At 62.5% G+C, this 57,671-nt stretch carries 49 protein-coding genes and 1 other RNA gene (1 of these 50 running past the window's edge); 13 read left to right on the top strand and 37 right to left on the bottom strand.

Annotated elements, in window-relative coordinates; all coding sequences use genetic code 11:
- From NUW13_10155 to NUW13_10110, 10 genes are all read left to right on the top strand, one after another.
- On the top strand, positions 1–94 hold the end of the coding sequence (locus tag NUW13_10155) for a flippase-like domain-containing protein (GenBank protein MCR4439386.1). 857 nt of this gene lie to the left of the window's left edge; only the last 94 of its 951 coding nucleotides appear in the window; its start codon lies off the left edge, out of view; it ends in the stop codon at positions 92–94.
- Between the two features lie 179 nt (positions 95–273).
- Positions 274–792, top strand: a complete 519-nt coding sequence (locus NUW13_10150; GenBank protein MCR4439385.1) for a transposase — start codon at positions 274–276, stop codon at positions 790–792.
- Positions 793–1,200: 408 nt separating this feature from the next.
- Positions 1,201–1,857, top strand: coding sequence for a polysaccharide deacetylase family protein (locus tag NUW13_10145; GenBank protein ID MCR4439384.1), 657 nt, complete (start codon positions 1,201–1,203; stop codon positions 1,855–1,857).
- A gap of 370 nt (positions 1,858–2,227) precedes the next feature.
- The gene (locus NUW13_10140; GenBank protein ID MCR4439383.1) at positions 2,228–3,805 is read left to right on the top strand and encodes a capsule assembly Wzi family protein; all 1,578 of its coding nucleotides are present in this window, start codon (positions 2,228–2,230) and stop codon (positions 3,803–3,805) included.
- Positions 3,806–3,817: 12 nt separating this feature from the next.
- Entirely contained in the window at positions 3,818–4,975 is a 1,158-nt protein-coding gene (locus NUW13_10135; GenBank protein ID MCR4439382.1) for a glycosyltransferase, read from the top strand.
- Positions 4,972–6,213, top strand: a complete 1,242-nt coding sequence (locus NUW13_10130) for a glycosyltransferase (protein ID MCR4439381.1) — start codon at positions 4,972–4,974, stop codon at positions 6,211–6,213. Before NUW13_10135 ends, NUW13_10130 begins: the two co-directional genes overlap by 4 nt.
- A 4-nt stretch (positions 6,214–6,217) precedes the next feature.
- Positions 6,218–6,994, top strand: a complete 777-nt coding sequence (locus NUW13_10125) for a DUF3108 domain-containing protein (protein ID MCR4439380.1) — start codon at positions 6,218–6,220, stop codon at positions 6,992–6,994.
- Positions 6,994–8,202: a glycosyltransferase gene (locus NUW13_10120; protein ID MCR4439379.1), complete on the top strand. Its 1,209-nt coding sequence runs from the start codon at positions 6,994–6,996 to the stop codon at positions 8,200–8,202. Before NUW13_10125 ends, NUW13_10120 begins: the two co-directional genes overlap by 1 nt.
- A gap of 3 nt (positions 8,203–8,205) precedes the next feature.
- Entirely contained in the window at positions 8,206–9,216 is a 1,011-nt protein-coding gene (locus NUW13_10115) for a radical SAM protein (protein MCR4439378.1), read from the top strand.
- A gap of 4 nt (positions 9,217–9,220) precedes the next feature.
- Positions 9,221–10,822: a CehA/McbA family metallohydrolase gene (locus NUW13_10110; GenBank protein MCR4439377.1), complete on the top strand. Its 1,602-nt coding sequence runs from the start codon at positions 9,221–9,223 to the stop codon at positions 10,820–10,822.
- Between the two features lie 20 nt (positions 10,823–10,842).
- Here the strand turns inward: NUW13_10110 and NUW13_10105 are convergent, their stop codons facing one another.
- The 13 genes from NUW13_10105 to NUW13_10045 form a co-directional block, all read right to left on the bottom strand.
- Positions 10,843–11,319 carry a hypothetical protein gene (locus tag NUW13_10105; GenBank protein MCR4439376.1) on the bottom strand — a complete coding sequence of 159 codons (477 nt, stop codon included), beginning with the start codon at positions 11,317–11,319 and terminating at the stop codon, positions 10,843–10,845.
- The gene (gene mpl / locus NUW13_10100) at positions 11,300–12,739 is read right to left on the bottom strand and encodes a UDP-N-acetylmuramate:L-alanyl-gamma-D-glutamyl-meso-diaminopimelate ligase (GenBank protein MCR4439375.1); all 1,440 of its coding nucleotides are present in this window, start codon (positions 12,737–12,739) and stop codon (positions 11,300–11,302) included. The genes NUW13_10105 and mpl overlap by 20 nt, the downstream gene beginning before the upstream one ends.
- Entirely contained in the window at positions 12,736–13,236 is a 501-nt protein-coding gene (locus NUW13_10095) for a thioredoxin family protein (GenBank protein ID MCR4439374.1), read from the bottom strand. The genes mpl and NUW13_10095 overlap by 4 nt, the downstream gene beginning before the upstream one ends.
- Positions 13,233–14,096, bottom strand: a complete 864-nt coding sequence (locus NUW13_10090; GenBank protein MCR4439373.1) for a DUF4115 domain-containing protein — start codon at positions 14,094–14,096, stop codon at positions 13,233–13,235. The genes NUW13_10095 and NUW13_10090 overlap by 4 nt, the downstream gene beginning before the upstream one ends.
- A 3-nt stretch (positions 14,097–14,099) precedes the next feature.
- Positions 14,100–14,702, bottom strand: coding sequence for a Maf family protein (locus tag NUW13_10085; GenBank protein MCR4439372.1), 603 nt, complete (start codon positions 14,700–14,702; stop codon positions 14,100–14,102).
- Positions 14,703–14,719: 17 nt separating this feature from the next.
- Positions 14,720–15,172, bottom strand: coding sequence for a D-aminoacyl-tRNA deacylase (gene dtd, locus NUW13_10080; GenBank protein MCR4439371.1), 453 nt, complete (start codon positions 15,170–15,172; stop codon positions 14,720–14,722).
- Positions 15,173–15,263: 91 nt separating this feature from the next.
- Complete coding sequence (locus NUW13_10075; GenBank protein ID MCR4439370.1) at positions 15,264–16,142, bottom strand: Mrr restriction system protein; 879 nt, start codon at positions 16,140–16,142, stop codon at positions 15,264–15,266.
- A gap of 34 nt (positions 16,143–16,176) precedes the next feature.
- Positions 16,177–17,097: a geranylgeranylglycerol-phosphate geranylgeranyltransferase gene (locus NUW13_10070; GenBank protein MCR4439369.1), complete on the bottom strand. Its 921-nt coding sequence runs from the start codon at positions 17,095–17,097 to the stop codon at positions 16,177–16,179.
- A 194-nt stretch (positions 17,098–17,291) separates the two neighbouring features.
- Positions 17,292–18,293, bottom strand: coding sequence for a beta-galactosidase (locus tag NUW13_10065; protein MCR4439368.1), 1,002 nt, complete (start codon positions 18,291–18,293; stop codon positions 17,292–17,294).
- Between the two features lie 362 nt (positions 18,294–18,655).
- Complete coding sequence (locus tag NUW13_10060; protein ID MCR4439367.1) at positions 18,656–19,000, bottom strand: hypothetical protein; 345 nt, start codon at positions 18,998–19,000, stop codon at positions 18,656–18,658.
- Between the two features lie 220 nt (positions 19,001–19,220).
- Positions 19,221–20,954, bottom strand: a complete 1,734-nt coding sequence (locus NUW13_10055; GenBank protein MCR4439366.1) for a BamA/TamA family outer membrane protein — start codon at positions 20,952–20,954, stop codon at positions 19,221–19,223.
- Positions 20,955–21,111: 157 nt separating this feature from the next.
- The gene (locus NUW13_10050) at positions 21,112–24,540 is read right to left on the bottom strand and encodes a hypothetical protein (protein MCR4439365.1); all 3,429 of its coding nucleotides are present in this window, start codon (positions 24,538–24,540) and stop codon (positions 21,112–21,114) included.
- Positions 24,541–24,565: 25 nt separating this feature from the next.
- Complete coding sequence (locus NUW13_10045) at positions 24,566–25,495, bottom strand: NHL repeat-containing protein (GenBank protein MCR4439364.1); 930 nt, start codon at positions 25,493–25,495, stop codon at positions 24,566–24,568.
- A 214-nt stretch (positions 25,496–25,709) separates the two neighbouring features.
- On the opposite strand from NUW13_10045, the gene NUW13_10040 reads away from it, so the two are divergent.
- Together NUW13_10040 and polX are read left to right on the top strand one after the other, a co-directional pair.
- Positions 25,710–26,723 carry an exo-alpha-sialidase gene (locus NUW13_10040; protein MCR4439363.1) on the top strand — a complete coding sequence of 338 codons (1,014 nt, stop codon included), beginning with the start codon at positions 25,710–25,712 and terminating at the stop codon, positions 26,721–26,723.
- Between the two features lie 99 nt (positions 26,724–26,822).
- The gene (polX, locus tag NUW13_10035) at positions 26,823–28,544 is read left to right on the top strand and encodes a DNA polymerase/3'-5' exonuclease PolX (GenBank protein MCR4439362.1); all 1,722 of its coding nucleotides are present in this window, start codon (positions 26,823–26,825) and stop codon (positions 28,542–28,544) included.
- A gap of 293 nt (positions 28,545–28,837) precedes the next feature.
- On the opposite strand, the gene NUW13_10030 is transcribed toward polX, so the two are convergent.
- The 10 genes from NUW13_10030 to NUW13_09985 all read right to left on the bottom strand — a co-directional run bounded on the left by NUW13_10030 (position 28,838) and on the right by NUW13_09985 (position 40,216).
- A complete protein-coding gene (locus NUW13_10030) occupies positions 28,838–31,354 on the bottom strand; it encodes a TonB-dependent receptor (protein ID MCR4439361.1) in 2,517 nt (838 codons plus the stop codon).
- Between the two features lies 1 nt (position 31,355).
- Positions 31,356–32,123, bottom strand: a complete 768-nt coding sequence (locus NUW13_10025) for a hypothetical protein (GenBank protein ID MCR4439360.1) — start codon at positions 32,121–32,123, stop codon at positions 31,356–31,358.
- On the bottom strand, positions 32,120–33,133 hold the full coding sequence (locus NUW13_10020; GenBank protein ID MCR4439359.1) for a PorV/PorQ family protein: 1,014 nt from the start codon (positions 33,131–33,133) through the stop codon (positions 32,120–32,122). Before NUW13_10020 ends, NUW13_10025 begins: the two co-directional genes overlap by 4 nt.
- 90 nt (positions 33,134–33,223) lie before the next feature.
- A complete protein-coding gene (locus NUW13_10015) occupies positions 33,224–33,442 on the bottom strand; it encodes a hypothetical protein (protein MCR4439358.1) in 219 nt (72 codons plus the stop codon).
- Complete coding sequence (locus NUW13_10010; GenBank protein ID MCR4439357.1) at positions 33,439–36,210, bottom strand: hypothetical protein; 2,772 nt, start codon at positions 36,208–36,210, stop codon at positions 33,439–33,441. Before NUW13_10010 ends, NUW13_10015 begins: the two co-directional genes overlap by 4 nt.
- Before the next feature lie 68 nt (positions 36,211–36,278).
- A complete protein-coding gene (locus NUW13_10005; protein ID MCR4439356.1) occupies positions 36,279–36,488 on the bottom strand; it encodes a hypothetical protein in 210 nt (69 codons plus the stop codon).
- A 298-nt stretch (positions 36,489–36,786) separates the two neighbouring features.
- Positions 36,787–37,875 (bottom strand): AIR synthase family protein, encoded by a 1,089-nt coding sequence (locus NUW13_10000; protein ID MCR4439355.1) that lies wholly within the window; start codon positions 37,873–37,875, stop codon positions 36,787–36,789.
- Positions 37,872–38,168 carry a TIGR04076 family protein gene (locus tag NUW13_09995; protein ID MCR4439354.1) on the bottom strand — a complete coding sequence of 99 codons (297 nt, stop codon included), beginning with the start codon at positions 38,166–38,168 and terminating at the stop codon, positions 37,872–37,874. The genes NUW13_10000 and NUW13_09995 overlap by 4 nt, the downstream gene beginning before the upstream one ends.
- Before the next feature lie 24 nt (positions 38,169–38,192).
- On the bottom strand, positions 38,193–38,957 hold the full coding sequence (locus NUW13_09990) for an SDR family oxidoreductase (GenBank protein MCR4439353.1): 765 nt from the start codon (positions 38,955–38,957) through the stop codon (positions 38,193–38,195).
- A gap of 113 nt (positions 38,958–39,070) precedes the next feature.
- Positions 39,071–40,216 carry an AgmX/PglI C-terminal domain-containing protein gene (locus NUW13_09985; protein MCR4439352.1) on the bottom strand — a complete coding sequence of 382 codons (1,146 nt, stop codon included), beginning with the start codon at positions 40,214–40,216 and terminating at the stop codon, positions 39,071–39,073.
- Between the two features lie 208 nt (positions 40,217–40,424).
- Here NUW13_09985 and rfaE2 point away from each other — a divergent pair, with 208 nt between their 5' ends.
- Entirely contained in the window at positions 40,425–40,937 is a 513-nt protein-coding gene (gene rfaE2 / locus NUW13_09980; GenBank protein MCR4439351.1) for a D-glycero-beta-D-manno-heptose 1-phosphate adenylyltransferase, read from the top strand.
- On the opposite strand, the gene NUW13_09975 is transcribed toward rfaE2, so the two are convergent.
- The 14 genes from NUW13_09975 to NUW13_09910 all read right to left on the bottom strand — a co-directional run bounded on the left by NUW13_09975 (position 40,929) and on the right by NUW13_09910 (position 56,443).
- On the bottom strand, positions 40,929–42,173 hold the full coding sequence (locus tag NUW13_09975; protein ID MCR4439350.1) for an ArgE/DapE family deacylase: 1,245 nt from the start codon (positions 42,171–42,173) through the stop codon (positions 40,929–40,931). The genes rfaE2 and NUW13_09975 overlap by 9 nt on opposite strands.
- A gap of 256 nt (positions 42,174–42,429) precedes the next feature.
- Positions 42,430–42,912, bottom strand: a complete 483-nt coding sequence (locus tag NUW13_09970; protein MCR4439349.1) for a PTS sugar transporter subunit IIB — start codon at positions 42,910–42,912, stop codon at positions 42,430–42,432.
- An 18-nt stretch (positions 42,913–42,930) separates the two neighbouring features.
- Positions 42,931–43,326 (bottom strand): hypothetical protein, encoded by a 396-nt coding sequence (locus NUW13_09965; protein ID MCR4439348.1) that lies wholly within the window; start codon positions 43,324–43,326, stop codon positions 42,931–42,933.
- 9 nt (positions 43,327–43,335) lie between these two features.
- Entirely contained in the window at positions 43,336–44,304 is a 969-nt protein-coding gene (gene hprK, locus NUW13_09960) for an HPr(Ser) kinase/phosphatase (protein MCR4439347.1), read from the bottom strand.
- A gap of 84 nt (positions 44,305–44,388) precedes the next feature.
- A complete protein-coding gene (gene raiA / locus NUW13_09955) occupies positions 44,389–44,709 on the bottom strand; it encodes a ribosome-associated translation inhibitor RaiA (protein ID MCR4439346.1) in 321 nt (106 codons plus the stop codon).
- Between the two features lie 288 nt (positions 44,710–44,997).
- Complete coding sequence (locus NUW13_09950; GenBank protein ID MCR4439345.1) at positions 44,998–45,900, bottom strand: tyrosine-type recombinase/integrase; 903 nt, start codon at positions 45,898–45,900, stop codon at positions 44,998–45,000.
- Positions 45,901–45,919: 19 nt separating this feature from the next.
- The gene (topA, locus tag NUW13_09945; GenBank protein MCR4439344.1) at positions 45,920–48,196 is read right to left on the bottom strand and encodes a type I DNA topoisomerase; all 2,277 of its coding nucleotides are present in this window, start codon (positions 48,194–48,196) and stop codon (positions 45,920–45,922) included.
- Between the two features lie 21 nt (positions 48,197–48,217).
- A complete protein-coding gene (locus NUW13_09940) occupies positions 48,218–48,685 on the bottom strand; it encodes a DUF494 domain-containing protein (GenBank protein MCR4439343.1) in 468 nt (155 codons plus the stop codon).
- A gap of 119 nt (positions 48,686–48,804) precedes the next feature.
- Positions 48,805–51,960: a preprotein translocase subunit SecA gene (secA, locus tag NUW13_09935; protein ID MCR4439342.1), complete on the bottom strand. Its 3,156-nt coding sequence runs from the start codon at positions 51,958–51,960 to the stop codon at positions 48,805–48,807.
- A 73-nt stretch (positions 51,961–52,033) separates the two neighbouring features.
- A complete protein-coding gene (gene nusB / locus NUW13_09930; protein ID MCR4439341.1) occupies positions 52,034–52,501 on the bottom strand; it encodes a transcription antitermination factor NusB in 468 nt (155 codons plus the stop codon).
- Between the two features lie 36 nt (positions 52,502–52,537).
- Positions 52,538–53,464 carry a branched-chain amino acid transaminase gene (locus NUW13_09925; protein ID MCR4439340.1) on the bottom strand — a complete coding sequence of 309 codons (927 nt, stop codon included), beginning with the start codon at positions 53,462–53,464 and terminating at the stop codon, positions 52,538–52,540.
- A gap of 84 nt (positions 53,465–53,548) precedes the next feature.
- Entirely contained in the window at positions 53,549–55,249 is a 1,701-nt protein-coding gene (gene recJ, locus NUW13_09920) for a single-stranded-DNA-specific exonuclease RecJ (protein ID MCR4439339.1), read from the bottom strand.
- A 43-nt stretch (positions 55,250–55,292) separates the two neighbouring features.
- Positions 55,293–55,678: RNase P RNA component class A (gene rnpB / locus NUW13_09915), an RNA gene on the bottom strand.
- A 51-nt stretch (positions 55,679–55,729) separates the two neighbouring features.
- Entirely contained in the window at positions 55,730–56,443 is a 714-nt protein-coding gene (locus NUW13_09910) for a C4-type zinc ribbon domain-containing protein (GenBank protein ID MCR4439338.1), read from the bottom strand.
- Positions 56,444–57,671 lie beyond the last annotated feature (1,228 nt).

Here is a 57,671-nt window from a genome sequence, read left to right as displayed (position 1 = left end):
GCTCTTTGTTATCAACGTGCTGCTTCCCAGTCTTTTCGGGTTAGGATTCATCCTGCGCGAGAAGCTATCCAACGGCGGTCTTGGCAGTTCGTGAGGAGCGCCGCGGGCCCGAACCTCCGGGAGGTTCTTGCGGGCCCGCCAGCAGACATTGGGCCACGTTGGCGTAGTCGGCCAACCTCCCGGAGGTGTGGGCGGCGGGGGCGGACCTCTCGCAGTTCTTGGGGCGGTGGTGTACCCCACGAGGGGCGTTGAGACAATACGGAGGTTTTCCACATGCCTGTCCGCCACGGAGTCTTTGCACCAGGGAACTATTACCATCTCTACAACCGCGGCGTCAGCCGCCAGAACATCTTCTTTTCCGACGAAAACTTCCTGTTCTGTACCAGGCTCATAGAAAAGTACGCCCGCGCCCATCTCATCGCCGTCATCGCCTACTGCCTCATGCCGAACCACTACCACCTCCTCGTGCGTCAGGACGGGCAAGCAGCCGTCTCGCGTTTCATCAGCGTGGTCTTCAACACCTACGTCCAGGCTGTTAATCGACAACTCGGGCGTTCCGGAACGCTCTTTCAGGGGAGATTCCTCCACGTGCAAGTCGAAAGGGAGGAATACCTCGTCCATCTCTGTCGCTACATCCACCTGAACCCGGTGGTTGCCGGCCTCGTCAGGAACCCCGAGGACTGGGCCTTTTCCAACTACCTGGAGTGCGTAGGTAACGGGAGGGCACCTTGCAGGACCGGGCCTTTATCGCTTACTACTTCCCGCGTCCGGAGGACTATGAGCGGTTTGTGAAGGAGTACCCAGTTGACAAAGCGGCTCGCGACGGAGTCCGGCGGTATTTCATCGACTGAACTCTTCTTGGAGGTTCTGGGGGCGCGTGGGAAGCTCCGGGAGGCTCTCGCAGGCTCGCCAGGAGACACTGCGCGAAGTTGACGTGGTGGAGCAACCTCCACGAGGTTTTCGGTGACGCAAGGGAGAAACCTCCGGGAGGTTCTTGTGGGCTCGCCAGCAGGGATTGGGCCACGTTGGCGTGGTCGGCCAACCTCCCGGAGGTGTAAGCTGCAGGGACTTTGGGGGGAGGCCCGACCTCCGGGAGGTTCTTGCGAGCCCGGTAGGGGACATCAGGCCAAGCTGGCGTGGTGGGCCAACCTCCCGGAGGTTTTGGAGAGAGGCCGGAGACGTTAGAGGGATCGCTCGAACATGTACCGCATACCCTGGATACTCAACAAGGTCATCCCGTGGGTCACGTGGCGCGGACCGCATCGCGAGGAAGTCTACCTCACCTTCGACGACGGCCCTGACCCAGAAGGCACCCCGCTGGTTCTCGAGCTTCTGGCCGCCCATGGCTGTCAGGCGACCTTCTTCGTCACCGGCCAGAGGGCGGCTGCCTATCCGGATCTGGTGCGGCGCGTAGTCCGCGCCGGCCATGGCCTGGGCACCCACTCCTTCGACCACGCCCGGCTGTCGCGGCTCAGCTTTGGCGCCATCCGCCGGGACCTGTCGCGCACCGACGAGGCGGTGGCGTTGGCCGCGGGCTGGGCGCCCCGCTGCCTTCGCCCGCCGTACGGCTCCCTCAGTCTGACTCTGGTCAAAGCAGCCTCGGCTGCCGACAAGCGCATCGTCCTCTGGACCATAAGCGCCGGCGACTACCGCCCCGACGCTGATCCGGAGCGCATGGCCCGCTGGCTCCTCCGCCACATGCGCGGCGGCGACATCGTGCTTCTGCATGACGGCCTCCCCCATGCCGCACGCACGGCACATGTGTTGGCACTCTTGCTCCCCCAACTGCCAGCCCTTGGCCTGCGGGCCAGGGCGCTGCCCATGGCTCTTCCCCCGGCTCCAGCTCCGGCTGCGTAAACGACCGGCCACGGTTTGTGAAAGGCGGCTGCCGCCGCATGGCGTCGCGCCGATGGGCCCCTTTGGGTTGCGGCACAGGGAAGTCTCCTCTCCTCGGGGCGAGGAGGAAACCTGCCCTGGAGCGACTGGCAAGAGTCCGGGGCGATCCCACGGCAGCCGCAGGCCCTGTCTTCAGTCCGGCCGGTTTGTGCCGGCGCTGCCGCCCCATCGCTCTCCTCTCCGCGACGCTCCTCGCCATTTCTCCGCCTGTTCCAGCACCTTGGCAAAAAAGGCCTTGAATTTTGCCTGCGATTTGCTAAATTGTTGCACAGCCCTGCACTCCACAAAGGACCAAGGGCACTGCCGGACCAGAACTGTGCGAGGGAGTCGCGTGTCCAAAGCCACATGTCTGCTCGTGACCGGAACGATCCTACTGTGCGGTGTCCTCCCCGTCGCCGGCCAGTCGGTCAACCTGCCGTTGGACCATTGGGCCTATCGCCTTCTCGAACGTTTGGAGACCAAAGGCCTGGTCAGGGAAGTTGGCCTGCGGGCGCTGCCCCTGTCCCGCCAGCAGGTGGCAGAGCTCATCGCCGCTGCCGATCGAGCGCTCCGGGACCATCCTTCCGCCTTCAGTCGTAGCGAACGCGCGCTCCTGGAGCAGCTGAAGGGCGAGTTTTGCGATGACCCGCCGGTCGCCGGGCTCGAGGTGCAGCCGCGCTATCGCGAGCGGCATCTTTTGCGCTGGCAAGAAGGGGAAAGCTACGCCTTTGTCGACGCGCTCTTCGCCCAGGCAGTGGATGCCCATGCTGCGGACACCATGGCCACAGGGGAGCGGCAATGGCGCACCATGGCCGGCACGATCGTGCGCGGCGCCATCGAGGGCAAGCTCGGCTTTTACTTAGACGCGCGCAACACCATGCGCCGCGGGGGCAAGGTGCCCGAGGAGAGCTTTGACCCACGGCACGGCCTGCCAGTGGTTACCTCCGGGAGGAATGTCTATTCCGACCAGGCGGAGGCCTATGCGGCGGTGCAGTTCTGGCGAGTCCATCTCCAGGCAGGGCGCATGCAGGCGCACTGGGGTCCTGGGTGGCGGGGTGGACTCCTCCTTTCGCGCAACGCCCCTCTGTTCGACGCCTTTCGCCTGACCGTGCCGTTCAAGCGCTTTTCCTTTTCGGCATTGCACGCGTTTCTCACCGGACTGGGCAGGCCACGCTACCTGGCAGGGCATCGCCTGGAGGTGCGCCTGGCCGATTGGCTGATGTTGGCCGGCACCGAGAGCGTGCTCTACGGCCGCAGGGACGTCGAGTTCAGCTACCTCAACCCGCTCATGCCTTACCACGTGGCTGAACATCACCTCGGAGATCGGGACAACAACATGATGAGCTTCGACGTGGTGGCATTTCCCCTGCGCAACGTGAAGGCCTATGCCGAACTCCTGTTGGACGACATGACCCTGACCAAGAACCCGCTGCGCTACTACGGCGACAAGTTCGGCTTCACTCTCGGCGGCCATTGGGTGGCGCCTATTGGCCTGCAGGAGGCCGCCCTGCGCGCGGAGTACACGCGCATCGAGCCGTTTGTGTACACGCACTATGACTCGCTCAACGTCTACCTGCACTACGACCGCATCATCGGCCATTGGTTAGGCCCGGACGCCGACTGTTTAACCTTAGCAGCGGAGTACCAGTGGAGCCGGGATATTTTCACGCAACTCTGGGCGCAATGGCGGCGCCACGGCAAGGGGGATGTGTGGACTCCGTATCCGGAAGACGGCTCGGAGCGAAAGAGCTTTCTGGCCGGCACCGTGGAGTCGGCCACCACCTGGGGCGCGCAGGTCAGCGACCAGGTGCGCAAGGACATCTTTGTGAGCTTCGCTTACGTGCACACGGCGCTGCGCAACCGGGCTCATGTGGCTGGAGCGCGCGGTTTCGAGCGGCAGGCGAGCATCCAGGTGGCGGTCAACTATTAGGAGGCCCGCTGCGTGGCAGGAACGGTCTTCTCCATCGCCCTGATTGCCCTGGGAGGGGTGTTTGCCCTTTTCCTGCTGGGGCTGCTTGTCGGGCTGTTGCGGAAGGAGGGAGCGCGCTGCCAGGATCGGCCGACGGTGTCGGTGGTAGTGGCCGCGCGGAACGAGGAGCGGCAGATCGGCCGCTGCGCGGCAGCCTTGTTGGCGCAGGACTATCCCCGCCATAGGCTGCAGATCGTCATCGTGGACGACCGCTCGGATGACGCAACGGCCGCCATAGTGGAGAGGATGGCGGCGGGCCAGGAGCATCTCGAGCTGGTGCGCCTCAGCTCGTGCCCGAGCAACTGGTCGCCGAAGAAACACGCCATTGCGGCGGGTGTCGCACGTTGTCGGGGGGAGGTCATTCTCTGCACCGATGCCGACTGCGTGCCGCCTCCAGGTTGGGTATCAGGGATGGTGTCCTACTTCACGCCGGGTGTCGGCCTGGTGGCAGGGTTTTCGCCGGGCAGCTGGGGGCCGCGCTCGCGGCTTCTCCTGCGCCTCATGGAGATGGACGATTTGGCCTTAGCCTGCGTGGCCGCCGGAAGCATCGGCATCGGCGTGCCGCTCACCTGTAGCGGGGCCAATCTGGCCTACCGCAAGGAGGTCTACGAGGAGGTGGGCGGGTTCTCAGGTGTGGAGCACCTGCTCTCCGGCGACGACGATCTGTTCCTGCACAAGGTGCGGGCGACCTCTTGGCGTTGTCGCTATGCGCGCGATGCGGCGACCATCGTGCCCTCCGGCGGTCCGGAGAGCTTCCGGCAGTTCCGCCACCAGCGCACCAGGCACGCCTCCAAAGGCTTCTTCTATCCCGCCTGGCTAACCACGCTCCTCATCCTCATCTACTTGTTCCATTGCGGCCTGATGGCGGCGGTGCCCATGGCCCTGTTGGGCGTAATTGCCCCGCGCGTGGTGGCGCTCGCTTTTGCTACGGCCTTTGTGCCGGAATTCCTTTTGGTGGGCTACGGGGCCGCCCTTTTCCGGCGAAAGCGCCTGTGTCCCTACGTGCCATTGGCTGCGCTGCTCTACATTCCGTACGTCGTGGTCTTTGCCGTATGGGGCACCTTCGGCAAGTTTGCCTGGAAAGGAGCCGTGGCACATCGCGGCTACCGGGTCAACGAGGTCGAGGCATGACCGTCTGGTTCCCCCCTGTTCTCTGCGCGTTGACTGCCATCTATGTGGGCGTGGTGCTGTTCTTTCTGCTGGGCCTGTTCTTTCCCAGGCAAGGACTGAATAAGCGCCAGTATCGCGTGTCGGTGGTGATCGCTGCGCGCAACGAAGAGGGCACCATTGAGCCACTGCTGCAAGACTTGGTGCACCAGACTTACCCAAGGGATAAGTACGAGGTGATCGTGGTGGACGACGGCTCGGTGGACCGCACGGCAGAGATCGTGCAGCGCTACGTGCGAGCGTATCCCAACTTCCACTACTTGCGGCCGGAGGCTGGCGACGGCACGTTGAGCCCCAAGAAGCAGGCCTTGGCCACCGGCATTGCCCACAGTAGCGGCGAACTCATTTTGACCACCGATGCCGACTGCCGCGTGCGCTCTACCTGGATCGAAACGATGGTGTCCTACTTTTTGCCGCGCGTCGGCATGGTGCTGGGCTTTTCGCAGTTGGGCCGACCAGGCGAGCAGCGCAGTCTGTTTGAGCAGCTGCAGGCGGTGGACTTTCTGGCGCTCATGTCTGCGGCGGCAGGTTCGTGCAATCTGGGCTTTCCCCTGGCGGCCTCCGGGCAGAACTTGGCGTACCGTCGGTGCGTGTACGAGGAGGTTGGCGGCTTTCGGCACATTGGCCATCGCGTCTCCGGGGACGATGTGCTTCTGGTGCAGCTCGTGCGCGGTCGCACCCGCTGGCGGCTGCGTTTTGCGGCAACGCCCCGCGCCTACAATTCCAGCCTGCCCGAGCCCAACCTGCGGCGCTTTTTCCATCAGCGGGTAAGATGGGCTTCCAACGGCGCCTTCCAGACGAAACAGAACCTCATCTTCTTCGGCTCTCTGCTGAGCGTCTACCTGTTCAACCTCGCCCTGCTCGCCGGTGTGGCGCTCGTGCCGCTCCTGCCGGGGTTGGGAATGGCGGTAGCGGCCTCGTTTGCGGCCAAGGCGGTGGCTGAGCTCTCGCTCTTGGTGCGCGGTGCGCTCTTCTTTCACCGCCGCGACCTGCTGGTCTATTTTCCGCTTTGGACACTGTTGGAGGTCCCCTACGTGGTGGTCGTTGGGTTGGTGGGCACCTTTGGCAACTTCAGTTGGAAGGGACGAAAGATGAACAGTGCGCTCACCAGCCAGCAAGCCGACGAGCGGCCGGAACATGTGGAGGGTGGCTCCGTAACGGAAGAACCGGAGGGAGGGCCAGCCGTTGTCGATCAGGGGTAAAACCATGACGCTTTCGCTCACTTTGCTCTCCGTGCTCTGCTGCTGTTGGTCTGCGGGCGCGGGGGATGCGCAACCGGCCGACACCGAGCATGAAAGGCTCACCTACGAGATGCAGTATGGGGGCTTCCAGGTCGGGAGCTTTCGCACGGAAGTCTTGCCCGGGGAAAACGGCGCTCTTACGTTGCAAGCGACCATGCAGACCTCGCCCCTCTACCACAGGTTCTTCTGGGTGGACAATGTGTACCTGGCCCACTTAGACGCCGAGCTGCTGCTGCGCCGGCTCGTCAAGGAGATCCGTCAGAAGAATCTCTCCCACACCATGGACATCACCTTTGACCAAGAGGCAGGGGTGGCGCGCACCACGGACGGGCGCACCTGGGAGGCCCCGGCGGGGACGTACGACATCCTTTCCCTCGTCTACCACCTTCGCGCCTTCCCTCTGGCGCCAAAGGAAAAGCGCACTGACAGGCTCGACGGCGAGGGTCTGACCTGGGAAGTGATCGCCGAGAACATTGGCCAAGAGGAGGTGGAGACCCCAGCCGGCATGTGCCGTGCAGATAAGGTGCTGCTGCGCACCAAGAGCGCTTCTTCCCGGTGGCGGGCGTGGAAAACCGACATTCTCACTAACCGCCTTTCGGCAATGGGCTCCGGAGTGCTCATCTGGTTCAGCGCGGGAGGCACAAGAGTGCCCGTGCAGATGGTCTTTCGTGCCTCCCCCTTTGATCTGCGCATGAACCTTAAGAAGTGCGAAGGGGCATCACTCACCGGTGGGGAGCGCTGATGGTGGCTTTGGTAAGCCTACTGCTGCTAGTCGCCTCTGCCTATGTGGGCGCCGGGACAGTGCTGGCGCTGGCCGGCAGGCGCAGATATGAACGCTGCAGCAGGGAACTGCCGCGCGTCAGTATCGTGGTCGCCGCGCGCGACGAGGAGGCCAACCTGCCTCAGTGCTTGGCTTCCTTGGCAAGCTTAGACTATCCGCAGGAGAGAATGGAGATCATCCTGGTGGACCACGCCAGTCGCGACCGCAGCGGGGAGCTTCTTGCTGACTTCTGCGCGCGGCACCGCCACGCCCATCTGGTGCGGGTTCGGGACGGAACCACTGCCCTGTGCGGCAAGGCTGCGGCCGTGGCCGCCGGCATCGAGCGCAGCAGCGGGGCAATCGTGCTCATGACCGACGCCGACTGCCTGGTACCGCCCACGTGGGTACGAGCTATGGTCAGTCACTTCGACCGGGACACAGGGATGGTCTGCAGCTTCACTACCGTGACAGCCCGCGCCAGAGGTGCACGCGGGCTTTTCGTGCGCGCGCAGGCTTTGGACTGGTTGTTCCTCCTTGCCGCCGCCTCGGGAGCAGGGCTCGTGGGCATGCCGTTGACCTGGGTGGGCAACAATTTGGCCTTTCGGCGTCAGGCCTATGACGAAGTGGGAGGCTATCGTGGAGTGGGCTTCAGTCTGACTGAGGATTTCGCCCTCTTCAAGGCGATTTGCGGCTCCACGGCCTGGAAAGTACGCTTCGTACGCGATCGCCGTGCGTTGGTGCTCACCCAGCCGGCCAGGAGCTGGCGCGAACTGTTGCACCAGCGCCTGCGCTGGGCAGTGGGCGGCAGGTCGGTAGCACCGCCAGGTAAGGTGTTGCTGGCACTTGGCGGTGGCGCGCGTCTCTTGCTGCCCTTAGCGATGATTCTTGCGGTGCATCATCCAGCGGCGGCGGCCCTGCCGCTTGCCGTCATTTGCACCGACCTTGTTCTTCTCGGCAGCACCTGCGCAGCCTTGGGCCAAAGGAGAATCCTTGGGGCCATCATTGCCTTTGAGGCTCTGTTTGCCAGCTACGTGGGCGCAGGCGCGGCCCTGCTCCCGTTTCTGCGCGTGCTCACCTGGAAAGGCATTTCCTACCCGTTGCGCGCCCCAAGCTCACCACATAGGGTTGCGCCGCAAGGGGCCCTTGCCGACGGCTCTCTCGCCGCGGTCGAGCAAGAATCCTGGAGCTGAACCATGCTCTCCTGGCGCAGTGCCCCCTTGCTGTGTCTCTACTACGTCACCTACCGCTGCAACGCCGGCTGCCGGTACTGCGACATCTGGCAACGGGAGGATTTGCGCGGCGTGCGCGATGCCAAGCCGCGTGACGTGGTCAGCAACCTGCGCCAGCTGAGGGCGGCAGGCGTACGCTTTGTGGACTTTACCGGAGGCGAGCCGCTGCTTTACGAGCCGCTGCCAGAGGTGCTGCGCGAGGCGAAAGCCGTAGGCCTCTACACCACCGTGACCACCAACACGCGGCTCTACCCCCGCCGCGCCCGTGAGCTGCGCGGGGTAGTGGATTTCCTGCATTTTTCTTTGGACACGCTGGATCGCGCCAAGCAGCGCACCTGGCGCAAGGGACCCGATCCGGAGCACGTCCTCGACTCGGTGCGCATGGCCAAGGCCTTGGGCGAAGCCCCTGACCTCCTCTTCACCGCTACCAAGGAGTCGTATCGGGAGCTCCCCTCTTTGGCCCGGCTCGCCGCTGAGCTGCGCTGCGAGCTCATCGTCAATCAAGTCTTCTGTGCCTCGCCCGAGCATGCGTTGGACGAGCCGGCGCTGGCTGCGCTCGAGCGCTTTCGCGCTGCGCCCTTCGTCTACCTGAATAGGGCCTTCCAGCGCCTGCGCCGGGAGGGAGGCAATTCGACGCGGGCGTCCCGTTGCCGTGCGGTGAGTGCCACCGTGGTCATTTCCCCGGACAACAACCTTCTCCTGCCCTGCTTTCATCACGCGCGTGCGCGGCTGCCCATTGCCGGCGATGTGCGCGCGGCCCTTTCCTCGCCCTTGCATCAGCGGTTCGCTCGCCTGCAGGGACGGCTCGACTTTTGCCAGGGCTGCACTATCAACTGCTACTTTGACCCGTCGTTCCTCTGGCGCATCGACGCCTTTTTCGTGGAGAGCCAGTTCAGTAAGTTGCGCTACGGGCTGGACAAATACCTCCGGGCACGCGCGCCCTTCCCAAGACGAACCCGACGGCCAGGAGTGTGAGCAGATGCGTCTTTTCCCTTTCCTCCCCTCCCTTTCGTATGCCGAAACGCACTATTCTTTTCGCTTCTTCCCCTCCCGGCTGCGCAAGTGCGAGCCGGAGGTGGTGGCGGACGTGCCACATCGCCTGGAGCCTGGGCAGAGGCTCCCCGTGCTCCTCTTGGTGAAAGACGCCCACCTGTTTCCCATCGAGCTATGTGACGTCGGGGTGGAGCTGATCACGCCCCGCAAAGAGACGCTGAGGCTACCCGTCACCTTTCCGCGGCAGGAACTCAGAGCACCATGGTGGCACACGGTCCTCTACCTGCCACCTCCGGAGGGCCTTAGCGGTCCCTGCCAGGTGCGCGTGGCGTTCTCGCTGGTGGCAGACGGCGAACGGCGAACCTATGTGAGCGACAACTACCGGCTCTCCAGTCATGCGCCGCTGCCGTGCTACTTTGCCGACCAGCCCCTCCCCAGGGCCGACGGGTGGCACTTTGGTGACCTCCACTGCCACAGCGCGTTCACCAGCGACCAGGTGGAATTTGGGGCGCCCATCGCGGCGACGCTGGCCATGGCCAAAGCCCAAGGCCTGAACTTCCTCGCCATCACTGATCACTCCTATGACCTCGACGATAGCCCGGATAGCGCTCTGCGCAACGAGCACAGATTGCCCAAATGGCACCAGATGCAGGCAGAGGTGGCAAGGCTCAACGCAGAGGCCACAGGCTGCGTGGTTATCCCCGGCGAGGAGCTCTCCTGTGGCAACCGCTACCGCCGCAACGTGCACCTGTTAGTGCTGGACAATCCTGACTTCTTGCAGGGTTCGGGGGATAGCGCGGAAAGGTGGTTGCGAACGAGGCCGGAGTTGACCGTGGCCCAGGCGCTGGCGCGGCTCCATCCCGGGGCGCTGGCCTATGCTGCCCACCCGGAGGATCGCACGCCGCTGCTGCAGTGGCTGCTCATCCGCCGCGGCAGGTGGCCCAGGGCGGACTATCGCCACCCACGACTCAACGGCCTACAGCTCCTCAACGGCCACATGGATGCAGCCGCCAGCAGGACACTCCGTCGTTGGGTCAGCCTCCTTCTCGGCGGCCAACGCCTGAGCATTGTGGCCGGCAACGACGGCCATGGCAACTTTGCCCGGTTCCGGCAGATTGGCCTGCCGTTCCTCACCATGCGGGAGCACCTCCGCCAGATCTTTGGAGCCGCGCGCACGGCCGTGTTTGTTGAGGGACAATTGACCATAGCTTCCCTCAAGGCCGCGCTGCGCCAAGGAAGGACTCTGGTCACCACTGGGCCTTTTCTGGAGCTGCGGGCAGAAACACCTGCAGGCACCACGCACATCGGCGGGACTCTCTCCGGCTCACCCGCGCGACTGGTGGTGAGCGCCAAGTCTACTGCGGAGTTTGGCCCACTCCACCGGGCGACTATTTGTCTGGGCAAGAAAGGGGCACGGCGGGAAGAGATTTTGTGGGACTGCCATCGTTTCCCAGAGGTGTTCCGTCACCGCATCGAGCTCACGGTGCGGAGACAGGCGGACGACCTCTACGTGCGAGGGGAACTCTACTCCCGCGGGCCCGGTGGGGAGCACGCCTGCTACACCAACCCGATCTGGCTCACCGCGTGACCGGCGCTGAGCTGCCGGCGTCAGAGCAATTTGATTCTCTTGATAATCCTTTTCAAGCCACGGCCGTAGTGCACCGGTCGGATTTCCACGTGGCGGTCTGGGCCCTCGCCCACGCTGGTGGTCTCTAAGTCGGTGTACTGCTTCAGTGCGTTGTGCACGACAAAACGTTCGAAACTCCCCATGGGTGGCAAGGCCACCACGCACTGCTTCCGCCGTGCCTCTTCAGCCTTTTGTTCGGCGAGCCGGCGGATGTTCCCCACCGGAAAGACTTTGAGCACATAGTCGCCGTCGTTGCGGTAGGTCTTGGTTTCAAAGTCCGGATTGCCGTCGAAGAAGCGATGGATGCGCTTGCGCTCAAACGCCGTTAGGTCCTTCAGCGTCGCCGGAACGCATGAGTCGCGCAGGTTGCGCTGCACCTCGATCAAGATGCGGTCGATTTTGCTCATCTTGGGACGTAGTTTTCCCTCCCCCTTCTTCTCACCGCTGCCTTGCCCCATCGTCGTACTTCCTCTCCAGAGCAGTTTTCAGCTTGTCGGGAATGCCCTCAAAGTCACCGTTGCTCAAGGTCACAATGACATCGCCAGGGCGGGCGTGCGCAGCCACGAATGTCACGATGGCGTCCACCTCTGGGAAGTGATAGGCGTCCTTGCCGCGCGCCCGCAGGTCGGCCACCAGTTCCGGCACGGAGAACAGCTCCTCCGGCCGCACTTTGTCGGGGCGATGTACCGGCGCCACCACCACATGTTCTGCTGCAGCAAAGCTTTGGGCGAATTCTTTCTGAAAGACCTTGCGCCGCGCCGTGGCCGTCCGTGGCTCGTAGAGCGCCCAGATACTTGCTCCGGGCTGTAGGGCGCGCACCCCGTTCAGCGTCTCCCTGATGGCCGTGGGATGATGCGCAAAATCGTCGTAGATTTTGATACCGTTGACTTCCGCACGCAGTTCCAGCCTCTTCCTGACACCCTCGAAGGTGGCCAGCGCGGCGGCGATCTCCTGAAAGCTCAGACCCAAGAAGCGGCACGTGGCGATAGCAGCCAGCGCGTTGCGCACGTTGTGCATGCCTGTCAGCTTCGTGTGGAACTCTCCCTCCTTTTTCCCCTGGTAGGTGGCGACAAAGCGAGTGCCGCCGTCTGCAAAGGCGATGTCCAGCGCGCGCCAGGTCGCCTCCGCTCGCAAGCCAAAGGTGTGCACCGCACACAGCGCCCGCGGCGCCAGCTCCATCACCACCGGGTCGTCGGCAGCGGCCACCAGCAGGCCATTGCCAGGGATGATGTTGATGAAACGGCGGAACGCCAACTTGATCTCGTCCAGGCCGGGGTAGATGTCGGCGTGGTCGAACTCGATGTTGTTGATGACTGCCACGTCGGGCAGATAGTGCATGAACTTGGGCCCCTTGTCGAAGAAGGCGGTGTCGTACTCGTCCCCTTCCACGACAAAGTGCCGGCCCGAGCCGCACTTGAACCCTTGCTGGAAGTTGCACGGCACCCCGCCGATGAGAAAGCCGGGATCACGGCCCGCACACTCCAAGGCCCAGGCAATCATTGAGCTGGTGGTCGTCTTGCCATGGGTGCCAGTGACCACCACCGAATAGCGATCGCGCAGCACAAACTCCTTGAGAGCCTCAGGCATCGAGGTGTAGTGGAGCTTGCGCGCCAACACCGCTTCCACCTCTGGATTGCCGCGCGACATGGCGTTGCCTATGACCACCAAGTCCGGGGCCGGCTCGAGATGGGCAGCGTCAAAGCCCTCGTACACGGGGATGCCCTGCGCGGCCAGGAAGGTGCTCATGGGCGGATAGACGTCCTTGTCCGAGCCGCGCACCCGGTAGCCGAGGTTCTTGAGCATCGCCGCCAGCGCGGCCATGGCCGTGCCGCAAATGGCGATGAAGTAAATGTCAGAGCCAGGGTCAAGGCGTCTCATGTGCCAGACCTTCCCAGCAACAGAAGGGCGATGTCTTGTTCTATGGTCAGCGAGGGTGTCTCCACGATGCGCCCGAGCTCCACGCCGTCGACCATCACGACGAAGGTGGGTACGTGGTCGATCGCGAATCGTTCGGCGACGCCTCCGGGGTCGCGCTTGCTGCGGTCCAGCGCCAGCAACTTCACATGGAGGCGCGGGTTGGCGGCAGCATAGATGCTCTTCAGGAAGCGTGGCACCTCGCGGGCACAATCTGGACACCAGGTGCCCAGGAAGACCAAAAGGTCCACGTCGTGCTCGTAGCTGCGCAGAACCGCCACCGCCTCCTCGTTGGGCTGGTAATTGTCAAAGTCAGCCCGGTAGTTGTCCATTTCCATGAGGAGTTTGTCCTGGGTAAGCCAGCCGGTGAGAATCTTGGGGCCTTCCTGCTTCTTGCCACAGCCCAGAAGAAGGAGCACCACGCCCAACAGGAGCAGCGGCAGGTGTGCTTTCCGACTCATAGCTCCCTCCTGCGCAGCCCGCCGCGGTACTGCTCCACTGTAGACTGTTCCAAGTCAACGGGGCTGGCCTTCCCCTTGTTTGCTATGCCCGTCCTGGTAACGATCCCCGTGCGATCGATGCGGAGGGCCAGTTCCTCCCCCTTTTCGCCCAAGCGGCCCAGTGGTCTGCCATCGAGGGTGAGCATGACCGCTCCTGCGTCGGCTACCTTGAGCGAGAAGCTATGGCGTGCGCGCCAGCTCCGGCGCTCGCCGACGGCATAGGTGGCCTGGCTGAGCGTACTATCGTCCGCCACGACCTGCACCCAAGTATTGTCCACCACCTCCATATCGAGCCGAAGTTCCGTCGCACCCTGCGCACCAGTCGCCACCTGGCTCACGGATGGGTGCGCCGGCTTCTTGCCGCTGCCGAACAGCGTGTGGTAGTTGCGCGCGTAAATGGCCGAGAGCGCGAGCACAACCATGGCGCCGCCGATCACCAAAGTCGCAGCCTGTTTCTCCCTGCTGACGAGCGACTTTAGCCTGGCCAGTAGAGACTTGACCCACGATGTGCTTGACGGGCTCTGCACAGGGAGAACCGGCCTTGCCTCCTGAAGTCGCTCCCGCACGCGGTCGAGAGGCTTGAGCATGGTGGAAGGCTCCAAGCCCACCTCCTGGGCATAGGCGCGGATGAAGGCGCGCACGTACGGCTCCGGCAGAAAGCCGAATTCGCCCTCTTCGATGCTCTGCAAGTATTTCGGGTTGATTTTGGTCTTCTTGGCCACGTCGGCCAGCGAAGCCTTCTTGCGCTCCCGTGCCCGCTTCAGCTCATCGCCAATGGCCCGGCAGATCCCTTTGACGCCGGCCGTCTCGTCAACAGTCACGCCTCACTCCTTTGCCCGACAGAACTCCCTGTAGGCCTGGTAGAACTTGGCCAGTGGGAAGCCAACCACGTTGTAGAAACACCCTTCGATGCGGTCCACAAAGATGGCGCTCAGATCCTGGATGCCGTAGGCGCCCGCCTTGTCCAGTGGGCTGCCTGTGGCCACGTACGCCTCGATCTCCTCATTGCTCAGGTCGCGGAAGTGGACTCTGGTCAGCTCATGCTCCACCAGTTCACGCCCGCTCGGCCTCTCCACCAGCGCAAAGCCGGTGTAGACCTCGTGCGTCTTGCCGCTGAGCAGGGCCAACATGGCGCGCGCTTCATCTGCATCGGCCGGCTTGCCCAGCAAGCGGCCAGCCAGCACCACCACAGTGTCAGCGCCGATTACCAGCCCACAATCCACCTGCGCGGCAACTTCTCGCGCCTTGGCCAGGGCAAGCTCGCGCACGTGGCGCACCGGATCCTCGACGCCGCCATTTTCCTCGACGATGCTGCTGGGGATGACGTCAAACTCCAGGCCCAGCAGACGCAAAAGCTGGGCACGTCTTGCCGAGGCAGAGGCAAGGACCAGGCGCCTGTCCCGCAAAGACGGCAACTCGAGTGCCACGCCCTGTTCCCACGCTGTCACTGTTGGCCTGGAGGAGTATCCACAATCACCGTGACCGGGCCGTCATTATTGATGTGCACCACCATATGCGCCCCGAAGACTCCTTCGGCCACCGGGAGACCGTAGCCACGCAGCGCTTGGACGAAATGGTCGTACAACGGTTTGGAAACCTCTGGCGGTGCCGCCTCGGTGAATCCAGGACGGCGCCCGCGCCGACAGTCTGCATACAGGGTGAATTGCGAGACCACCAAGAGCTCGGCGCCCACGTCCAAGGCGGAGAGATTGAACTTGCCTTGCTGGTCGGCAAATATACGGAGATTGACGCACTTTTGCGCAAGGAATTCAGCATCCGCTCTCGTGTCGCCGTTGCGTACCCCCACCAGCACCACCAGTCCACGGCCGATAGAGCCGCTGACGGCGCCATCTATTTCGACGGACGCCGATGTCACTCGTTGCAACACTGCGCGCACAGACTCTCCTGGCATTTGCCCCCGTTCTGCAGCTCAAGGGCAAGCATCCCAAATCGCGTGCGACACCCCCGTCGCCAGCCTCTGGCCCGGCTCAGTCCTCGGGGATCAGGAAATAGACCGGTCGAATGGGCAGTAGCCGTCGCTGCACTTCGGGAATCTTGTCGTAATGTTCCACCCAGAGGTCGAAAAGTCGACTCAGATCAAGGAGGATAATCCTTCGCTTCTCCTGCCGTCTGGCCTCGTCTTCAGCTTCCCGCGTGAACCCGCCAGTGGAGATGAAGAGCCCGACATCGCCCTCGCCAAGCAGGGCGAGAAGCGAGCGGATGCCTTCGATGGTGGCCTTCTCGCTGCGTCGCTTCACCTGCACCTTGATGCGCGGGCCCTGAATGCCCAGAGGGTCGGTGTGGGCAATGATGTCGATGCTCTTGTCCGGGCCAGGCGGTGCGACCCACGAGACGTGGTAGCCCATGGCGCGAAGGAGTCCCGCGACAAGCTCCTGGAAGTCGTAGGGGTCCATCCGCTCGAGATGTTCCTCTATCTCCGTCCACGCCGCTTCTTCTGCCTCCTCGAGGGTGGTGGCGGCATCCGGTGAGCTCTCCTCGGCTACCACATCCGGCTCTCTTTCTTCCTTCCATTTGCGGTAAAGCCTGTCGGATTCCCGCGTGAATTCCTCGGGGTCGGTAAACCGTTCATAAGCCTGTCGACCTGCCTCGGTGAGCGACCATGTCCCCCGAGTTTTCACAAGCCAGCCAGCCTTAGCGGGCCCAATGGTGGAAAACCTCACTATCCTTTCGTACCGTCGGACTGTTGGCCGGCCCGGGTAGGTGGTCTTTTCGAAATCGGTGGGCGGGACCACCTGCGGCAGCCTCTCCAGTACTGTCCTTGCAGGAAGGCCCTCAGGATGGTCCAAGAGCAGCTTGAACACTCCTCTCATTAATTCTCCCCTGCGACTGGCAGTGATTCCTGGCACGGCAACTTCCCTCCCATGTGGACGTCAAAGCCGACTAACGCCCCACATAAATCGCCACCAGCCCCACAAACATATCCGCCTTGAGGAGCTCACTAAGGCGGTGCAAGGTAGGCGGGTCTGGCCGCCGCCACATCTGCACGACCACGTAGGCAACGACGGTGTCCACGCCGGCGACCACCACAAGAAGGTATGCCAAGTCATACACCCCCCCGACATACGGCAGCGGCGTCACCGCAACGACCAGCGCGTACACGGCAGTAGCAACTACCAGTGCCGTGCGCCGGCCATGGCGGATGGGCAGCGTCACCACGCCCTCCAGCCGGTCGCCGTGCATGTCCTCCACATCCTTGATGATCTCGCGCCCGAGGTGGAAGAGAAACGCGAAACCGGCCGGAATGAGGGCGGCAGCCGGTCGTCCCACCGCCAGCCCGCCGTAGATGAACGCCAAGGCCGTGGCTACGCTCACCGCTATGTTGCCCCACAACACCGTGCGCTTCAGTCGCCAGCTGTACACGTAGAGGAGCGTTGCGGTAGAAGCGGCCACCAGCAGGGGAACCGGCCCGATAGCTGCGCCAAGGAGGCTGCCGAGGAGGAGCGCAAGAGCGAATACCCGAGCTTTGCGCCGCGCAATTTTTCCCGCGGGCAGCAGCCGATATGGCTTGTTGCGCCGGTCTATCTCCACGTCAAAATAATCATTGATGGCATTTGCGCCCGCAGCCACTAGGCTACCGGAGGCGCAAGCGATGAGCACGTGGCGCAGGGGGTGGATGGTGCCGGTCACCAGCGCCCCTACGAAGATGGACAACCCGCCGATGACAACATTCAGCGGACGGGTGAGGATGACATACGACCAAATTCGCGAGAAGCACGTGCTGGAACCTGTGGCCTCCTGGTGCGGCCTTTGCTCTTGGTGCGGGCGCAAAGCGCGTGACGGGGCATCTCTCCTACTTGGCACAGATCATTTCCAGCCTGCTGAGGGTCCATCTCTATGCGCAAGCACTGCCTCTTCGGCAGCGCGCCATCTTCTTGCGTGATTCGCGGACATAGAAATATAGCGATATGGTGCAGGAAAATCAAGGGGCAAATGGGAGCGGAGGGAAAGGTCGGACGCTCTCCTCTCCCCGGCGCGCTCCTCGTTCCCTCACACCTTCACCCTCCCCTCCCCAGCCTCCCCGGCCCTCTCATTTTGTGAAGATAGTAGCTGGTCTGCTCGACGGTCGGCCACCAGGCAGGCCCGATGAAGTAGATGATGTCCCTGACGCCGACCGCCAATGCCGCCTCAACCTGCCGCAAAACCAGGTCGGCCTGCTCACTGGCACTGCGTTCGTTAGAGAAGGCAAAGCCTGAGGTGAGCATGAACCAGACCTTGTGACCAAATTGTTGCTGCCGTCGCAATCGCGCAGGGAGTCTCGCAATTCGCTCCTCATGCTGGTCATAGTCCCAGTCGACAATGACGGTGTCCAAGTCGATTTCCTTGGCGATCTGTTCAAACTCCTTTTCAAACACCCAGGGGATGGTGAAAGTGAGAAGGCGCAGTTCAGGCGCCTGTGGGCGAATCAGGGCTTCCAGTGTCGAGCGTTGAAAACGGAGGTTGGTGGCCATGAAGAATCGCTTTGCCTCCTGGTTGGTGGCCGAGAGCAGGCTCTTCCCGTGAGCCGCGCGGAAATGCTGCTGACATGCTTCGCAAAAGCACGGGCGCGCAAATTCGGGCGGGTGCAGAATCACGCCGGCAAAGCCGCGATACCGTGCAAGGCATTCCTCGATGACCCCGAAGCAATACCCGCGCGCACCTTCCTTGTGGTGGCACATGATGCCCGATTGCACCTGGGGGTGCCCCTCTCGGTCGCAGATGGCCAGTTCGGGGTGGCGCGAGGTGTATCCCTTGGCATGCCCAGTGGTCGAAAAGACGTCGACGAGATAGATACCCCTGTCCACACACCAGTCCACCACCTGCTGGAAAAACTCTACTTCGACATTCGGATGCCGCGCCTCCACCCATTCCGGGAACCTCTTGCTCGCATAGGGCAGAGCATGGCCCATCAGGTAGATGAACAGGGTGCTGGCGCCCAAGTTCACGAGGCGGTCGAGACGCTCCCGCCAGGTGCGCAGGTCCCAGGTACAGGTCCACTCAGGGCCGAGGACTGGCGGCATGTCAAAGTCACCCAGCCCGAGGAAGAGATAGTAGCCGCAGCGATCCAGCTGTATGAGGTCACTCGTTATCCAACTGCCCTAACATGGCCATGAGCTTGGCATGTGGGAGCAGCCAAGGGGAGCGGTGCACCTTGGCTCTGTCCTTGTCGCCGACTCTCGCCCGTGTCTGAAAGGTCAGTCAGGATCGCCCGACCCGCCACCGCCCGGCGGCTCTGCCTTGCGCTCGTGGGCTACGAGCCATGGCATGGGCGGCGATGGAAGGGCTTCCTTGCCTCTTGCACGGTCGCCAATCCCCTGCCGCAGTTCTCGCCCGCCATGGGCGCCCGGCTTGTCCGCCAAGAGCCCTCCTTCGCCCTCGTGCGTTAGGCCGTGTTGGTCTCTTGCGAGCGCGCTCTCATCTGCCAGCGCACGCCCGGCTGGGCGCCAAAGAGGGTACAGAGGACCTGGAGAAAGGGCGAAACAACGATCATGAGCAGCAACCAGCCAACAAAGCTCGCCCTGGGGCGGTAGAGAATCATGGGGATGCCAAAGTTGGCCAACTCTGCCTCTGGGGCGCCCAGCTTGAGCGCCTGTAGCCCCCAGAGCACCAGCATGCACACCAAGGTCAGTGCCGAAGTCACTGCCGCCCAGAAGAACATCCTGTCGAGGAGCATGTTCAGGCGGAGGGAGCGCGCCGCCAGCCGGCGGGCAGGCCCAGCACGATGCAAAAGATCGGCACACCCATTCCCATGCCAAGGCAGAAAATGTCGGCAAGGGCGTAGAGGAGCAAGGCCCATCTGCGCGGGAGGTATAGGAGGTCTCGCATTTCCTTCCTTTCACACAACTTTCAGGCGCCGCGACCCGGCGTCAGCCTCTGTGGGCCTAAGAAGATTCGGAAGCGCGGGCGACGCGCCTCAGAGGCGTAGAGTCCCGGCGGCCGGCGGCCAGTCAGAATTCGTTCACCAGGCCCACATGCACTTTGCTCTCCATGAGGCTGTCGCCCTTGCCGAGCCCCAAGTCCACGCCGACGATCCCCAGTCCAGTCTCGATGCGCACGCCAAAGCCGTAGCCGATGCGGTAGCCTTCGCTCGTCTGGTGCACATCGTCGCGCCAATAGTAGCCGCCGTCTATGAAGACAAAGGCGCGGGACCTTCTGCCCAAGAGGTAGCGATATTCAAGATTTGACCACGCCACCTTGCTGCCGCGGAACTCGTGCTCCCGGTAGCCGCGCAGGGTGCGTGCCCCGCCAAAGCGGAACTGATCCTCTATGGGGATCCTCCCCTGGGTGCTGGTCACCTGTCGACCATGCACGGTAATGGCTACCACCTGGTAGCGCAGGGGCTGCACATAGAGTTCCGCGTCGACTATCACCCGCCTGTTGTCCACTTTGGGGCGCAGGCCGTAGAGGGCCTCCTGGTCGGACGAGACAAACTGCTTCTTGCGGTCCACCGACAGCGCCGTCTGGTAGAAGAAGCCAGAGCGCGGATTGAGGAGGTCGTCGCGCGTATCGTACTCCACCCCCAGCGCAGCGGTCAAGGAGCGGCTGCGCGGCATACCCAGCAATGCGGTGGCCAAGGAGTCCGGCAGCACTTCGCCCCGCCCAATTTGCACCCTGGCATTGAGCCGGTCAGCCAGGGGCAGCGAGAGCTCCAGGGCGAGATCCCGCCGCACGTAGGTGGTGTCCTGCACCAGTTGCTCGAAGGTGAAAGCCAGGCTCACTGGGGAGCCCAGAACCCATGGCTCGCGGTAGGAGAAGCGCAACTCCTGCGTCTTCTGATCGCGCTTCTGCCAGCGGGCCTGGAGGGCGCGGGCAGTCCCAAAGAGGTTACCCAGTGACAGGTCCAAGAGGCCGGTGAGGTAGCCCTTTTCGCTGCCTACCCCGGGATTGTAGCCGAGCACACCGTCGATCGAGCTGGCCTTCCGCTCGCGCACGGCGAGCAGCACCCCGCTGGCCCCCTGCTCACTCACAAAGGGCACGGGTGTGTCGACGCTTGCGATGAATGGCAGTCTCTTGAGGCGCGCCGGCACGCGCTCCATGGCGCGCTGGTTGTACAGCTGTCCTGACCTGAAGCCGGCCGCCCTGGCGATAACCTGCCGCTTGGTGGTGACCGCTCCTACCACCCGCACTTCGTCGATGCGCACCTGTGGCCCAGGAAACGCGCTGAGGCAGATGTCGAGCTGGCGCGCCCCCTCCTGGTCGCGCAGGGAGAGGCTATCCAGCACCAGGTAAGCAAAGGGGTGGCCGCGGTTTTCGAACTCGCTGAGTGCTTCCTGGAGGTCGCGGCGGAGCACGTCCTCGAAAAACCGCCTACCGGGGCGACTGTCGAAGCGCGCCAGCAGCAGGGCACGCCACTGGTCATCTACGCCGTTGATGGCGATGGTGCCGATGCGCGCCAGAGGACCTTCCTGTATCCAAAGGCTCACCTCCACGCCGCTGCTGTCGCCGCTAAAGCGGGCCACTACCGAGTCGACGCGCGCCCAAGGGTAACCCTCGCGCCGGTAGGATTCCAGAAGCGCCCGGCTGCTTTCCTGTGCCTCGTGCGCTGCCCAAGGTGCGCCTGGCCGGATATTGGCCCACTGCAGGGCCTGCTCCTCGCTGACGGCGTGGGTGCCGACAATCCGCAGCGACCGCACCCTCGCTCGCCCATCGCTCCCGCTCTTGTCAGCCTGCGGAGCGGTCATCGCGGCGCGCGGGGGCCCTTCGACCTCTCGCGCAGGTGCAATTCCTCGGCCGCTGGTGCCCGCCGGGCCGGCCCAAACGACTCGCCACGACCCAAACACGAGGAACAAAGCAGCGAGCGAAGCGATTGCTTTGTCTATCCTAAGAGGCATCTGTTTGTCAGAAAAAGGCACGCATCTCTGCCTTGGCGATGTGCACGGGCTCCGGCCTCTGGGGCTCGCTGCGCCCGGAGTAGGTCAGCGAGGCGCGCACATTGTCGCTCACCCGGTACTCTGCCGCGATGTTCCAGCGCAAGGTGGTCCCTGGCTGATTCCCCTCGGCAAGTTCATAGGGGATGGCACGCCCTGCCTGTTCCACGCCGACGTTCACCCACTCTATGTCCGCGCGGACTTGGCCCTTCCCGGGCAGGGAGTACACCACCGCGGGTTGGAGGGCCGCAAAGCGCGCGTTGGTCGCCGGGGTGAAGGCGACGTCCTTCTGCAAGGCCATCTTGGCTTTGAGCGCGAGTTCGAGAATGGGCTTCGGCCGGTAGGAGAGCGCCACAGTCGCGCCGTGCGACCGTATGTCGCGATTCTGCCGTCCGGCGAAGCGGAAAGCACGCACATTCCGCTCTTGCGCTGCATCCACCTGCAGGCCGACCTGGGGACTCAACTGGGAGGTCACTCGCGCCGACCACTCCTGCAAGCGCTGGTCTTGTCCTCCCTCCAGGTACTGGTTGTTCTTCTCCTTCCGCCCCTGGTACCGCAGGCGCACGGAGGCCTTGCGGCTGTTCTGCAGCACGTAGAGATCCTGACGCAAGGTCATCAGGCCGAACATCGTCGTCTCGTCTCTCTGAAAGCGGGCGAGGTTGAGGCGGTAAATCTGCCACGGGTCAGGTTCCCGACTCTTTTCCTCAATGCGCACCAATGTCTCCGTAGCCAAGGCTGAGAGCACGCGCTCCCCCCAGCGTGATTTTCGCCCCTCGGCGAGGCTCCTCGAGAAAAACTGGCGGGGGTCGAGCCGTATTTTGCCGCTGGTCCGCAGCTCGACAACCGGCACAAATTGGTCGGTGGTGAAGGTGCGCAGCACATAGTCGCCCAAGGGGTCAGGCACGTACTCGTTGAGCTGCGCGTCAAACCGGTAGTTGCCGTCGCCGGGGCTCACCTTCAGGTAGACGCGTTCCTTTTTGGCGACGGCCGTGTTGGCCACCTGGTAGTGCCACTCGCTGCTCAGGGCCTGCCGCCATGGGGAGAAGCTCGCCTTCACCTCTGCCAAGTCGGTCCTCTGGTCGCTTATCTGGGGATCGGCATAGGAGCGCTCGCGGTGGGTGAATTCTGCGCTTGCCGAAAGGCTCCGCCAGCGCTGGATTGACCACTGGTATGTCTGCGTGGTGGCCACCGACTTGCGCGTGAACGCGCCTCCACGATAGTCGCGATCGTCGCGATAGGACAACTTTGCCGCGCCGCTCATCCTGCCCAGGTTCACCAGCTCCAGCCCCGCCTGGTAGAGGTCAAACCGGAAACCGGAACTCAAGGTATCCGCAAGTTGCTCCTTACGGACCTCGTTCTCGTAGCCCAGCATTGGCCTGAGCTTCCACCACTGGTAGTCGACGCTGCCGCGCTGCCTGAGCCAGGTTCCCGCCTTGTTTAGGGACGCCTGCGCGCGATCGATGAATTCGAAGCGATAGGAGGCACGCGGCAAACGCGGCCTTGCAAGGCTCGACTGCAGTTCCACCCGGCTTGCGGCAAAGGCAGACCCTTTGCGGATGCCCCCATATTCTCCACGGAACTCCAGGCCGGTTCCTGGGCTGTACTGCCCGACCAGCTCATGAACTACCTCCTGGCGCGTGAGGGAATCCGGCAGGTCCCAGCGGCGCTCGTATTCCACTGCTGTGGTACGGTCGATGTCGGCAAAGTGGCTATCCACCCGTCGCAAGCGGGCCGTGAGCTGCCCAGTGCCCAGGATGGCGCCAAACAGGCGGAGGCGCTCCGGCTTGAGCTCGATGCTCAGGCCGGAAGCGAGGCCGCGATTGTCATCGTCATCCAGCTCAGAGTAGCTGTTGGCGTCAAAGCGGCTCATTGCCCCCTCGGCGCGCACTTTCAGAAAGGGGTGCGGCGAGAAGCTCAGGTCTGCGCCGAACAGGTCGTGGCTGCGCGCCACCGGCAGCAGCACCACCGGGGAGTAGCGGCCTGCGCCATGCCCCACAAAGCGGTATACCCCTCCTCCTTCGTAAGCGTAGTCACCCTTTCCTTCGCCTACATCGGCAAAGGAGACGTTGTAGGCACCCGAGTCGGGTCCGACGTAGCGGAATACCCCAGAGGCGTCGAGCTGGTAGCGTCCCTTTCCAGGCCCCACGTAGGTGGCACCGTCTTCCACTGCCTTTGCGGGGTCATCGCCGGCGGCGCGAAGCAGGGCCAGCCGCTGCTCTGTGAGGGAAAAGTCCAAAGGATGGTCCTTGGCGTCCGCCTCGCGCAGGTAGCTAAGTCCCACCTGCAGCTTGTCCGCCCACGGGTTGGCGGTGGTGCGCAGCGCATAGATGTTGCGACGGAAGCGCTCGTCCGAGTACTGAAAGTCCACGGTGATGCGCGAATCGGCAGTGATCAGCCGGCGCCTGGTGAAGGTAATCTGCGCGGTGCTGTAGTCGATGACATAGTCGTTCGTCTCCCCGCGCACCATCAGCTCGCCATCCACCCAGACTTTCTCCGTGCCGGCCAGCACGATGATGTCGATCTGCCCCCGCTCCCCTTTGAGCTGGTAGGGACCTTGATACCCTTCTTGCCCCAGGAAGTACTGCGTGCGGAACTGTCCCCTGGACACGGCTCCTGAGGCGGTCGCAGCCACCCCGCCGTGGCGAACCGTGGCCATGGCGCCCTGCAGCTTGCGCGCATAGCCGGCGAACTCCGTCCCGGTGAGCTCCAAGTAGTAGTCGCCCATGGTCACCTGCACGTCACGCCCTTTCAGCTCGACAAAGACTTTGTCGATCTCCTGCAGCGTCTGGGTGTTGCCCTCGGGCTGAATGGGCGTGTTTTGGTCGGTGAGGGAGGCCACTACTTCCAGGTTCTCGCTCACCCTGCCGGCCACTTGCATGCGCAGACCAGAGTCGACTTTCAGGCCGCGGTTGGAGCCGATGGTGATGCCGCGCACGATGCTGCCGCTCTTTTGCAAGTCTGCGCCGTAGGTCTGCGAAGGGGCAGGGCGCGCGACAAACCCTTGGGGCAATGCTGCCGAGGAGGTGTCGGCAGGTAGACGATGCAGAGGGCGTCGTCGATAGACGCGCGGCAGCTCATAAGGGAAGCGCTGATAGAGGAGACGAACCTGGGCGCCTGGGGCGGGGAGTTGCCTCAGGTAGAGGGTCCCAGAGCCATAGTCGATCTGGTAGTCGGTGGCTCGCTGCAGTGCTCGGCCGTCGAGCCACACACTGTCGGTGCCCGGCACGAGCAGGCTATCGGGAAGGCGAATGGCCAACTGCGTGCCGTCCGCTACCAGCAGCACGTCCTTTTCGTAGAGGCTTATGCTTTGTGGGCGGGGCTGTTGCGCTACGCTCTGCCTCGCTGCCACCACCAGCAATAGCAGCCCAAAAGCTAAAGTGGAGCAGCGCCTCTTCGCCACTTCTCGAGGAGAAAAGGCGCGCCTGCTATTGGCCAGAAAGTTCAAAGACCTGCACCCGACAGTTGCCCCCATCCAGCACATACACCCGTCCGGCGCCCACCGCCACGTCGCTGGGTCGTTTGAAGGCGCCCAACTTGTCGCCGCGCGCCCCCCACTGGCCGAGGAGGTTTCCTTCTGGGGAGAAAGCGACGATACGGTCGTTCCCTGTGTCGGCGACCCAGACGCGTCCGCGGCTATCGACGCTCACCCCTGTCGGAGCACGGAGCAGCTCGACGCCCAGCTTGCGGATAAAGTTGCCGGAGTAATCGTACACAAGCACGCACCCGGCTCCTGCGTCACCCACGTAGACCAGGTCCTTTGTGCTCAGCGCGACCTGCGCCGGTCGCTCCAGTCTGCCCTGTGCCCAACGAAAGTCCCCGAAGCTCAACTCCGGCACGCCGAAGGAGTTGATCTTCAGCAGCCGCCTATTCTCGCCATCGACAAGGAAAAGTTCCCCGTGTCGCGAAAGGGCCACGCTCAGCGGGAAGCCGAAGCGGAGCGTCTCGTCCTGGCTTTCGTCCGCGTAGTAGGAAGAGATGTAGTTGAGGTGGCTGTCATAGCGCTCGATGCGCTCGTTGTTGTAGTCGGCCACAAACACATCGAGGCCGGCCGAGGCACAGATGTCGACCGGACGGTCGAACTGCTCGCGCCCCCAACCAAAACCGCCGATCTGCTTGAGGAAACGGCCGTGGCGATCGAATTTCTGGATGCGATTGTTGCCGGTGTCGGCGACGTAGACGTTGCCATCCAAGTCAATGGCAAGGCCCATGGGATTGCGGAACTGCCCAGGTTGGTCGCCTTCGCTGCCAAAGGCAAAGAGCAGACGGAGCTCAGGAGCGCCAGGAAGGGACTGCCCAACCGCCTCACCCACCGCCGCCGCCACCATCAGAAGGCTGATACCGACCAGAGACCGCATGCCGATCACGCCCCTCCACATACGTCACCGCTGCCTCTGCGATGTCTTCGTCCAAAAGATACGCCATTACGGCAACATTGTCAATGCCTTTTTGCCTTGCAAGGCAGTCCCCCTGCCATTCCTCTTGATTTTCAGCCCAAGAATGCATAATATTGCGCAGAAGTCGGTCCCGCGTATATGGCGAATTCAGCACTGAAGCCTGTCTGGAGAGGGAATGAAACGACCTTTTCGCTTCCTGTTCCTCTTGGTTGCCGGCGTGGTCTTGTACTGCCTCGTTTCGAGGTGCGACCGGAAGGGGCCTCAGCCGCAGGCCGCGGCGCAATTGCTTCGCGTAGAGCGCATCTGGGACAAGGCGCCGCACCATGCGTTCACGGACCTTATCCGCTTCCGGGGCCATTGGTTCTGCGTCTGCCGGGAAGGGCAAGACCACATCTCCTTTGACGGCGTTCTGCGCGTCCTCACCTCCAAGGATGGTCGTCGCTGGCAATCTGCGGCCTTGCTGGCCGTCCCGGAGGCCGACCTGCGCGACGGCAAATTCTCGCTCACACCTGCTGAGTCCCTCATGCTCATCGCCGGCGCGCGACGTGGGACAGAGCCCGCCAACTTTGCATCGCTCGTCTGGTTCTCTGGCGACGGGCACCACTGGAGCGGTCCGACACAGGTCGCAGACCCAGACTACTGGCTGTGGCGGGTGACCTGGCACAAGGGTATCTGCTACGGCCTTGGCTACTCATGCGGACCAGAGCACAACACCAGGCTGTACGCCAGCCGCGATGGCAGGACGTTTACGACACTGGTGCCCAGGGTGTACGACCTCGACTACGCCAACGAGTCGTCGCTGGTTTTCGTCGAGGGCGACACAATGCTCTGCCTGCTGCGGCGGGATCCAGAACAGGGGCTGCTGGGCATAGCCGGGCCACCCTACAGCCAGTGGCGCTGGTTGCCCCTTGGCGTGCGCATCGGCGGGCCCTGCATGCTGCGCCTCCCTGACGGACGCCTGCTGGCTGCCGTGCGCCTCTACGACCAGCGCATGCGCACCGCACTCTGCTGGGTCAATCGCCAGCAGGGCACGCTGGAGGAGCTCCTGACTCTTCCCTCCGGCGGGGACACCAGCTACCCGGGACTGGTCTGGCACAAGAAGAGGCTGTGGGTCAGCTACTACTCAACCCACGAGGAAAAGACCGCCGTCTATTTGGCAGAAGTGACGTTGGCCATTGGGGGCGAATAGCACATCCGCAGGTCCCATCGGCTGGGGCCTGTCAGAGAGCACTGCGCCAAGGCCGCCCTGGGCGATCGACAACGCACGGCCTGGCACGAGGAGATGGCCATGACCAATCAGGAGATCGCGCGGATCCTGTTGCACATCGCCGACATCCTCGACATCCAGGGGGAAAACCCCTTCAAGGTTCGCGCCTACGTCCGGGCCGCTCAGACACTGGACGGACTCACCTATGAGGTGAGCACCATGAGCGACCCGGCGCAACTGCGCGAGCTGCCGGGCATCGGCGAGGCAATCGCCAAGAAGATCCACGAGCTGGTGACCACCGGCACGCTTCGCTACTACGAAGAGCTCAAACAATCGCCCTACGCCAAGCTCACCGATCTGCTGCGCATCCCCGGCATGGGGCCCAAGCATGTGAGGCTGGTGTACGATGAGCTGGGGGTCAGCACCATCGAGCAGCTCAAGGAGGCCGCCGAGCAAGGGAAGCTGCGCGGCCTGCCTGGCCTGAGCGAAAAGTCCGAGCAAAAAATTCTGGAAGGCATTCAACAGGTCCTCAGGTTCCAGGAGCGTCTGCCTCTCGGTTACGTCCTGCCCCAGGCAAAGGCCATGGTGGAGAGCCTGCAGAAAGTCAACGAGGTGCAGCAGGCCTCACTTGCGGGCTCCCTGCGGCGCATGAAGGAGACGGTCGCCGACGTCGATATCCTGGTCGCCTCCTCGCAACCCGAGCCGGTCATGGAGGCCTTCACCCACCTGCCACAGGTCGAGAAGGTGCTGAGCAAAGGGAGCACAAAGTCCAGCATCCTGAGCAAGGACGGCTTCCAGGTGGACCTGCGCGTGGTGCCGCCTGAGAGCTTTGGTGCGGCACAGCACTACTTCACGGGCTCCAAGGCGCACTACATCCACATCCGCTCCTTGGGCGTCGACAGGGGACTCAAGATCAACGAGTACGGCGTGTTCAAGGGTGAGGAGCTGCTGGGCGGGGCAAGCGAAGAGGAGGTCTTCGCCGCCGTCGGCCTGCCCTGGATACCACCGGAGTTGCGCGAGGACCAGGGCGAGATCGAGGCGGCGGCGCAGGGACGCCTGCCACGTCTACTGAGCCAGGAAGACTTGCGCGGCGACCTCCACGTGCACAGCAACTGGACCGATGGCGCCGACCCGATTGCCGACATGGCCGCAGCTGCCCAAGCGAAGGGTTACGCTTATCTCGCCGTCTGCGACCACTCGCCCACCGTGGGCATCACCAACGGCCTGACCCCAGAGCGCCTCTTGGCGCAAATGGCCGAAATCGACAGCCTGAACCAACGCCTTGCCGCCGCAGGAAACCCCTTCCGCCTCCTCAAGGGCATCGAGGTGGACATCAAGCCGGACGGCACACTCGACTTGCCTGATGACCTCCTGGCCCGGTTGGACATCGTCGTGGCCGCCGTCCACACCCGCTTCAATCTGAGCGCCGAGGAGATGACCGAGCGCATCGTCCGCGCCATCGAAAACCCGGTGGTGGACGTCATCGCCCATCCCACCGGCAGGCTGATCGGGCGACGAGAGGCCTACCAGGTGGATGTTGACGCACTCATCGAGGCCTGTCGCGCCTGCAATAAGGCTTTGGAACTCAACGCCTATCCGGAGCGGCTGGACCTCTCCGACCTGCACTGCCGGAAGGCAAAAGAGAAGGGCGTGAAAGTAGCCATTTCCACCGACGCGCATCGGGTGGGCAACTTGGAGTGGATGGCCTACGGGGTGGCAACGGCTCGCCGTGGCTGGTTGGAGCCGCAATATGTGCTGAACTGCCTCTCTCTGGACGAGCTCATGGCCTGGCTGCAACGATAGGGTGACGGCGGCCTCCTTTGGCCCACGCGACCATCCAACTGCCAGCAACGAAAGGAACTGCGTCAGGCAAGGGCGACCACGGGGAATGCGGTGATAGCCAATGCCGCCGGACAGGCGCGGCGGCGAGGACAGCCAGCCCTGTCGCCGCAAGGCAGCCGGTCAAGCGAGTGCCCCCTGTTTTCCCTGCTGGCGAGCAGTCGACTGCCTGTCAGTGTCCATCAGCACTTTAGCCTTGCAGCATGCCGGGAGGCGGTTCTTCCGTGGCTTGCGCAGCGGCACTTTAGCCTCGCCACCTACCGCTGCGCCCCCAACACCAGCCGCACGCCGAGGTTGACTCGCCGGCCAACATCCCAGGCGCTGCAGTCGCCCAGCTCGCCGCCTGGCTTGCCATCGGAGGCCACCCACAGGATGTTGGCCCGGTCCAAAATGTTGCGCACGTCCAGATAGCAGCCCAAGGTCGCCCACCTGGCCAAACGCAGCTCTGTGGAGAACTTGACGTCCAGGCAAGAGACTTCGCTCATCCGTCTGTTGTTGGGGATGAGCTTCGTGGTGAGGTCCGGCAGAATGCCCGTACGCGAAGGATAGTAGGTGTACGGTCGTGGCGAATTCCAGCGCCAAACGACATTGACACCCCAGCGGCGTAGTTTTCCCACGAATCCCTCCACGACCAGCGTGTGCCGCTGGTCCCAGCTCAGATAGTATTCCTGATTGGGAACCTCGAAGCCCCACATGAAGTAGTTCAGCCCCTGCTGCGCGTTCCCACTGTAGCCGCGCGCGAGCATGTAGGTGTAGCTGACCTTGCCGGAGCAATAGGCACTGTAGCGCTTTTCTACCACCACCTCCAGGCCGCTGGAGCGGGCCGCAGGCAAATTCACATACTGCGTAAATCCGTCATCTTCTGCTTTGGAATCGGTGGCCAGGAAGGTCTTCGTGTCCACCAACCCGCTCATCTCCTTCTGAAAATAGGTCAGCGACAAGAGCACGTCCTGCCGCAAACTGTGCTTATAGCTGAACTCATAGGCCTTGGTGCGTTCCGGCTTCAGGTCGGGATTGCCGTACAGGAGACGAATCCCCTTCTTCAGGTCAAAGTGAAGGCCGGTGTACATGTAGTCAAAGAGAGGCACCTGGAAGAAGTAGCCAAAGTTGACGAAGAAAAACCCGGAGCTACCCACTGGGAAAGCCAGGCCGACGCGCGGCGAGAGCTGGTGCTTGATCGAGGCGGGCACCCAGGTCTTGACCTCCTGACGAAACTCCTCCTGGGTGACCGGAATCCACTCCACCACCGGGCGCTCGGCGCGGGGATTGAGCACGTCGTAGCGCACGCCGACGTTGGCGACAAAGATGCCGTTATCGATTTTGTCCTGTGCATAGAGGGCCGCCTGCCAGGGCTGGTAGCGGTAAGTGCTACTGAAATTCAAAAGCGGGCGGTCAATCAAAGGACGACCCCAGAATGTTTTCTGCGGTTCATACTTGACCAGGTCGTTGTACAAGTCAAAGTACTGCAATTCGCCCCCACATTTGACCTGGTGAATCTCCCCGAGCTGCGCGGTGAGGTCGGCCTTTGCCACATAGGTGGTCTGGCGCGCCTCCTGCCACCAGAGCCGTCTGCCGGAGATGATGAAGTAGTACCATGGTAGTTCATATTGAAATGCCTGCGACGGGTCTACCTGGCTCTTGTCCCCCTGGCCCATGCGATGGTGCACAAAATAACGGCCCAAGTTCACGGTGCAGAAAAGCCACTTTCTGGGCGTGTGGGTCAGTGTGGCGCTGAGGCGATAGGACTGCTTCCAGCGCGGGGGTAGGCCAGCAAGGTTGTAGCGCCAGCGGTATTCGTAGTCGTGCCAATCCCAGTCCGAGTAGAGAACTTGGTAGACGGTGCGCAGGTCTCGCGTCAGGTCGGCCTTCACCTTCGCTACCAGGTTGAGGTTCTTCTCTATGGGAGAGCCAAACACCGGCACCATGTCCTGCCACCAGCGCGTGTCTGACAGGCGCAGGTTGGAACTAACGAAATAGGTTGCCCGCTCCCTCTTGAGGGGACCAGAGGCCAACACCTCATACTCACGCAGGTGGTTGGATTCCTCAACGCCCAGGCGGTCGTCCAGTGCGCGCAGCCACGCCTCGAAGCGATCGCTCCCACTCTTGGTCACGACGTTGACGATGCCGGACATGGCGTTCCCATACTCGGCGTTGAACCCGCCGGTCTGCACAGTCAGTTCTACTACCGAGGCGTTGGGCAGGTCGCTACTCTGGCCACCCATCATGGCGTCCTGGATGGGCAGGCCGTCGACCAGGTAGAGCACCTCGGTGTCCCTGCCCCCGCGAATGTGCCCGTCAGCAGTCACGCCGGGCTGCAGCACGAGCAGGTCACGGAAGGAGTCCACCGGCAGGTCGTCCAACTTGGAGCCGGCCACCAGGTGCGTGCTTCCGGTCACATCCCGCTGTATGAGAGGTCGCTCGGCCGTTGCCACAACGATCTGCCCGAGGTCGAGAACTTGCGGTTCGAGCTCCACCTCAAGGGAGGTCTTCAGGTCCATGATGATGCGCACGTCGCGCACCTCGCAGGGCACATAGCCAATCATGCTCACCCGCACGGTATAGGTCCCCGCGGGCAGGTGGTAGACGAAGAAACGGCCCTCGCTGTTGGTGGCCGCGCCATAGCGCGTGCTCACGAGGACGACGTTGACCCCTGCGAGCGGCTCCTTGGTAGTCTTGTCCACCACCGTGCCAGTGAGTGTCCCTGTAGTCCCTGCAAGGAGGGAGGCTCCCGGGAGCACGAACTGCGCCGCAAGCAAGAGGCAACGCCCGCGCATCTCATCCTCCTGCTGAGGCCGGCCCTTCTGCGCACGAGTACTTCGGGGTCATGCCGTGGGGAAATAGGTAGAAGATGGTCAGTTCAAACTCGTTGCTCTCTATGGGCGGATACTCGCGGAAGAGTTGCACACTGGCCTTGGCCCTCACCACTACCGGTGGGTCGAAAGCAACGAGCGAGTCCAAGGTCACCGTGCGCAGGGTCCGGCAATAGATCCACGGCACAATCTTCTTCTCTCGCGTCTCTGGGTCGTACACGATGCGGTCCACCATTCTGCTGAGGACGATGGTCAGCTGATAGGGCTCATACCGATGGATGGATTTACCCTGGTCGTCTGTCTGGTCCCAGATGAGCTTGTTTTCTGTGAACAGCACGGTGGTGTGCCCGGGGTGGATGACCAGGCTCTCGTTGCCGGTGGTATCCGCGTAAGTGAGCGTCTTACTCCACCCGCCTCCGTCGCGTGGCCAGATGCGCAGGGTGACCTTTATCCACTTGGTTCCATCAATGGTCTCGTCGAACACGTTTTCTACCGCTATACGAAAGAAGACCTGCCATTGCCTGAAAAGTGCCATCTCCTCCGGAGGGACTTTGTCCATCTTGTAGCGGTCTTCAAAGTCCGGTGGTTGTGGGAAAGCGGTTTGGCCGAACGTGGTATGGAGGTGAGCCTTGAGCACCTCGCCCCGCGGCGGCCCTTCCGGGATCTTTTCTTCGCAGGCCAGGGCAAGCGTCACCGGCAACGTCCACACCAGCCATGTGCGCATGTTCTTCAAAAGGCGACTCCTATGGTGAACCGGTTTGTGCCCCCCAGGTCTTTGTGGTCGACAAAGGCATAATCGACTTGCAGGGCCCAACTGCTCAGACGGTAGAGCAGGCCGCCTCCCAAGCTGAGGCGGGGCGTGTCGTAGCCGTAGTGATAGCCAAGGCGGAAGGCGAGCGTCTGCCGCCACAGATATTCGGCACCGAAATTGGCTCTGATGGGTGCGTCATTCGCGTCCACCAGGTCTGCGCCGACCAGCAGCCTGTGGTCGGCGCGCGCCAGCAGTTGCCCCGCCGGGCCCACCAGCTCGCTCATCGCACCCAAGCGGATGGCGGCCGGCAAGGGCCACCTCTCCGTACGCAGCTGATACTGGCCACCACTGCCTTCGCCTGGCACAGGGGTCACATCCACCAGGAGGTCTTCTCCGTACATCTGCAGTTTCCCGCCAAAGTTCGACAGGCACACCCCTAAGGTGGTGCCGAACAATCCAGTGGCGAACTGCATGCCGCCATCGAAGGCCAGAGCATGCGCGGTCTCATTGTAGATGCCTTCTTGGACAAACTTGCCCGTGATGCCGACCGCCAAGCGGTCGGTGATGGCACGGGCGTAGCTGAGGCCCAATGCCAAGCTGCGTACGCCGTAGAATTCTCCCGTGCCGTTGGGCTCCTGCAGCGTGGTAATCTCAATATCGCCGGCGTGCAGGTAACAGGCGTGTAGTCCCAGGGCGCCATATGGGCCCAGAGGCTCTATGTAGCCCACGAAACCGTAGTTCAAATCTAGGTAAAGATCGCTATAGGAGACCTGCAACGTGCGGTGTTGGACGGCAGCGGCCCCTGCGGGGTTCCAATAGAGGCTGCTGACGTCCCCGGAAAAGGCGACAAAGGCATCCCCTAACGCCGCTGCGCGTGCTCCGGCACCCAGCTTCAGGAATTGCGCCGCCGAGGTACCGACGCGACTGATTTCCTGAGCTGCGCCGAAGCTTGCAATACCGCCCAGGACGAGGAGCAAACAGACCTTTTTCATTGCCAGTGCCCTCCTGAACAAAGAGCTTTCTTGCCAAGCCCGCGCTCGACATCACAAGCGAGGAGAACCTGGCGCGCGGAGGGGCCACCCCTACCTGACCACCGCAAACTTGCCCCGATGGCTCCTGCCCTCCGGCGTCTCCACCACATACAGGTACAACCCATACGCCACCGGCAAACCCTCCTTGTTCCGCAAATCCCACCAACAATACCCCCGCCCCACACTGTCATGATGAAGCGTCACCACATGATCACCACCCACCGTGTACACCCGCACCTCACACCGCGCCGGCACATTCACAAAACTCACCCGCCGATCCTCCGGCCCCTCTCCCATCCCGCCCCCGCCACGTACGGATTCGGCACCACCCGAATGCGCGCTAAATCCTCCCCCTCAGCCACCCGCGCCCGCATCCCCTCCGTCACCACCAAGTACCGATCCCCCACCCGAAACGGCTTGGTCGTCACTATCCGCGCCACATCCCCCACCCCAGGCGGCACGTCCTGCCCCCCCTGCGGCCTGCGCAGCACGATCGTCCAGGTGTTGACCTTTCTGTCCCCTACCTTCTCCCGGAAAGAGATGCAATCGCCACTGGTCCAGGTGGCCTTCATCGCTCCGGTCGTATCTTGGCGGGAATCGTAGAAAATGTCCCACTCCACTTTTTCGCCACTGGTAATGTTCCAGATGGTAAACGGCGCAGTCTTGCCGGTGGCATACCCCTTTTCGTGCTCGCTGCCAAATCGAATCTCATAGCTGGCGCGCGGCGGGCTACCTACGCGTCGCCCGGTGATCCTCCAGGTGCAGGGGGACCTGTCTTGGCCGTGCCAGCATCCACTGCTATCGTGCCAAACCCCTTGCGTGTCAAAACCGCACACCCATAGCCGCACTCCGTCGAACACCGGCCCCTCCTGGCAGCGCGTCTCCGGCACCTGGGCAAGCACCATTGCCCTCCGATCTTGGTCGTCCACCCAGTAACACATACTGCCCGGCCTGCTCGTGTCATCGAAGGCGATGGTGTACGTATGGCCGGTGACCAGAAATTCGTCCACCACCTCCACTAGGATCGAGCCGTTGCCCAGTGTACCCGGCAGCGGTCTGATTGCCGCCGTGGGTCCCAGGTAGTTGCTCGGCACCACCCCAGGGACCACCCTTGCTAAGTTGGAGTCTCTGTCGGGGTCTGTCCCCTTGGAGCTGTCTGACGAGCGAAATGGCGGCCAGCCCTCGGGATTGTACTGCGGATCGGACCGCACCCGCCGGTCGTAGGAGCAGACGCCGTACCAGTAGGTGACCCCGTTGGTGACGGTGGTGTCGGTCCAGGCGTGGGCGAGCCCGCTCTCGGAGCCCAGGTCGGCATGGGGATACTCGGGGTCAAGCCCGTAGTAACCGTCTCTCAGATCAAACTGCGCCATGAGGTGCCAACCGGCGCTTTGCCGCCCGTTTCTGCCCGGCTGGTGGAGCTTGGGGTCGACGGTAGTGCGGTAGATCCGGTAGCCCTCAAACTCCTGGTAGCCGAAGATCAGGTCGCGCGCCTCCTGGGCCCGGCGGTCCCAGTAGAGGGTCACCCGGCGGTCGCCCGGCACGGCAAAGACCTTGGGCGCCGGCGGCGGCCCGGAGCGCTGGTAGCCGAGCTCATAGATTCGCCGGGCTGTGCCGGCGTTGAGCTTGAGATCCTTCAGGTCCTCGCCGACGAGCACGGCAGCCACAAAGCGCAGTGTGTCCCCCCTGGCCCAGTTGAAGGGACCGCTCGAGAGCAACAACGTCGCGTCGCGGAGCTTTTCCGGGTACCTTCTGGCAATCCCCTGGGGAGAGTCAAAATGAGGATCGAGCGCGCCCGTCCTATCAGGAATGAAAAAATGGTCCCGCAGGTCTGGTGGCAAGCCAGACGTGTCACCGCTCAGCACCTTGTACTGCCAGAGATCCCTGTCCTTCCGCTTGAAGAAATCAAATGGTCTCCCGAAACGATCCAAGCCGCGACCCTGACAGAGGTGGAAGCCGCTCATGCCCGTCTTTTCCCCTTCCGCTTCATCGACGTCACCGTCACAGTCGTTGTCGATGCCGTCGGTGGGAGGAGCCGAAGGGGTGTCAAGGAGCATGACCCCGATGGAAGGAACTACCAAATCGCGCTTGCCTTCTCTGGCGCGGATCCGCTCCACCGCCTCCGGGCGCTTGTACCAATAGCCCAGATCGTAAAGCGTGCCGCTTGTGCCTATGCCCGGCTCTCTGCGGATGAAGCTCACCGCATCCCCCTCCCACGGGTTCAGAACCCACCGCACGTCGCAGATCAGCCCCACCTGCACACCGCCGTAGGAAAAGGCAGGAGTGTTGATCGGGTGGAGTTCGTAGAAAACCACATCTTCCAGGTAGCTATCGGCGCAGGCGCGGACCTGGCACTCCACCTTGGCGCCGATTCGGTAACTGCGTGCCCCGAGATACACACGTTCGGCGTAGGGATCGGTGAAACAGAAAAAAAGCTCCTGGTCCGCAGCGAATACTCCTGGGATTTTCTTGCCGGTGGTGGGGTCCTTGGCCCACGAGCCCGGCCAGCGAGGGCGGTCGTAAGGGTCCAAGGGCCAGGTGTTAGGCAGAGTGGAGGTGGCCATTATCGGCACGAGAGGCGAATCGGCATCGGGATAGAGGTCGCCGGTCAAGACCTCACCGGAGAAGTAGTTGCCCAATGCGCCTGGGCAGGGCCCCCAGTCTGGTCCAGCCTCAAACCCCTCAGGCGCAGTGGCGGAGAAGCCTTCGGCCACTGCCGGGCCCAGGCTGACGGTGTCGCCAACCTCTGGGTCGAAGACGCGCGGCGTCCACGGACCCTCGGGGATCCCGACCAAAAGATCGAGGCCATGCCAGAAACCGACGCCGTTCGGGCGAGAGGGACTTACCCCACCACTCCATCCCAGGTGGCCGTTAGGCCATTCCCTCCTTGGTACGCGCCCCACGTCAATAACCCCAAAGCAGAAATCCGGGCTCGGCGTCCACCACTGCGCACGTAACGGGACTATGGTAGGTACCACGACCAGCAGAGCCGAAAACAACCACGACCTCCTGGCCTGCTGTCTCAGTAGTTCTCTTGACATGGGCCTCCCTCGTGGGAGAAAGGGCTGCTGTCCCCGCACCCGCTTTTCGGTGGCCAGAGCCCCCGCCGTCACTGATAGTAGAGGGAAAAGTCATGCCACTCATCCTGTCCGTAGCAGAGGAAAGAGTAGAAGTCGTACATGTCGTCGTAGGCAGCTACCACATCTATCCACACCGGGTCGGTTTGGGGCTTGCGGCACCTGTCCAGGCACATGTCGTAGTAGCCGCTGCCGTCGCTCGTCAGCTGCTCACACTCTTGGCCGCCCTTGTAGGCAGTCATCAAGGCACCCGCTGCCACAAGCCAGGCATGCGCCCTGTCGCTCCAATAGTAAGGGTACCCACAGATGAATTTGGCCGCGGTAGAAGTAGCAGCAGGGCGGGACGATAGAGCAAAGGAAAGGAGCAGGAGGCTTACGCCCCTCCATGCGAGGTACAGCGGTCGCTCGCGCATAAGATCACCCCCTTCATCCCGATCTCTTCGCTCGGTTCACCAAAGATTTGGACACAGCAGCTTTGCTGTCAATTTGCGAACTCGCCGCCTTCGCGTCAAAGCCGATGTTGGCCGTGGGCGCCACCGGTCATCCCTTTAGCCGAGAGCCGGCGGCACCGTCGGAGCCCTCCTTGTGGAAGCCGCCTGTCCCCGCGGCGAAGAGTTTAGTGATTTCGTCCTGCGCAAACAGAGGCAGGGCAACAAAGCCGTCTTCTCGCCTGAGAAGGAGGCCTTTTTCCGGTGGCACCACCCGGCCGATGAGCCGGGCTTGAATGCCAGCTCGCTGCAGGCCAGATACAATACGCGCGGCGTCGCCTGGCGGTGCACCAATCAGCAAAGCCCCCGAGGCGATCGTGCCCAGCGGGTCAAGGCCATACTGGTCGCAGAGAATCTTACACTCCGGTAGGATGGGGATGCGCTGCTCGTCGATTTCCAGGCCTACCCCGGCGGCAGCAGCCAACTCGCGCAGGCCAGTGACCAGCCCGCCTTCGGTCGGGTCGTGGAGGGCGTGCACGGTGCCGGCCTGGCAAGCAATGGCAGCGTCGCGCACCACGCTGATGCCTGGCGAGAAAATCAGCTCCCGGCAGCGGGCCACTAACTCGGGTCCGAAGAGTTCAGTCAGCTCCTGGGCGCGCTCGCGGGCGATGATGGAGCCTCCTTCGATGGGCACGCCTTTGGTCAGAATGATCTGGTCCCCAGGCTGCAGACCGGCACTGGTGACAAGGCCTTCTTTCGGCACTTCGCCCAGCATTTGCCCCACCACGATGGGACGGTCGAGCCCGGCGGTGATTTCTGTGTGGCCCCCACAGAGCAAGATGTCCAGCTTCTGGCACGCCTCGGCAAGTTGGGCAAAGATGGCTTCGGCCATTTGCTCCGTCGCGCTCCCTTCGGGCAGGAGAATTGTGGCCAGAAACCAGCGCGGGCGAGCACCCATACACGCCACGTCATTGGCGTTAATCACCACCGCATAGAACCCGATCTCGTCGCTCACGAAGGTGATCGGGTCGGTCTTGGCCACCAGGCAGGTGGCGCCAAAGTCGATCACGGCGGCATCAACACCGATGGCCGGGCCCACCAGGATCCGGTCATCGCGGCCAGTATAGCGATGCAAGAGCCCGGCGAGAAGGTCTTGGGGCAGCTTGCCCACCTGTAGGAAGTGTCCGCGCGGAGCCTTCATACCTTGTCGATCCGGAACGTCACGGTGCCGCCGCCGGTGAGCTCACACGGGTCTAAGCACTGTACGTAGGCGCTCGTGCCCTCCTTGGCGAGGCCAATGGACACGGGCGACACCCCCTGAAAGAGCGCAACGTGGTAGGGCAACAATGAGGCCAAGGAGTGAAGACAGATGCTCGCCCGCTCACCAGACCTAAGAATGTAACCTTCCTCCAAAAAGAAGTCCTCACCCTCGCGATATACCGGGCAGTGGCCCTTCACGCTATGGACGGTGATGCGAAGACCTTGCTTTGCCATTGGCTGCACCTCCCGGGTAGCGGGTTAGCCGCACAACACTGACCCACCGTTCACGTTGAGGATCTCGCCCGTGATGTAGGTGGCAAGGTCAGACGCAAGGAAGACGATGGCGCCGGCGACCTCCATGGCAGTGCCAGCACGGCGCAGAGGGATGGTGGCGGAGATCTTTTCGCCCTCCTGCCGTAGGGCCTCGGCCGACATGTCCGTGTCCACCCAGCCAGGGGCCACGCAGTTGACCAAGATGTTATGGGGCGCCAGCTCAGCGGCCAACGACTTGGTGAAGCTGATGATGGCCCCTTTGGTAGCCGCGTAGTGGGAGTGAAAGGCCTCGCCGCGCTGTCCGGCGGTGGAGGAGACGTTGATGATACGGCCTCCGCCACGAGCGATCATCAGCGGCACCACCGCCCGGCAGCAGTAGAAGACGCTGTCCAGATTGACGCGCATCGTCTCCCGCCAGACCTCTTCCTCCATCTCTGCAATAGCCCCGTAGGTCCAGATGCCCGCGTTGTTGACCAACACGTCCATCGTGCCAAAGGCCTGTTGGGCTTCCTGGATCATTGCTTCCACTTGCGGGCGGTCGCTGACGTCCGCGCAGACGGCCAGCGCCTTGCCGCCTTGCGCGCGGATGCGCTCCACCACCTTGTCAGCCGCCGTTTTCTGACGGAAATAGTTGACCACCACGTGCGCGCCCGCCCGCGCAAAGAGCTCCGCGGCCGCCGCGCCAATACCCCGCGAGGCCCCGGTGATGAGAGCCACCTTCCCTGAAAGGCCAATGAGCGTTCCTTGCATGCCGTCCTCTCCTGGTCTGACCTGCCTATATGCTCCAGAATGCGAAAGCCGCCGGGCCCATGAGAGCGAAGGCGGCTCTGCGTGAAAGGCAATGACTGGCTGTGTGACGTGCGCTACTGGCCGAACTGATAGGTCTGCCGATAGACCGCCAACCCGCGCTCAGGATCGGCAAAACCGAAATCGCTCCACTGCAGCACCTTGCGCAGGACACATTCTTCGAGCTCTGGATTGTTGACGGTAGAGGAAACGATTTGCGCGTCGACCACCTCGCCGTCAGGGTTCACCCACAGCCGGATGGAGATCTCACCCCGCGTGTCCGGTCTGGTGCGAAGAACGCTCTTGTAGCAGTCTTGAATCGCGCTGTGGTGGGCGCGGATGACGCTGCTGACCTGCTCGGCAGTGCGCGTCACTCCGCGCAGCTGCTCCGCAGGCGGGCGCGCGGCGATGTTGCTCTGTACCCTCTCGAAGCTTGTCGTCCGCTCGACGGCTCGTTCGCCAACCTGCGCCAGCGGTGCCACCTCTCCCACCAATTGCGCGATGTCGTCGGCGGGCCGGGCTGCACGTCCGCCCTTCAAGTTGCCGGCCGAGGTCACCACCCTCCCACCGCGCAGACCGCCCTGTTCACCGCGAGGCACGGTCAAGCCATCGAGTTGTGTCAGCACCGTTTCCAGTTCGCGCACGTTGCCGTTCGCAGACTCAAGAACCCCTGACATGCCCGCCACATCCACAACGCCACTGCCTCCGCCACCGATCAGGCGCAACACGCCAATGGAGCGTACCGAGGTTGCACGCTCTGCGCGCGTGTCTGCCCGCCCTTCGGCGGCGGCATAGGCGCCCCTGGCCATGCTTTCCGCGGCGGGTCCTGCGGTCTCCGTTGTGGGCCGCTCAAATCCCGGAGCCACTGGAGCTTCGCGCGCGGCCAGCACCCCGGGCAGGATCTCTTCCCCTGGCGTTGGCACGGCCGGTGGGCGGAATTCCTCACGCGCCCGATACTTGACGATGAGATCAACATATGGCTTGGGGATGGCCACTTCCACCGGTCCCCTCCCCGGCATCTTCAAATGGCCCAGCCAATAGAGGATGAGCAACACGTGGAATGCGAGTGAGAGGAGGAAGATCACCGCAAAGAGGCGATCCACTCCACTGAAAAGCTTCTTGCGAAACTCCTTGGGCAGCTTGCTCAGCTCGTCGGGCATGCCCCCAGGAGCAGGGTCCCAGGGCGCCGCACCAGCCGCATATGTCCCTTTGCCGTGCTTCACGCTCTCCGTCGCCGCGAGGTAGGCGAAGCTCCAACGTCCAAAGCCGCTGTAATGTACATCACCAAGAGCAAAAAGTCAAGCATAAAGTTTTGACAAAACTGCTACCTGCTCTCGCTCCCCCCATGCCCATGGCCTTTTTCGCCTCTTGCAATTGTCCCCAGAATTCACTATCATTAAACGGACTAAAACTGGAATCCGAGGACACGCAATGGCAACAGCCTTTCCCGTAGTGAGCGAAGAGCAACTGGTGGCAATCGTCAGGGCGGCCCGCGCCTCCGGTGCCAAGATTGTCTGGACCAATGGCTGTTTCGACTTGCTCCACGCCGGCCACATCCGCTACCTACGCCAGGCCAAGGAACTGGGCGACCTGCTCATCGTCGGCCTCAATAGCGACCGCTCGGTGGCCCAGTGGAAGAGTCCAGATCGACCCTTCGTTCCCCAGGAGTACCGCCTTGAAGTGTTGGCCGCGATCCGTTACGTCGACTATGTAGTGCTCTTCGATGAGCGCTCTCCTGTGCGACTGCTGCGCTTGCTGCAGCCAGATGTGTATGTGAAAGGCGGCGACTACACCATCGACACCATCGACCAGACGGAGCGGCGCGTGGTGGAAGGCTATGGCGGTAGCATCGTCATCCTGCCAAAGGTGGAAGGGCTGTCCACTTCAGACCTGGCCAAGCGAGTGAGTGAGGTCATGCTGCGCGCCAGCCAACGCTCACGCTGAACCCTGGCCTCCAAGATCGATGGCCACCAGGCTTAGCACGTGCACAAAGTGCACCAACTGTTCAATGTCCACGCGCTCGTTAGCCACGTGGAAGGCGGTATCATCACCCGGCCCGAATCCCACTGCCGGTATACCTGCTAAGTTGAGCGTCTTGGCAAAGGTGCCTCCGCCCATGCCAATGGGCTGCGGCCGCCACCCTAAGAGCTTCTCCACGCTGCGCTGAATGGCAGCAACCAGCGCGTTGTTGGGGTCGATGGCGTGGGGCTCGCTGGCCGACTGCACCTCCACGACAAAGTCGTCGGCAATCTGCTTGGCCAGCGCCGCGAAGGCCTGGCGGACCCCCTCCACCGTCTGTCCGGGGACCACGCGCACATCGATGTAGGCAATGGACTCACCCGGCACGATGTTCGGCGCGGCGCCACCGTGCATTTCCCCCAAGTTCACCGTTGGGCTGCCTAAGACGGGATGCACCTGGTGCGGGAGTTCCAGCTTTTCCACCAGGGTTACAAAACGGGCCATCTTGTAGACGGCGTTCACTCCTCGCTCCGGGGTGGAACCATGCGCTTGCACCCCGCGTGCCACGACTCTCAGTACCAGCCGTCCCTTTTCGGCCACATCGATGCTCCGCATATTCTCCCCGATGTCCGGGATGATGGCACAGGTGGGGTGAATGAGCTTCTCCTCAAGCAAGTAGCCGATGCCAAAATCTCCTTCTGGGGCAGAGGCCTCTTCGTCGGCAAGCGCAGCGACGAGGAACTGGCCCCCCAGGGCGTCATCGCCCACGACCTGCTTCAGCACCCGCGCTGCGAGCAAAGAAGCGGCGAGGGGTCCCTTGTTGTCCAGTACGCCTCGCCCGTACAGAAAGCCGTCCCTTTCCACGGGCGTAAACGGATCGGTTTCCCAGCCGTCGCCGGGTGGGACCACATCCATGTGGCAGGCCACCAACAGTCTGCACTTGGCTTTGCTGCTTCCGACGCTGCCCACCACGTTAGTGCGCCCGCTCTCTCGCTCGTACACCTCGTATGGGATGCCCCAGCGCCCGAGCGCCTCAGTGACAATTGCTGCCACTCGGTACTCCTCTCCCCGCTGCTTCAGGTAGGGAAAGTCCGCGAGTTTCTCCGGGACAACGTTCACCGTGCGCTCGCGCACCATCCGGGAGGTGAGTTCGACAATTTCCTGCCTCACTTGCTCGTGGTGACGAGCAAAGTAGTCGTTCACCAGTTCTTGTGCGCTCATCTGTCCTCTTCTTGCCAATGGTACCACCTCACCCAGCCGCTGCGCCTCTATGCCGCGTGCCACCAGCTCTAAAGGTCTATGCCCCGCTCACAGCTGCCGCAGGCGACGTGTCCTCACTTTTCGTCTGGCGCTGTTCTTTACCTGCTCGCCACGCTCATTGCGGAAGACGTCATGGGCACACTCACTCAGCCAGGCAGGGCACGGGCAGTCCTGGGTCGCGACGGTCCGCCTCTCCTCCAGTCCCCCTGGCCGCTGCCTACTTGAGTGTGAGCAGCTTGGCAAGGTCGAGCTTCTTGCCGGTGGGCACGTCTTGCGCCACAAGCTCCACATGCCGCGCATGGAGCTCCTGGAACCATGCGCGGTCCTGCTCGTCGACGAAAAGATAGGGCGCCACCTGTTGCTTGCCCGGGCGGTGATGCATCCCGCCGACATTGACCGTGGTGAAGGGCACACCGCGATCCAGGAGCTCCAAGACCTCCCGCGGCGACTCCACCAACAGGAACAGCCGCTCGTCGTCGAAGCGATTGTCGGCCAGGCTCTGCGCAGTCTCCTGGACCGTGAGCACCTCGACGGCCACATCCTCTGTGGCGCCGCCGGTGTAAAGCTCCCGTTCCCACTGGGAGGCGGCAATCTGGTCATTGCACAGCAGGATGCGGTCGGGGTGGAGCACATTCCCCCAGCCGATGACCACCTGCCCGTGGACAAGGCGGTCGTCAATGCGCACAAGGACAAGCGGCATAAGCGGCCCTCGTTTTGCTCATTCTTGCCCTTCCGGGTAGGCCGATATGCCGCGGGCGCCATCGCGGCAGACGGCCCCCACCAGCTCAGGGAAGGGGAGCCTGTCGCGTTTGGTGAGGAACGAAAGGAGCATGGGCAGGTTCACCCCGGATATGACGCGCACATGGGGGTGGCGCTTGGCGACCTTGCAGGCGGCATTCCAGCAGCTGCCGCCACGGAGGGTGGCCATGACGAGCATCCCCTCCTGCGCCTCTGGGCTGCCCGCCATCTCCTCCAGCTTCTGCACAATGGTCTCCAGGGACAGGGGCGATATGGACAACGCATACACCCCTGGGGTGTCGCCCATGACCGACTGCGCAGCCTTGGCGAGGGCCTCGGCTACTGGGCCGTGGGTGACTAATACGCAAATAACCATGGGTCCCGCCTATTCGTAATCCTTTTCCGGAGAGTAGGGGTAACTGCTGGCGCGGCGCATGCGTTCGATGAGCCTCTGGTTGAACACCTCCGCTGTCTTGTACCCTCTGATGCGCATCAAATGGTGAAGTGCGATGACTTCGGCGACGACCGTGATGTTCTTACCCGGGATAATCGGCAGCCGCACCAGCGGGATCTCGGTGTCCAGGATGGTTGTCGTCTCCTGGTCGATGCCCACGCGTTCATAATCAGTATCTTCCGACCACTCCTGCAGGTCGACCTGGACTTCCACCCGCTTGCGCAGGCGCACGGCCCGGATGCCAAACATTTGGCGCACGTTGATGATCCCCAGGCCCCTGACCTCGGCATGGTCGCGCAGCGTCTCGTCGCTGGTGCCGATGAGCGTCCCTTTGGCAGCTCGGGTGATGTGCACCACGTCGTCGGCCACCAGTCGATGGCCGCGTTCCACCAGGTCCAGCGCCACCTCGCTCTTGCCGATGCCACTCCGACCGGTGAACAGCATCCCCACGCCAAACACATCCACCAGCGAGCCGTGGATGGTCACCTTGGGGGCGAACTTCATGTCCAGGTAGTCGCCCAACAAGTGGATAAGCGTCGTGGTGTTGTGAGGTGTGCCGAAGATACTGATCTGCCGCTTGTCCGCCACTGCCAGCAAAATTCTCGGCGGCTTGTTGTTGTCGGTGATGATGATGCAGGGGATGTCGAAGGAGAGGACCTTCTCGATAGCCTGTCGGCGCTGCGCCTCGGTGAGGGTTTCCAGGTAGGCCAGCTCAGTGTTGCCAAGGATCTGCACTCGCTGGTAGGTGAACACGTCCGTGAAACCAGTCAGAGCCAAGCCCGGGCGGTGCAGCTCGCCTTCGCTGATCACTTTGCCAAAGCTGCCCCGGTGGTTCAACAACCGGAGGTGCAGCGTCTCGTTGTTCTCTTCGAAGAGAGTTTCGACTGTCAGTTCGGCCATGGCTCATCCATCACACAATGGTAACCTTGCCCGGCAACCAATAGCAAAGGGGCTGCCCGGGCTCAGGCAGCCCCTGCTGTGGCACTACTCCGCAATCAAATCGCGAGCCCGTGTATTGTCGAAGGTGTGCAGCTTCCCTTTGTACTTCTTAAGCTGCCGCTCCAACTTGTCCACCGCAAGATTGATGGACTTGTACATGTCCTCGCTCTTCTCCCGCACGGTCAACTTGGTACCATACACATGGAGGACAATCTCCGCCACTTGTGCCTGCTTCTCCCAATCCAGGATGACATCGCAGTTGAGGATGCCATCGTAATACCGCTTGAGGCGCCTCACCTCCTTTTCCGTGTACTGCTTCAGACGATCCGACGCGTTGAAGTGCCGTGCAGTGATATTGATTCTCATAGGCTCCTCCCATGGTTTGAGATTGACGGAGGTACTGCCTTCACCATAGCCTCAAAGCGTAGCAGAACTCTACCACCAAAAGACGGCGCACGCCGGCTCACTGGCCCAGGCTCATCGCGGTCTCCCGCCCTTCTTGACTATGGGGAACCGATAGTCCCTCGGCGCAGGACACGTCGTCCGCCGTGGCCGTGTGGCCGAAGCAGCAAACCAAAGGCAAGACGCACCCCGGCCAACTTCGTCCTCGGCTCTCCATTCCTCGCTGGGCCGGTGATTGCTGCCCACCAGTGTCTACCCCTTGTCGCGCCGCTCGGCTCGCGGATGTGCCTGGCGGTAGATTCTCTTCATCCTCTCGGCCGACACATGCGTGTACACCTGCGTCGTGGACAGGCGCGAGTGCCCCAACAGCTCTTTGACCGCCAACAGGTCTGCCCCGGCGTCCAGGAGATGGGTGGCAAACGAATGGCGGAGCACATGCGGATGGCGCGCGCCGCTCTCCGACACCTGGCTTAAGTACCTCCGCACGGTGCGGGCGATGCCACTCCTGGAGTATCGTTCGCCGCAGGCGTTGAGCAAGAGCGCTGAACAGCGCGGCAGCCCCTCGCGCGCGAGTTCGTCCCGACGTCGCAGATAGTGGCGCAGCAGCTCCGCGGTGGCCGACCCAAGCGGAATCACCCGCTCTTTTGCTCCCTTGCCCATGACCTTGATGACCCCGTTGGCAAAGTCCAGGTCATCCACGTCCAAGGCGGCCAACTCGCCCAGACGTACGCCCGTGGCGTAGAAGAGTTGGAGAATGGCCCGGTCACGAAGCCCGTGCGGGCTCTCCTCCTCAGGCAATTCCAGCGCATTGAGCACCGCCTTGACGGGCAGATGTTTGGGGATCCTCTTGTCGGCGCGCGGGGCACGCAGCCCCACCGTGGGGTTGGCAGGAAGGATCTGCTGCTCCACCAGGTAGCGGAAGAAGACGCGCAACGCGGCCAGCTTGCGCCCTACACTGCGTGGACTGTAGCCTCGCCTGGCCAAGCGCCCCATGTAAGCGCGGAAAAAGCCGCGTTCTACCCGGTGCACCGTAGGGGGTGCGCCGTCCAGCATCTCGCCCACAAAGTCGCAAAACTGCACGAGATCCCCACGGTAAGCTGCCACCGAGTGCGGTGAGTAGTGCCGCACCTGCCGCAGGTAGCGCACAAATTGCATGGCGAGAGTGCGAAGGTCGTCAGTCATCAGAAGATATCGCGCTCGGCGACCTCACCAGGTCGGCCGCAAAATCCTGTTCGCACTGTGCGCAGTGGAGCACGCTTCCCTTTGCTTTTGTATACCGCTTGTAGAGCACATTGTTCCCACAAGAAGGACATGGCCCGCTTACAGGCTCCTGCCAGGAGACGAAATCACATTCAGGGTAGCGGCTACAGCCGTAGAAGGTGCGCCCGCGTCGGGACTTGCGCTCCACCACCTCACCGTCGCAGCCGGGCTTCGGGCATTTGACGCCGATCTTGAACGGCTTGGCGTTTTTGCACTTCGGGTACGCGGAACAGGCCAGAAAGCGCCCGAAACGACTGGTCTTGACCACCATCGGGCCGCCACACAGCTCACACCTCTCGGTGCTGGCTAGGCCTTCCTGTTCGAGCGCCTTGGAAAAGCGGCAACGTGGGTAATCAGAGCAGGCCATGTAGCGTCCGTGCCGCCCCCAGCGGATGACCAACTCCTTCCCACAGATCGGACAGCGCTCTTCTGTCTTCTCCTGCAGGCTCTCCCGAATCTCGACCTGCCTGCCTTCGGCTGCCGCCAGCGCCCGCCGGAAAGGCCCGTAGAAGCCCTCCACTACTTGCCGGAAGTTCTTCTTGCCCCCCTCGATGTCGTCCAGTTCCGCTTCCATGCGCGCGGTGAACTTGACCTCGAAGATGTCCGGGAAGTTGGCCACCAGGATTTTGTTGACGGTGCGGCCCAGCTCGGTGGGCACCAACTGGCGCTGTCGCTTCTCCACGTAATTGCGCTCAAGGATGGTGCTCACGATGACTGCGTAGGTGCTGGGCCTGCCAATGCCCAGACTGTCCAGTGCCTTGACCAGGCTGGCTTCTGTGTAGCGCGGCGGCGGTTTGGTAAAGTGCTGGCTCGGGGTCACGTCCAAGAGGATCACCCGCTCGCCCACTGTCAGCTCCTCGGGCACTTTGGTAGTCGGTTCGCGCTCCTGGTCTTCTTCCTCGCGGGGCGCTTCCTCGTAGGCCTGCAGAAACCCCCTGAACAAAACCTCTGAGCCGGTTGCCCGGAACAGGTACATTTCGTCGTTGCCGCTCACAATGTCCACGGTCGTCTGCAGCAGGCGAGCAGGAGCCATCTGGCTCGCCACAAATCGCTGCCAGATCAACTCGTAGAGCTGGTATTGCTCCTCACTGAGGTACTTGCGCAGCGACCGAGGGGTGCGCTTGACGGAAGTCGGCCGAATGGCCTCGTGTGCATCCTGGGCGCCCTTGCGCGCGGCAAAGTGCCGCGGCTGTGGGGCCAGGTACTCGACACCAAAGTTGCTGGCGATGAAGGTACGCGCCTCCGCCACTGCCTCATTGGCCACCCGCACCGAGTCGGTACGCATGTAGGTGATGAGGCCTACCGGCCCTCCAGGGCCAATTTCCACGCCCTCGTAAAGCTGCTGGGCAATGGCCATGATTCTCTTGGTCGAAAAGCCAAAGCGCCGTGCCGCGTCTTGCTGAAGGGTGCTGGTGGTGAACGGCGGCGCAGGTTGCCGCTGCACCTCGTTCTTGCGGATATCCTTGACCGTCCACTCCTGGCGTCGGATATTCTCCACCAGGGTGACTGCCGACTGCTCATCAGGGATGTGCGGTTTCTCGTTGGCAACCTTGGTGAGACGCGCCGTAAACGGCGCCGTGCGGCGTCCCTGAAAGGTCCCGTCAATGAGCCAATACTCCTGCGGGACGAACGCCTCGATTTCCTCCTCCCGCTCGCAGATGAGGCGCAGCGCCACCGACTGCACTCGGCCGGCGCTGAGACCGGCACAGACGGTGCGCCAAAGAATTGGCCCCACCTGGTAGCCGACGAGCCGGTCCATGACGCGTCGCGCCTTCTGTGCCTCCACCAAATTCAGATCGATGGCCCGCGGGCTCTCCAGAGCGCGCAGGACCGCGTCGCGGGTGATCTCGTTGAAGGTGATGCGCGAGATATGGGGGTTGGCTTTCTTGAGGATCTCGCCTAAATGCCAGGCAATAGCCTCGCCTTCGCGGTCCGGGTCGGTGGCCAGGACGACCTGCTCAGCTTCTGCCGCGGCCTCTTTGAGCTGCTTTACCACCTTTTGGCGATCGCGCAGAGGCCGGTATTGCGGCTCAAAGCCGTTGTCGATATCCACGCCAAGCTTGCTCTTGGGCAAATCCACCACGTGCCCAGCCGAAGGGAGCACCGTGAACTGCTCGCCCAGAAAGGCATTGATGGTCTTGGTCTTGGCAAAGGACTCGACAACTACCAGGGATTTCTTGTCACCTGCCATGCCCTGTCCGCTTCACGGGGCTCAATTGCCCATTTGCGTGTCATTGAACAGATACCCGCCGGTAAAAGAGTCGGCGTCGAACATGACGGTGGCGGCGATCTCCTTGATGTCTTCGGTATCCACGGGGCTGACGCCCATCTGCATGGCCCGCTCGATTGCTTCTTCCAGCTGCTGGTCATCGATCAGGCCGAGTTGCCGCAACTGCAAAAGGTAGCTGTAAGCTTCCGGCCTGATAACCATTTTTTCTGCGGCATGCAGCACACGGTACAGCGACATGGGAGTGCGGATGGCACTGAGGTTCTCATAGTTACAGCCCGCCTTCTCGAACAGCCAGGAGAAAGCAAGGTCGATTTCGCTCTCGGTGTAGCCCTGCTTGAGCAAGTCGCTGGACAGGCTTCGCAGGCGCTCGACCCCGAAGCCGCTGCCCCGCGCCTCGCTCATGATGTACACCAGGATTTCAACTAACCTTTCGATGGCACGTCCTTTCACAATTACGACGGAGGTGGGGGGATGCTTCACCCATTTGCAAATATACAGGAAATTCGGCCAAATACAAGAGCTTTATTGTTCCCGCTGCCTGACTCCGCAACCTTCATGCCTGCAGGTGGTCAATGCACGCCCGCTCCGCAGCACTTTTTGTACTTTTTGCCACTTCCACATGGGCAAGGGTCATTGCGACCCACCTTTGCGCCCACTCTGATCGGCTGGCGCTTGCCTGGCTCCGGCGCCCCCTCGGGCCCTGCGGGGTGACGCAAGCCCATGCCGGTGGTAGCAGCGTGAACGGCGCTTACCTGGGCCGGCATGCGGCGCACTGGCTGGGGAGGCGCCACCTGCACCTGCGCCTTGAACACCATCTCCAAGACCGCCTCGTTGGTACGCGCCAACATTTCGGAGAACATCTTGAAGGCCTCGCTCTTGTACTCGATCAGTGGGTCCTTCTGCCCGTAGGCGCGCAGGCCGATGCCCTCCTTCATCACGTCCATGGAATAGAGGTGGTCCCGCCACTGCTCGTCGATGGCACGTAGAATGGCAAAGCGCTCCAACTGGCGCATGAGGCCTCCACCCAGGGCCTTCTCCTTGGCCTCGTAGAGGGCCATCGTCTTGCCGCGGATCCTGTCGATGAGCTCCTCGCGGCTGATGCGATCGCCCTCGAACTCCTCGCGCGTCACCGTGGTCAAGAAGACGCGCCGCAAGTCCTGGTTGAGGCCGTTCCAGTTCCAGTCCTCAGGATATGGGCTCTCCGCGGCGTGTTCATCGACGCGGTCTTCGATCACCTCCTCCATCATCTCCAGGACGTCTTCGCGCAGGTTTTGGCCGCCGAGGGCATAGTTGCGGCGGTTGTAGACCACTTCGCGCTGCTGGTTCATCACGTCGTCATATTCCAGGAGGTGCTTGCGGATGTCAAAATTGTGCTCCTCCACCCGCTTTTGCGCCCGCTCGATGGACTTGGAGACCATGGGATGGGTGATGACCTCGCCTTCCTGCACCCCCAGCCGGTCCATGATGCCGGCGATGCGCTCCGAGCCGAACAGGCGCATGAGATCGTCTTCTAAGGACAAGTAGAAGCGAGAGGAGCCAGGGTCGCCTTGCCGACCCGCCCGCCCGCGCAGCTGGCGATCGATGCGCCGTGCCTCGTGCCGCTCGGTGCCCAGGATGTGCAACCCACACGGCACCTCGTTGTAGCAGTCGTACTCCTCCAGGTACGGGCACGGCTCAGACCCTGGGTCCGGGCGCACCAGCGCGCAATTAGGGTGCTTGACTACTCCGGCGCCAAGCTTGATGTCCGTGCCGCGGCCGGCCATGTTGGTGGCGATGGTGACGGCCCCCGGCTGCCCGGCACGGGCGATAATCTCCGCCTCGCGCTGGTGATGCTTTGCGTTCAGCACATTGTGCGGGATGCCCCGCCGCTTGAGCATGCGGCTCAGCGTCTCGGACACCTCCACCGAGACGGTACCCACCAGCACCGGACGACGCGCCGCATGCATGGCCGCAATCTCCTCGATGACCGCGTTGTACTTCTCCCGCTTGGTGCGGTAGATGCGGTCCTCATAGTCGATGCGGCGTACCGGCTCGTTGGTGGGGATGACCACCACGTCGAGCTTGTAGATCTCCCAAAACTCCGCAGCCTCGGTCACCGCCGTGCCGGTCATGCCCGCCAATTTGTGGTAGAGGCGGAAAAAGTTCTGCAGCGTGATGGTGGCCAGGGTCTGCGTTTCGCGCTCGATGCGCACCCCCTCCTTGGCCTCGATGGCCTGGTGCAGGCCGTCGCTGTAGCGCCGCCCCGGCATCAGCCGGCCGGTGAACTCGTCGACGATGATCACCCGGCCGTCCTCGGAGACCACGTATTCGACGTCCCGTTCGAAGAGGGAGTAGGCACGCAGTAGCTGCGAGATGTTCTGGATGCGCTCGCTCTTGATGCCGTACTCCTCCTCGAGACGCGCCCTCCGCTCCGCCTTCTCTTCCGGCGACAGCGTGGGATCGTTTTCGATCTGCCCCATGCCTTCGGCCAGGTCCGGGAGGACGAACATCTCCGGGTCGTTGGGCGACAGCGCCTGGCGCCCTTTCTCGGTGAGGTCGATCACATGGCTCTTCTCGTCGATGGAGAAGTACAGCTCCTCGTCGATCTCGTGCATGCGCTTGTCGCGCATGTGGTCGGTCTCGACCTTCTGGATGAGCCTCCTGACGCCCACTTCCTGCAGGATTTTGGCCAGCCGCTTGTTTTTCGGCGCGCCGCGCAGCGCCTGCAGCAGCTTGATGCCTGCCTCGTATTCTTGCCCCTTCTCCAGGAGCTGCTCGGCCTCGGCCACCAGGCGGTTGACCAATAGAGTCTGGCTCTTCACCAACTGCTCGACGCGGGGCTTGAGCTCGGCAAAGAGGTTGGTGGAATGTTCTACGGCGCCGGAGATGATCAATGGCGTGCGCGCCTCGTCGATGAGCACCGAGTCCACCTCGTCGACGATGGCATAGTAATGGCCGCGTTGCACCTGGTCCTCGCGGCGGATGGCCATGTTGTCGCGCAGGTAGTCGAAGCCAAATTCGTTGTTGGTGCCGTAGGTGATATCACAGTTGTAGGCGCGCCGCCGCCGCTCTGGCTCCATGTCGCTGGCGATGTAGTGTACCGTCAGGCCCAAGAACTTGTAGATTTCGCCCATCCACTCGCAGTCGCGCCTGGCCAGGTAGTCGTTGACCGTCACCAGGTGCGCCCCTTTGCCGGCCAGGGCGTTCAGGTAGAGGGGCATCGTGGCCACCAAGGTCTTGCCTTCGCCTGTGGCCATCTCCGCAATTTTGCCCTGGTGGAGCACCACGGCGCCGATGAGCTGCACGTCAAAGGGCACCATGTCCCAGGTGATGTCGTGGTCGCAGACCTTCCAGGTCTTGCCCACCAGCCGGCGGCAGGCCTCCTTGACCACCGCGTAAGCCTCGGGGAGGATCTCATCCAGCACACGCGCGATGATCTCGTTTTCTTCCTTCTCCAAGGCCGCGATTTCCTGGCGTAAGGACTCGGCGTCCACCTTGAGCACCGCTTCCTCGCCCTCCATCGCGTCGGTGGTCAGCAGGGCGCGCCGCTCATTCAGCTTGGCCCTCACCTCGGCGGTCGCTTCCTGAATGCGCCTGCGGAACTGGTTGGTCTTGTCGCGCAGTTGCTCGTCGGCGAGCTCGTGCAAGGTCTCGTAGATGGCGTTGATCTGCTGCACGATGGGCATGATGCGCGCCACATCGCGCGTGTGTTTGTCGCCAAATAGCTTTGTCAGTAGGTTCGCCATGCGAAGTTACTTCCCTGATCTGCCCGTAATGCGTCGCAGCTCTAGGTGTTGTACGCCCCTCTGCGGCAGAAGTTCAATCCGCATGGGGTGAATGGTCCAATAGGCCCCGCCCGCTCTTGACGATCATGTCACGCGCCTGCAGCTCGTTGAGCACCGCGTCCAAGATGCCGTTGACAAACTTGTCGCTCTTTTCGGTGCTGTACTTGCGGGAGATCTCGATGGCCTCATCGATGCTCACCTTGGGCGGGATGTCCTCGAAGTGCAGGAATTCGCACACAGCCATACGCAGGAGAATCTTGTCGATGACTGCCAGCCGGGCAAAATCCCAGTTGGTGGTCTTGGCGATGATGTAGGCGTCGAGCTCCTCGCGGTGTTGTAAGGTCAGGGTCACCAGGCGGTTGATGAACTCTACAAGTTGCCCGTCAACCCGGCGCATGACCAAGGGGTCAGCCAGCACCTCGGGGGCGCTGCGGCCGGTCAGCTCAGCAGCATAAAGAGCACGGAGCGCCAATTCCCGTGCCGCCCGCCGTGTGTGAACCATGACCACTACCCGTCAAAGAGCTCGAAGCTTCACTCCCTACCGCACCACCGTCCGCCAGCCGTAGCAGTCCTCGCACTCTCCATTGACGTAGGCGAAGAAGCGCTGCTGCAGACGCGCCGTGATCGGCCCGCGTTTACCACTGCCGATGGGCACGCGGTCGATGGACTTGATGGGGCTGATTTCGGCGGCGCTGCCGGTGAAAAAGACCTCGTCGGCCACATACAGCATCTCGCGCGGGATCATCATCTCGCGCACCTCGATGCCCATTTCCCGCGCGAAAACCATCACCGAGTCGCGGCTGATGCCCGGCAGAATCGAGGCTGCCAGCGGCGGGGTGTAGAGCACTCCATCCCTGACCAGGAAGATGTTCTCGCCGCTCCCTTCGCTCACATAGCCATTCACATCCAGAGCTATCCCCTCCACAAACCCGTTGCGGATGGCCTCCAACTTGATGAGTTGCGAATTGAGGTAGTTGGCCCCTGCCTTGGCCAGGGCCGGCAAGGTGTTGGGTGCCATGCGGCTCCAGCTCGACACCTGCACGTCTACCCCGACATTGATGGCCTCCTCCCCCAAATACTTGCCCCAATTCAAGGCGCCGATTGCCACCTCGATGGGGCACCCCCGCGGGTCCACCCCCAACTGCCCATAGCCGCGGAAGACGATGGGCCGCAAATATGCGGACTCTAAGCCATTCACCTTGATCACGTCCACGCAAGCCTGGTTGATCTGATCCTGCGTAAAAGGAATGTCCATGCGACAAATCTTGGCGGAATCAAACAGCCGACGCGTGTGGTCTTTGAGACGGAAAATTGCCGGCCCTTCCGGAGTCTTGTAGCAACGCACCCCCTCGAACACGCTCGAACCGTAGTGCAGAGCGTGCGACATCACATGCACAGTAGCATCTTTCCAATCGACAAACTTGCCACTGAACCAGATTTTGCCCTTCTCGTCATCTGCGTGCATGGTCACCTCCTGGTTCTGGTGAAGGCTCTTCGGTCACGTCCGGTCCGTCCACTTCTCCTTTCCATAGCAAAAAGGTGCGGCCGCTCACCGCAAGTCCTTAAGGCGCAGTTGCAACATCTGGCGCCCCATGTATTCATTCTCTTCGATCACGTAGGCGATGTCCAAATTTCCCTCCCCTGGAGCAACCCGGTAGCTGAGTTCGCCCAGGTTGAACCCTATGGCGTCGATGACGATGCCATCTTGGCGCACCTTGAGCTTGAGGTGATTGTTGCCCACGATGCGTGACTCGCCCACCACCTGCAGACCGCGCGATACAAAGACCGGGCGCATGTTCTGCGGGCCGAAAGGTGCAAACTTCTTCAGCAAGGCAAAGGTCTTGGGCGTGATGTGGCTGAGGCGGATCTCCCCGTCCACCCGCAGCTTGGGCACCAGCAAGTCGTCCTCCATCTGGGCGGCAGTCACCTCCCGCAGGCGGGCGCGCAGCCGCTCGACGTTATCCCGGCACACCGTCAGGCCGGCGGCGTACTTGTGCCCGCCGAATTCGATGAGCAGGTCTTCGCACTGCTTCAAGGCCGCGTAGATGTCGAAACCGGGGATGCTGCGCGCAGAGCCCTTGCCCACCTCGCCGTCCAGCGTCACCATGACGGTGGGACGGTAGTACCGCTCCACGATGCGACTGGCCACGATGCCGATCACGCCCGGGTGCCACCCCTCATGCGCCAGCACCAGGGCCAGGTCTCCTTGCGGGTCATAGTCGGCTTCCACCATCTGCAGGGCCTGGGCAAAAGTGTCCTCGTCAATGTTCTTGCGCGCGCGGTTCTCCGCCTCCAGGATGGCGGCGATGTTGCGCGCCTGCTGCGGCACATCGGTGGTGAGCAGGCGCACCGCGCGCAAGGCATCCCCCATGCGACCGACGGCATTGATGCGCGGGGCGATGATGAAGACCACCTGCCCGGTGCCGATCTCGTGGCCTGCCAGGCCAGCTGTCTCCAGGAGCGCTTGTAACCCCACCTTGCGCGGGCCACTATTGAGGCGCGTCAGCCCCTCAGCCACCAGGATGCGATTCTCGTCTACCAGCGGCACAACGTCCGCAGCGCTGCCGATGGCCACATAGTCCACGAACTCCTCGACCAGCGCCCGGTCGTAGTTAAGCGTGGTGAAAAGCGCCTGGAGCAGCTTGAAAGTCACCCCGACGCCGGCCAGCTCTTTGAAGGGGTAGGTGCAGTCTGACCGCTTCGGGTCCAAGACCGCCACGGCCTGGGGCAAGACGGTGCGCGGCTCATGGTGGTCACAGATAATCACGTCCAGGCCAAGCGAACTGGCCAGCTCCACTTCCTGGCAGGCCGTCACGCCGCAGTCCACCGAAACGATGAGCGTGGCGCCACCGCGATGCGCCTCCCGCACGCCCACCTCGGACAACCCATATCCTTGGCGCAGGCGATCCGGGATGTAGAAGACCACGTCGGCCCCTAATTTGCGCAGAAGGAGGTAGGTCATGGAGACCGCGGTGATGCCGTCCACGTCATAGTCGCCATAAACCAGGATGCGCTCGCGGTTGCGCAGGGCCCTAACCAACCGCTCGACCGCGCGCTCCATGTCTTTCATGAGGAAGGGGTCATGGAGGTACTCTAAGCTTGGCTCTAAGAAGCGCTGGGCCGCAGCAGGTGTGGTAATGCCCCGGTTCACCAGCAGGCGTCCGATAATCTCGGGCACATCTAAGGCGCGGGCCAACTGGCGAGCTTCTTCGTTGTGCTGAGTGCTTTCAAAGACCCATTTCTGTTCCATCAAGATGTTGCCACTCCACCTTGCGGCCAGAAAAAGTCATGGGGTCCAGAACGGATCGATAAGCCGAATTCTGTACCCGAGGCGGGTCACCCCGCCACGGGCGACGATCATCTGTCTGGGATCCGCCTCGCGGCGGACCTCTAGCGACCTACCCGGAGGTCAATCGAGACGGGCCGCCTCATCCCTCCTATTTGGTCTTGCTCCGGATGGGGCTTGCCATGCCTCCGCCGTTACCGGCGAAGCGGTGGGCTCTTACCCCACCTTTTCACCCTTGTCCCGGCAGTGCCGAGACGGTCTGTTTTCTGTGGCGCTTTCCGTTTCCGCTCCGTCGCCAGAGCGGAACCCTCGTGTTACGAGGCATCCTGCCCTGAGGAGTTCGGACTTTCCTCATCCCGCCCTACCACGGGACGCGATCGTCTGACCCGCCCTGGACCCACATCTTCTCCCTTGGCTCGCCATATCATGAGACGCCTACGGGGCTCAGTCGTTCCCCTGCCACACCAAAATGCGCCCGCAGCTTTCGCAGAGGATCAGGTCTTTCATCTGCCGGATCTCCAAGCTCCTCTGCGGCGGGATAGTCGTGAAGCACCCGCGGCAGGCGCTATTCTGCACCGGCACCACTGCCACGCCCCCCTTAGCCGCGCGAATGCGATCGTAGCGGGCCAGCACGCGCTGGTTGAGCTGCGCCACCAGCTCGGCACGCTGCGCGCTGAGGCGGGCCACCTCTTCCTCAGTCTCCTTCATGCGCGCCGCGAGCTCCGCTTGGCGCTCGGAGAGCGAAGCGTCCAGCTGCTGCAGCCGCTGTTGCAACTCGGCAATTTCCCCAGCCACTTTCTCGATTTGGTCGTCCAACTCCAAGATGGACATCTCGACGTCGTCGATCTGCTTCTCCGTTGCCTCGATCTCGGCGGTTATAGCGTCGTACTCGCGATTGGTCGTCACGCGTGAATAGAGCTGTGTCTGGTACTTCTTGAGCTGCTCCCTGAGCATTGCCAGCTTCCCCTCGGCGTGGCGCTTCTCCGTCTGCCACTGCTGCGTCTGCGTGGTGTGGGCGTTCAGTGTGGCGGCCAATTGGAGGCGCTCTCCCTCCAGCTTCTGGACCACCTGCGGCAGGTCTCCCTTGCGTGCCTCCAGTTGCTGGAGGCGGGAGTCGATTTCCTGCAAGTTGACCAAAAGCCGAAGTTCTTCGCGCACCTGGCTTCCTCCTTCTCCATGTCTGCCATTTGCACCTTCCTCGACCTCTGCCGCCGGCCATTCACAAAAAAAGTGCACCTTTTGGGGTGCACTTCACTGGTAGGTGGGGTCCAATTCCAAGAGGATCAAGGCTAAGGCGCTTCCTTTTCTGCTTCTTATGTGGCTCAACGTCTCTCTCTGAAAGAACGACACACTCAACTCACCTACGGCCTCTTGGCCACGCTCTCCCGACAGGCGTTGCAAATTTACAAAAAATCCCTTGCGCCGTCAAGCGAAATTCCGGCAGCAGTTGGAGAGGTCAGGCAAGAGGTCCCCATGGGCGTGCGCGACGCGCTCGAGCCACCGGGGAGAGTGAAAGGCCTTTTGCCTGACCTTTCTGAGGACCTCAAATGAGAGGCCCCTCACGCGAATTTGTCGACGAATGTGGGCGTCTTTCGGCGGCCGAGCCAGTGGAGTAACAGGGTAGAAAGGACCGCTCGCGATCGATACCCCCGCGCCCTCATGTGGATCGCCTTGGCACTGGCATTCATTGGCTCGACAAGGCCATTGTCTATCGGAAGCTCAAAGTAAGCCGGCACCCCATCGCGATGCCTTCTGACTAGGGAGGCGAACTCTTGCATCGGCCGGAGCTGCGACTCCATGGCCATACTGATCCAGTGCTGCAGGAACGCCGCTGCCTCAGGGCGAGTGGGCTGCTCCCGCAGAGGCGGATGCGTCTCCTGAAGCAGCCAAGCGCCGGCGGTCCGGTGATTCAATCCCGCGAAGGGTCTCGCCAAACTTTGTGTCCGGCGACAAGGAGCCCTCCGGAGCAGTCAGCTCTTCCCTGGGCTCCAAGGGACAAAGGCTCCTGCAAGCCGGACATTTGCGATGCCCGCCGGGGGTTTGCTGATAGTTTATAGGCTGACCCTTCAAGGCGCCGGTGAAGATCGCAACAAAATGATCCGCTCCGTTTTGCTATCCTCGCAATCAGCATGAAAGGTTTTGCGAGTCGGGCTCTTGCGCAGCGCCCAAGGCCTACGCGCACCTTCACGCCCTTCAAGCAGTAGCCTGGAGAACAACCTGCGTGAATTCTGGAGAGGAGCGAACATTTTCTTAAATTTTTTTCTTGACATTCATAGAAAAGATAGTTAAATTCCTGATGCCACGTAGAATGGGTGACCTGGTCTCGGAGCACGAGCAGCCGCAACTTAAGAAGATAGGGGCAAAAATAGGTGCGGTGATGTGTTCC

This window comes from candidate division KSB1 bacterium (assembly GCA_024655945.1).
Classification (GTDB): Bacteria; Zhuqueibacterota; Zhuqueibacteria; order JANLFK01; family Oleimicrobiaceae; genus Oleimicrobium.
This window is presented reverse-complemented; position numbering and strand designations above follow the sequence as displayed.

What these genes read in the sequence shown, in the direction of transcription:
- NUW13_10150 (MCR4439385.1), top strand. Translation starts at nt 274, where the DNA reads ATGCCTGTCCGCCACGGAGTCTTTGCACCAGGGAACTATTACCATCTC.
- NUW13_10145 (MCR4439384.1), top strand. Translation starts at nt 1,201, where the DNA reads ATGTACCGCATACCCTGGATACTCAACAAGGTCATCCCGTGGGTCACG.
- NUW13_10130 (MCR4439381.1), top strand. Translation starts at nt 4,972, where the DNA reads ATGACCGTCTGGTTCCCCCCTGTTCTCTGCGCGTTGACTGCCATCTAT.
- NUW13_10125 (MCR4439380.1), top strand. Translation starts at nt 6,218, where the DNA reads ATGACGCTTTCGCTCACTTTGCTCTCCGTGCTCTGCTGCTGTTGGTCT.
- NUW13_10120 (MCR4439379.1), top strand. Translation starts at nt 6,994, where the DNA reads ATGGTGGCTTTGGTAAGCCTACTGCTGCTAGTCGCCTCTGCCTATGTG.
- NUW13_10115 (MCR4439378.1), top strand. Translation starts at nt 8,206, where the DNA reads ATGCTCTCCTGGCGCAGTGCCCCCTTGCTGTGTCTCTACTACGTCACC.
- NUW13_10110 (MCR4439377.1), top strand. Translation starts at nt 9,221, where the DNA reads ATGCGTCTTTTCCCTTTCCTCCCCTCCCTTTCGTATGCCGAAACGCAC.
- NUW13_10105 (MCR4439376.1), bottom strand. Translation starts at nt 11,319, where the DNA reads ATGGGGCAAGGCAGCGGTGAGAAGAAGGGGGAGGGAAAACTACGTCCC.
- mpl (MCR4439375.1), bottom strand. Translation starts at nt 12,739, where the DNA reads ATGAGACGCCTTGACCCTGGCTCTGACATTTACTTCATCGCCATTTGC.
- NUW13_10095 (MCR4439374.1), bottom strand. Translation starts at nt 13,236, where the DNA reads ATGAGTCGGAAAGCACACCTGCCGCTGCTCCTGTTGGGCGTGGTGCTC.
- NUW13_10065 (MCR4439368.1), bottom strand. Translation starts at nt 18,293, where the DNA reads ATGCCGCCAGTCCTCGGCCCTGAGTGGACCTGTACCTGGGACCTGCGC.
- NUW13_10055 (MCR4439366.1), bottom strand. Translation starts at nt 20,954, where the DNA reads ATGACCGCTCCGCAGGCTGACAAGAGCGGGAGCGATGGGCGAGCGAGG.
- NUW13_10045 (MCR4439364.1), bottom strand. Translation starts at nt 25,495, where the DNA reads ATGCGGTCTCTGGTCGGTATCAGCCTTCTGATGGTGGCGGCGGCGGTG.
- NUW13_10040 (MCR4439363.1), top strand. Translation starts at nt 25,710, where the DNA reads ATGAAACGACCTTTTCGCTTCCTGTTCCTCTTGGTTGCCGGCGTGGTC.
- polX (MCR4439362.1), top strand. Translation starts at nt 26,823, where the DNA reads ATGACCAATCAGGAGATCGCGCGGATCCTGTTGCACATCGCCGACATC.
- NUW13_10030 (MCR4439361.1), bottom strand. Translation starts at nt 31,354, where the DNA reads ATGCGCGGGCGTTGCCTCTTGCTTGCGGCGCAGTTCGTGCTCCCGGGA.
- NUW13_10020 (MCR4439359.1), bottom strand. Translation starts at nt 33,133, where the DNA reads ATGAAAAAGGTCTGTTTGCTCCTCGTCCTGGGCGGTATTGCAAGCTTC.
- NUW13_10010 (MCR4439357.1), bottom strand. Translation starts at nt 36,210, where the DNA reads ATGTCAAGAGAACTACTGAGACAGCAGGCCAGGAGGTCGTGGTTGTTT.
- NUW13_10005 (MCR4439356.1), bottom strand. Translation starts at nt 36,488, where the DNA reads ATGACTGCCTACAAGGGCGGCCAAGAGTGTGAGCAGCTGACGAGCGAC.
- NUW13_10000 (MCR4439355.1), bottom strand. Translation starts at nt 37,875, where the DNA reads ATGAAGGCTCCGCGCGGACACTTCCTACAGGTGGGCAAGCTGCCCCAA.
- NUW13_09995 (MCR4439354.1), bottom strand. Translation starts at nt 38,168, where the DNA reads ATGGCAAAGCAAGGTCTTCGCATCACCGTCCATAGCGTGAAGGGCCAC.
- NUW13_09990 (MCR4439353.1), bottom strand. Translation starts at nt 38,957, where the DNA reads ATGCAAGGAACGCTCATTGGCCTTTCAGGGAAGGTGGCTCTCATCACC.
- rfaE2 (MCR4439351.1), top strand. Translation starts at nt 40,425, where the DNA reads ATGGCAACAGCCTTTCCCGTAGTGAGCGAAGAGCAACTGGTGGCAATC.
- NUW13_09975 (MCR4439350.1), bottom strand. Translation starts at nt 42,173, where the DNA reads ATGAGCGCACAAGAACTGGTGAACGACTACTTTGCTCGTCACCACGAG.
- NUW13_09970 (MCR4439349.1), bottom strand. Translation starts at nt 42,912, where the DNA reads ATGCCGCTTGTCCTTGTGCGCATTGACGACCGCCTTGTCCACGGGCAG.
- NUW13_09965 (MCR4439348.1), bottom strand. Translation starts at nt 43,326, where the DNA reads ATGGTTATTTGCGTATTAGTCACCCACGGCCCAGTAGCCGAGGCCCTC.
- hprK (MCR4439347.1), bottom strand. Translation starts at nt 44,304, where the DNA reads ATGGCCGAACTGACAGTCGAAACTCTCTTCGAAGAGAACAACGAGACG.
- raiA (MCR4439346.1), bottom strand. Translation starts at nt 44,709, where the DNA reads ATGAGAATCAATATCACTGCACGGCACTTCAACGCGTCGGATCGTCTG.
- NUW13_09950 (MCR4439345.1), bottom strand. Translation starts at nt 45,900, where the DNA reads ATGCAATTTGTGCGCTACCTGCGGCAGGTGCGGCACTACTCACCGCAC.
- topA (MCR4439344.1), bottom strand. Translation starts at nt 48,196, where the DNA reads ATGGCAGGTGACAAGAAATCCCTGGTAGTTGTCGAGTCCTTTGCCAAG.
- secA (MCR4439342.1), bottom strand. Translation starts at nt 51,960, where the DNA reads ATGGCGAACCTACTGACAAAGCTATTTGGCGACAAACACACGCGCGAT.
- nusB (MCR4439341.1), bottom strand. Translation starts at nt 52,501, where the DNA reads ATGGTTCACACACGGCGGGCGGCACGGGAATTGGCGCTCCGTGCTCTT.
- NUW13_09925 (MCR4439340.1), bottom strand. Translation starts at nt 53,464, where the DNA reads ATGCACGCAGATGACGAGAAGGGCAAAATCTGGTTCAGTGGCAAGTTT.
- recJ (MCR4439339.1), bottom strand. Translation starts at nt 55,249, where the DNA reads ATGGAACAGAAATGGGTCTTTGAAAGCACTCAGCACAACGAAGAAGCT.